Here is a 57,465-nt window from a genome sequence, read left to right on the forward strand (position 1 = left end):
ATCGCGGCGCAGCTCGTCCTCGCTCGCGCCCTCCGCCGCGGTGCGGACGATGACGCCCGCGTCCTCGGGGACGATCTTCTTGAGGATGGTCTTCAGCCGGGCCCGCTCGGTGTCGGGCAGCTTGCGGCTGATGCCGGTCATCGAGCCCTCGGGCACATAGACCAGGTAGCGGCCGGGCAGCGAGACCTGGCTGGTCAGGCGGGCGCCCTTGTGGCCGATCGGGTCCTTGGTCACCTGGACGAGGACGGACTGGCCGGACTTGAGCGCGGTCTCGATGCGGCGCGGCCCGTGAGCCATGCCGAGCGCTTCGAAGTTCACCTCACCGGCGTAGAGGACGGCGTTGCGGCCCTTGCCGATGTCGACGAAGGCGGCCTCCATGGACGGCAGTACGTTCTGCACCTTGCCCAGGTAGACGTTGCCGACGTAGCTGGTGGCCTGCTCCTTGTTGACGTAGTGCTCGACGAGCACGTTGTCCTCGAGGACGCCGATCTGGGTCCGCTCGCCGTTCTGGCGGACGACCATCACACGCTCGACGGCCTCGCGGCGCGCCAGGAACTCGGCCTCGGTGATGATCGGGACGCGTCGGCGGCCCTGCTCACGGCCCTCGCGGCGGCGCTGCTTCTTCGCCTCCATGCGGGTCGAGCCCTTGATGGACTGGACCTCGTCGAAGCCGGTGCCGGGCTCCCGCTCCTCCTTCTTACGGGGCTCGCGGACCTTGACGACCGTACGCTCCGGGTCGTCCGTGCCGTGCTCGGCCTCGGACGGGACGTCACCGCTGCGACGGCGACGGCGACGACGGCGACGGCTGCTGCTGGATCCGACGCCGGACGCCTCGTGGTCCTCGTCCTCCTCCGCCTCTTCGGACTCCTGAGCGCGCTCCTGGTCCTCCTCGGCGTGCTCGGCTGCGGTCTCGTCGCCGAGCTGCTCCGCGGTCTCGTCGCCCTCGTTGCTCTCGCCACGACGACGGCGACGGCCTCCGCGACGACGACGGCGCGAGGGCCGGTCCCCGTACTCGTCCGTCTCCTCGCCCTCGTGCTCGGCCTCGCCCTCCGGCTCGTGCTCCTCCTCGGCGTGCTCCTCCGCCTCGGCGGCGGGAGCGACGGCCTGCTCGGGCTCGGCGGCCTCACCACGGCGGCGGCGACGGCGGCGCGAACCGGCCTGCGGCGCGGCCTCGGCGATCGGTGCCTCGGTGGTGGCGGCCGGCTCCTCGACCGTCTCGATCTCTTCCTTGGCCTCTTCGCGCCGCGAAGCGGCAGCGGCGGCGGCCGCGGTCTCCGGGGTCTGGAACATCGGCTCGGCAAAGACCGGGGCCTGGAACACGGCCACGGCGGGGCGCGCCGCGCGACGGCTCTTGCGTGCGGGCTCCTCTTCCTTGCCGGTGAACTCGGGCCGGCCCGCGGCCGCGGTGGCGCGGCGCCGGGAGCGGCCGCGCGGTGCGGCCTCCTCGGCCTTGACGGTCTCGGCGGCCGGCTCCTCGGCAGCGGCGGCCCCGGGGCGGCCTTCGCCGGTGGCCTCGGCGGCCTCGGTGACCTCTCCGGCCTTCGGGGCACCTGCTGGAGCGGTCGCCTTGCGCACCGCACGGCGACGTCCCCGCGGGGCCTCCACGACCTCTTCTTCCGCTTCCGCGGGCCCGGCCGCGGCCTCGGCTGCCTGCGGCGCACCCGCCGGAGCCGATGCCCTGCGCCGGGTGCGGCCGCGCGGCGCGGCGGCAGCGGGCTCGGGCTCGGGCTCAGGTTCGGCACCTGCCGCGGCTGTCGCTTCCGCCACGATCTCGGCGGCCTCGGCGGCCTGCGGCGCACCGGCCGGAGCGGTCGCCTTGCGCACGGCGCGACGACGGGTACGCGCGGGCGGCGCCTCCACGACCTCGGCCTCGGGCTCCACAACGACCTCCGCCTCGACGACGACCTCGGCCTCGACAACAGGCTCGGCGGCCTCGGCGGCCTGCGGCGCTCCCGCCGGAGCGGTCGCCTTGCGCACGGCACGGCGACGGGTACGCGCGGGCGGCGCCTCCACGACCTCGGCCTCGGGCTCCACAACAGCCTCGGCCTCGACGACGGCCTCGGCGGCCTGCGGCGCACCGGCCGGAGCGGTCGCCTTGCGCACGGCACGGCGACGGGTACGCGCGGGCGGCGCCTCCACGACCTCGGCCTCAGGCTCCACAACGACCTCCGCCTCGACGGCGGCCTCCGCCTCGACAACAGGCTCGACGGCCTCGGCGGCCTGCGGCGCACCCGCCGGAGCGGTCGCCTTGCGCACCGCGCGACGACGGGTACGGGCGGGCGGCGCGGCTTCTGCCACCGGGGCGCTCTCGGCGTCGGTGGTGGTGTCGGACACTGCGGCGTCAACGGCCGGTATGGCCGGAGCGGCCGTGGCCTGCGCCTCCGTCACCGGCGGGCCGGCGGGCCGGGACGCGGCACGGCGCCTGCGGCGCGGCGGCAGCTTGTCGCCGGGTGCGTTGTTCTCTTCGACGTTCCCGGTCGTGCCGGGTTCGTTGGACTGGGGCATGCGGGCGGTTCTCCCGTCAGGCTCCCGGGCGCCGCGCCTGGTTCCGGTCCGGCACGGTCCGCGTGATGTACGCGGGACCGGCGTCCGGGGCGCGGGCGCCGCACGGGAGCTCAATGTCTGGCTCGCCGGTTCCCTACGCGAGGTGCGTACGGCCTGGCGAAAGTCTTATGGGTCATCGCGCGGCCCGGCCCAGGTGGCTCCCGAGTCGAAGGGCTGCGCTGCAACGACCGCCTTACGCGGAACCTGCACCTTCCGGCGCCGTCGCGACGGCGGTCCCGGTGGCCGTGAGTGGGGCGGCCGGGGCTGCCTCGCGGTCGGGCGCGAGCGGGTCGGTCACCGTGCCGGACTCCTCGTCGAAGAGCCCCTGCGCCAGCCTGGTCACCGCTGCGGGGACCGGCGGCGCCAGGTCGGCCACAACGCGGAGACCGGACAGGACGTCGTCAGGTCGCACGGCAGGTGTCACGTGCCGAACAACCAGCCGCAGTATCGCACAGGGCCCGTGCTCGGGCCTATCAGGCTGTGAATCCAGGGCCTGCAGACCGACCACGGCGGCGCGGGCGTCGAAGGTCCGCATGCCGTTCTTCGCCCGGCGCTGGACCTCGACGGTCTCCGCCTCGTTGAAGGCGGCCACCGCCTTGGCGGCCTCCTCGGCCGGGACGCCGTCGAGACGCAGCTCCCAGACGGAGGCGGTCAGCCGGTCGGCGAGACCCGAGGTACGGGCCTCCACGGCGTCGGTGATGTCGAGCCCGTCCGGCAGCGAGGCGTTGAGCAGCTCGCGCAGAACGGCCGGATCCCGGGCCTCGGTGAGGGCGATCTCCAGGAACTCGGCCTCGCTGCCCGTGCCGGTGGGTGCGGCATTGGCATACGACACCTTCGGGTGCGGGGTGAAGCCGGCCGAGTACGCCATGGGGACCTCGGAGCGGCGCAGTGCCCGCTCGAAGGCACGCTGGAAGTCACGGTGGCTGGTGAACCGGAGGCGGCCGCGCTTGGTGTAGCGCAGTCTGATGCGCTGCACCGCCGGTGCGGGCGGCGGGCCTTCGGGCTGTCGCTTGCCCAGTGGTTCTTCTCCTCGGTGCGGGGCGGACGCGGTGGCACGCCGCCCTCGAAAATGCGGGTGGCCCGGGGTGTCCGGTCCGGCTCACCCCCGCTCGGCGTATTTCTCTCCGAGCAGGGAGATCTCTGGTTCGGGCGCCGCGCTGGGCACAGTCGTTGCTTGTTGTCTAGCACCCAGAGTACGCGCAAGGGGGCTTCCCGGTTCCCGGGGCTCAAGCGCCCTGGGCCCGCCGACCAGTGCCCGCCAGGCGTCGCGGCGGGCCCGGGACACGGTCTCGCGTGCCGCGCGCAGCGCCGCCCGGACCGCGCGTCCGGCTTCGGCGGCGGCACGTCCGGCAGGGGCCCGGACGGCGTCACGTACGAAATATCCCACCGGTGTGCACACCGTGCGGTACAACCACATCACCGGCATCACAAGCCCGTACCGCACCGCCGGCACCAGCACATACCGCCAGAGCGCGACCCACGGCCACACGAAGGCCGCCGCGGCCGACCCGGAACAGCGTGTACCCCAGCGGGGTGAGCACCGTCTCGTACAGCCGGACGGCGGGGATCACCACCAGCGCCGCGAACAGCCAGGACAGGGCCCGGCCCGGCGGGCGCAGCAGGACGCGGTCGGCGGCGCGTGCCGCCACCACCAGGGCGTCCCGGACCATCCGCGCCGGCAGGACGATCACCAGCACCACGGATCCGTACCGGAATCCTGACCAGGGTGGTCAGACATCCCTCGGCGGCTTCGTACCGAGCGGGCGCCTGGTGCTTGCCGTAGTCCATGCCGTTCATGACGCGAAGGCCCGGTCCGGAGTTTCCCGGACCAGGCCTTCGTCACCGAGCCGTCCCCCGGACGGGGGCACAGCCTGGGCGCCTACTTCACGACCGTCAGCGGCAGCAGCTTCTTGCCGGTCGGGCCGATCTGGATGCTGGTGTCCATCTGCGGGCAGACGCCACAATCGAAGCACGGGGTCCAGCGGCAGTCCTCGACCTCGGTCTCGTCGAGCGAGTCCTGCCAGTCCTCCCAGAGCCAGTCCTTGTCGAGACCGGAGTCCAAGTGGTCCCAGGGCAGGACCTCCTCGTAGGTCCGCTCCCGGGTGGTGTACCAGTCGACGTCCACGCCGTACTCGGGCAGCGTCTTCTCGGCGGCGGTCATCCAGCGGTCGTAGCTGAAGTGCTCACGCCAGCCGTCGAAGCGGCCGCCGGACTCGTAGACCGCGCGGATGACGGAGCCGACGCGGCGGTCGCCGCGCGAGAGCAGGCCCTCGACGATGCCGGGCTTGCCGTCGTGGTAGCGGAAGCCGATGGAGCGGCCGTACTTCTTGTCGCCGCGGATCTTGTCGCGGAGCTTTGCCAGCCGGGCGTCGGTCTCCTCGGCGCCGAGCTGCGGCGCCCACTGGAACGGCGTGTGCGGCTTGGGCACGAAGCCGCCGATGGAGACGGTGCAGCGGATGTCGTTCTGCCCGGAGACCTCGCGGCCCTTGGCGATCACATTGACCGCCATGTCGCCGATCTGGAGGACGTCCTCGTCGGTCTCGGTGGGCAGACCGCACATGAAGTACAGCTTCACCTGGCGCCATCCGTTGCCGTACGCGGTGGCGACGGTGCGGATGAGGTCCTCCTCCGAGACCATCTTGTTGATGACCTTGCGCATGCGCTCGGAGCCGCCCTCGGGGGCGAAGGTGAGACCGGAACGGCGGCCGTTGCGGGTCAGCTCGTTGGCCAGGTCCACGTTGAACGCGTCGACGCGGGTGGAGGGCAGCGAGAGGCCGATCTTGTCCTCGGTGTACCGGTCGGCGAGGCCCTTGGCGATCTCACCGATCTCGGTGTGGTCCGCGGAGGAGAGCGAGAGCAGGCCCACCTCTTCGAAGCCGGTCGCCTTGAGGCCCTTCTCGACCATCTCGCCGATGCCGGTGATGCTTCGCTCCCGCACGGGGCGCGTGATCATGCCGGCCTGGCAGAAACGGCAGCCGCGGGTGCAGCCGCGGAAGATCTCGACGGACATCCGCTCGTGGACGGTCTCGGCGAGGGGCACGAGGGGCTGCTTCGGGTACGGCCACTCGTCGAGGTCCATCACGGTGTGCTTGGACACCCGCCACGGCACGCCCGACCTGTTGGGTACGACACGGCCGATGCGCCCGTCCGGGAGGTACTCGACGTCGTAGAAGCCCGGGACGTAGACGCCGCCGGTCTTCGCGAGCCGGAACAGCACCTCTTCACGGCCGCCGGGGCGGCCCTCGGCCTTCCAGGCGCGGATGATCTCGGTGATCTCCAGTACGGCCTGCTCGCCGTCGCCGATGACCGCGCAGTCGATGAATTCCGCGATCGGCTCGGGATTGAACGCGGCGTGGCCGCCGGCCAGCACGATCGGGTCGTCGACGGTGCGGTCCCCGGCCGCCAGCGGGATGCCCGCGAGATCCAGGGCGGTGAGCATGTTGGTGTAGCCGAGCTCGGTGGAGAAGCTCAGCCCGAAGACGTCGAACGCCTTGACCGGGCGGTGGCTGTCCACGGTGAACTGCGGGACCTGGTGCTCACGCATCAGCTCTTCGAGGTCCGGCCACACGCTGTAGGTGCGCTCGGCGAGGACGCCCGGACGCTCGTTGAGCACCTCGTACAGGATCATGACGCCCTGGTTGGGGAGTCCGACCTCGTAGGCGTCCGGGTACATCAACGCCCAGCGGACGTCGCATTCGTCCCACGGCTTGACGGTGGAGTTCAGCTCACCGCCGACGTACTGGATGGGCTTCTGCACATGCGGGAGCAGGGCTTCGAGCTGTGGGAAGACCGAATCGACTGACATCGCGAACTTTCGAGAGCCGGCAAGGGTGACCATCAAGCGTACCCCGGTGCTCAGCCTTCCAGCGCCGTCCGCAGCCGCGGCCGCGACGCCTGCCTCCATGCCTCGGGCAGCTCCCGTTCCCCGGCGGCGGCCGCCGCCTCCTCCCGCCCGTACAGCAGTCCCCAGGTGAACGCCGGCTCCCCCGCCGCGTGCGCCTGGACGGCCAGGGTGCGCAGGGCGTCGCGGGCCACGACGCTGTCCTGGTGGTCGCCGAGGAGGGTCTGGAGGGTCTTCATCCGCCGGGCGAACCGCTCGGCCGGCTTCCCGAGCGCGGGCCCGGCCGCCTCCGCCGCGTAACGGGCGCGCTTGGCGGCCTTGCGGGCGTCGTGCAGGGCGAGGTCCCGGTCGTGGCCGGGCGGGAGCTCCAGGGCGTGGCCGACGCGGGTCGCCAGGCGCTCGTACTCCCGCAGGACGGCGCGGGGCAGTGCCCGCTCGGGAGCGCGGGACGCGGCGGGCAGCAGCGGCGGGGCGGCGAGCAGGGCGTCGAGGCTCTCCAGGAGGGCCAGGTACCGCTTTCCGTCGAGCACGCCGACGGTCCGGCGCCGTGAGCCGCCCCGGCGGGCCGCCGACCAGATCCGGAGCCGGCCCCGGACGGGGCCGAGGAGCAGGGTGCCGGGCAGGTCGCCGAGGCCGGCGCGCAGACGGGCGTCGAGGACCTCCTGGTCGCGGTCGATGCCGAGCTCGGCGGCCAGCCACTTCAGCTCTGCGCCGACCGGATCGGTGACGCCGCGGTCGAGGATCTTCCGGTACGTCCGCAGCGCGCTGCGCAGTCTGCGGGTGGCGACGCGCATCTGGTGCACGGAGTCGGGGAGGTCGCGGCGCACGGCGGGGTCGAGGGCGACGATCGCCTCGGTCTGCCGGCGGATGTAGGCGAGGACATGGTCGCCCGCGGTGGACCGGCCGGCCCTCCCTCGGACGCTCCCGCTCCGTTCCGGGGCGGTCCCGGCCCGTTCCGGGGCGGTCCCGGCCCGTTCCGGGGCGGTCCCGGCCCGTTCCGGGGCGGTCTCGGCGAGCGCCCTGGCCAGTTTGGACGGAGCCGCGGACGGGTGGATCCCGGCCTCGCGCAGCTGTCGTCCGACGGTGTCGAGGAATACGGGGTCGGCGTCGTCGGCGAGTTCGACCTCGATCTCCGCCCAGGCGGCTGTGCCGCTGCCGCCGGTCAGCCGTTCGGCCCGCACGGTGTCAACGGCGACCTCGGCGAGCAGCGCGTCCTCGGCGTCGACCAGATGGTGGACGTCACGGGTGGTGCGCAGCCGGACGACGGGGACGAGTCCGCTGCCGCGAACCCGGGAGCGGAGCAGGGCGGCGAGGGAGCGGGGCAGGGTGTCGGAGAGCGGTTCCCGGAGCTCGTCGCGGATGCCGGAGGAGACCGGGAACTTGAGGTGCCAGCCCGCGTCGCTCCCGCCGGTGCGGCGACGCAGGGTGACGGAGCCACCCGCGAGCCGGAGATCCTCGGTGTCGTAGTAGACGGCGTCCAGTTCGCTGACGCCGCGGTGGGCGACGGCCGAGACCCCGGCCACCCGGCTCAGGTCGGGAAGCCGGGTCTCCGCGGTGGCTTCGTACTTCCGCTCGATCTCACGCTTCGAGTCCGCCATGAACCGAATCTAGACGCGTTGCGCGCGGAAGGGCAGCGGTGCCGCACCCGCCCAGGGAACTTTCGGCACCGGTTCCGGGCGCCTCCCGCTCCGGTCTCAGGCGCTTATCGGCCGCTGCACCCTGATCGACTGGAGCAGTCCGACGGCCACCCAGACGGCGAACATCGAGGACCCTCCGTACGACACGAACGGCAGCGGCAGCCCGGCGACCGGCATGATGCCGAGGGTCATCCCGATGTTCTCGAAGGCCTGGAAGGCGAACCAGGCGATGATGCCGGCGGCGACGATCGTGCCGTACAGCTCGGTCGTGTCACGGGCGATCCGGCAGGCGCGCCACAGGACGATGCCGAGCAGGACGAGGATCAGCCCGGCGCCGAGGAAGCCGAGCTCCTCGCCCGCGACGGTGAAGACGAAGTCGGTCTGCTGCTCGGGGACGAACTGGCCGGTGGTCTGGCTGCCCTGGAAGAGGCCCGTTCCGGTGAGGCCGCCGGAGCCGATCGCGATGCGGGCCTGGTTGGTGTTGTAGCCGACGCCCGCCGGGTCGAGTGCCGGGTTGGCGAAGGCCGCGAAGCGCGCGATCTGGTAGTCGTCGAGCAGACCGAGCTGCCAGATCGCGACCGCGCCGGCCACGCCCGCGCCGAGCAGGCCGAAGATCCAGCGGTTCGACGCGCCGGAGGCGAGGAGCACACCGAGCACGATGACGACCATGACCATCACGGAGCCGAGGTCCGGCATCCCCATGACGACCGCCATCGGAACGGCCGCCAGGCCGAGGGCCTTGGCGACGGTCCGGTGGTCGGGGTGGAGCTGGTCGCCCGCGTCGACGCGCTCGGCGAGCAGCATCGCCATGATCAGGATGATGGTGATCTTGGTGAACTCGGACGGCTGGAGCGAGAACCCGCCGCCGATGATGATCCAGGCGTGGGCGCCGTTGACGGTGGCCCCGAGCGGGGTGAGGACCGCCAGCACGAGGATCACCGAGAGGCCGTAGAGGACCGGGACGGCGCCGCGCAGGGTGCGGTGGCCGAGCCAGATCGTCCCGACCATCAGGGCGAAGCCGATGCCGGTGTTGAGGGCGTGCCGGAAGAGGAAGTAGTACGGGTCGCCGTGGGTGAGCGAGTCACGGCCCCGGGTCGCGGAGTAGACCAGCAGCGAGCCGATGAAGGAGAGTGCGATCGCCGAGCCGAGCAGCGGCCAGTCGAGTTTGCGTACGACGGAGTCGCGGGCGACGAGTTTGCCCCAGCCGGAGCGCTCGGGGGCGTACCGCGATACGGAGAAGCCGGCCATCAGTCGCGCCTCCCCGGGGCCGCCGCGAGGGTCTCTTCCTCCGGGGTCTTCTGCGGGTCCGGGCGGTACGGCTTGATCTCCGGGGCGTCGATCGAGCCGTCCTGCTGGATCTTCGGGAGGGACTTCTGCGGGGCGGGCAGCAGCGCCTTCTTCAGGTCCTGCTTGCCGGAGTCGTCAAGGCCGTAGAGGGCGTCGTAGATGTTGCGCACGGCGGGCCCGGACGCGCCGGAACCCGTACCGCCCTGAGAGATCGTCATGACGATCGAGTAGTCCTTGGTGTACGTGGCGAACCAGGAGGTCGTCTGCTTGCCGTAGACCTCGGCCGTACCCGTCTTGGCGTGCATCGGGATCTTGTCCTGCGGCCAGCCGCCGAATCGCCAGGCGGCCGAACCACGGGTTGCGACTCCCGCGAGGGCGCCGTCGATCTCGTTGCGGGTCTTGCGCGAGAAGGGCAGCTTGCCGTGCGACTTGGGCTCGATCTCCTCGACGGTCCTGCCGTCGCCGCTGACGATCGCCTTGCCGACGGTGGGGTCGTAGAGGGTGCCGCCGTTGGAGATCGCGGCGTAGATGGTGGCCATCTGGATCGGGGTGACGAGGGTGTCGCCCTGGCCGATCGAGTAGTTGACGGAGTCACCGGCGCGCATCTTGTCGCCTTCGAGGCAGTTCTCGTACGCGATCTTCTCGACGTACGAGCCGTCCTTCTTGCCCTGCTTGCACCAGGCGTCCTTGTTCGCCTTGTAGAAGTTCTGCTTCCACTCGCGGTCGGGGACGCGGCCGCTGACCTCGTTGGGGAGGTCGATGCCGGTCTCCTTGCCGAGGCCGAACTGGTGGGCGGTCTTGTAGAACCAGTCCTTGGGCTGCTTCTTCGGCTTCATGCCGCCGTCCTTCAGCCACTCCTTGTGCGCGATGCCGTAGTAGACGGTGTCGCAGGAGACTTCGAGGGCCCGGCCGATCGTGATGTCTCCGTAGCCCTGGGACTCGAAGTTCTTGAAGGTCTGGCCGCCGACGTTGTACGAGCTGGGGCAGGGGTAGTGGCCGTCGAAGGGGTAGCCGGCGTTGACCGCCGCGGTCGAGGAGATGACCTTGAAGATCGAGCCGGGGGCGGCCTGGCCCTGGATGGCGCGGTTCAGCAGCGGGAAGTTGGAATTCTTGCCGGTGAGCTTGGCGTAGTCCTTGGCGGAGATGCCGCCGACCCAGGCGTTGGGGTCGTAGTTCGGCAGGGAGGCCATCGCGACGACCCGGCCGGTCTTGGCCTCCATGACGACGACGGCGCCGGAGTCGGCCTTGTAGTTCTCACCGGTGTTCTTGTCGAACGACTGACGGGCCACCTTCATGGCCTCGTTGAGTTCGTACTCGGCGACGGCCTGGACCCGGGCGTCGATGGAGGTGACGACGCTGGAGCCGGGCTCCGCCTTGTCGTTCTTCGCCTGCCCGATGACCCGGCCGAGGTTGTCGACCTCGTAGCGGGTGACACCGGCCTTGCCACGCAGTTCCTTGTCGTAGGTGCGCTCCAGGCCGGAGCGGCCGACCTGGTCGGAGCGGAGGTACGGCGAGTCGGTGTCCTGGGCCTTGGTGATCTCCTTGTCGGTGACGGGCGAGAGGTAGCCGAGGACCTGGGCGGTGTTGGCCTTGCCGGGTGCGCCGTAGCGGCGTACGGCGGTGGGCTCCGCGGTGATGCCGGGGAAGTCCTCGGCGCGTTCGCGGATCTGGAGCGCCTGCTGGGTGGTGGCCTCGTCGGTGACCGGGATCGGCTGGTACGGCGAACCGTTCCAGCACGGCTGCGGGGTCTTCGCGTCGCAGAGCCGGACCTTGTCGAGGACCTCCTTGGGGCGCATCCCGAGCACACCGGCGAGCCGGGTCAGGACTCTCTCGCCGTCGTCCTCCGTCTTCAGCAGCTCGGTGCGGTTGGCGGAGACGACCAGGCGGGTCTCGTTGTCGGCGAGGGGCACGCCGCGGGCGTCGAGGATGGAGCCGCGGACGGCGGGCTGGACGACCTGCTGGACGTGGTTGTTCCTCGCCTCGTCGCTGTACTCCTGGCCGTTGCGGATCTGGAGATACCAGAGGCGTCCGCCGAGGGTGAGCAGCAGGGAGAAGACGAGGACCTGGATGACGACGAGACGGACCTGGACCCGTTGGGTCCGGCCGGTCTCGGGGATGTTGGTCACGGGGCGCCCCCGGTGGTGGTCGGGCCGGGGGTACGCACGGTGTCCCCGCTGTGGTGCGGCCTCACAGTCGCTTGACTCCCTTGATCCGTCCGGTGCGTGCCGCGCGGCCGCGGGCGGTCCTGGCGCGCAGTCCGGCGCGCTGGCCGCCGATCCGCAGTCCGGTGCCGGAGGCCAGCCAGCCCGCGGCGACGTCGCCGCCGCCGGACGAGTCGGCGAGCGGGTCGTTCACCGTGCGTCTGGCGATCGCCATGACCAGGGGCACGACGAACGGCGCGAGGAGCAGGTCGTAGACGGCGGCGGTGAACACCAGGCTGCCGAGGCCCACATGACGGGCCGCCGTGTCCCCGACGAGCGCGCCGACGAGCGCGTACAGCAGGGTCGAGCCGATCGCCGCGGCGACGACCCCGATCATCGGGACGGCCGCCGACTTGAGCGGCCCGCTCTCCGGCTTGACGAGTCCGGCGAGGTAGCCGATGACGCAGAGGACCAGTGCGTAGCGGCCGGCGGCGTGGTCGGCGGGCGGTACCAGGTCGGCGAGGAGTCCCGCGCCGAAGCCGATGAGGGCCCCGCTGACATGCCCGTACACGAAGGCGAGAGCGAGGACGACGAGGAGCAGCAGGTCGGGCACGGCGCCGGGGAGCTGGAGCCGGGCGAGGACGGAGACCTGGACGACGAGGGCGACGACGACCAGGACGACGGAGAGCAGAGTCCGGTTCAAGCGCATGGGATCAGCTCTACCTCTGCTCGTCTACCGCGGTGTCGGCGTTCGGTGTGGCACCCGGACTGCTGTCGGGGTCCGGCGATCCGCTCGCATCCGGGCTCTCGTGGATGTTCCCGACGACGTTGCCCTCGGTGTCGACGATGTCGCCGTTGGGCGAGATCGTCACGGTGACGGTCGGGGTGGGCTTGGGCTTGGCGGGCTTGGCGGGCGCCTTCGGCAGGACCATGTCGCGGGGGTCCTCGCGCGGGGCCTGCACGACGATGCCGACGATGTCGAGCTTGGTGAACCCGGCGTACGGGCGGACGTAGACGGTACGGGTCAGGCCGCCGCCGGACGGGTCGACGCGGACGACCTCGCCCACCGGGACGCCGGGTACGAACGGCTTGTCCTTGCTGGAGCCGAAGGTGACCAGGCGGTCGCCCTTCTTCACCTTGGCCTTGCCGTTGAGGAACTGGACCGACAGCGGCTGGGTGCCCTGGCCGGTGGCGAAGCCCAGTTCGTCGGTCTTCTCCATGCGGGTGCCGACGGTGAAGTCGGGGTCGTTGGCCAGGAGCACCGTGGCGGTGTCCGGGCCGACGGTGGTGACCCTGCCGACCAGTCCGTCACCGTTGATGACGGTCATGTCGCGCTTGACGCCGTCGTTTGAGCCCGCGTCGATGGTGATCGTCCAGGAGAAGCCCTGGGCCGCTCCTATGGCGATGACCTCGGCGCCCTTGATGCCGTACTGTCCGGCGGCCGACTTCTTCAGCATCTCGTCCAGCTCGCGGACCCGGTTGCGGTTTCGGTCGTCGCTGCCGAGCTTCGCCTTGAGCGCGGCGTTCTGTTGCTCCAGCTCGGCGATCCGGTTGTGCCGTGTGCCGGAGTCGCGTACCGCTCCTATGGCGTTGCCCACCGGGTCGACGGCCGCCGCGACGCCGTTCTCAACGGGTCCGAAGACCGTGGCGGCGGCCCGCCGGGCGCCGTCCACCGGTGACTCCTCGCCACCGCGGATGTCCACCGTGATCAGTGCGAACGCGATGGCGATCAGCAGCACCAGGAGCAGCCGGCTCTCTCGTGTGTCCCTCACGTGCGGCGGCCGTGCCTTCCTCGTCGGAATGTTCGTGCCTGTATATCAACGATCGGCCGTACGGACCGGCAGTGGTCCGCACAGCAGACCGCTGTGTTGTTCGTCCGCGGGCCGGGCCCGCCGTCTACCGGCGCGGCTGGGCGTCCAGCACCTGCTGGAGTGCCTCGAACTCCTCGACGCACTTGCCGGATCCGAGCGCCACCGAGTCCAGCGGGTCCTCGGCGATATGGATCGGCATGCCGGTCTCGCGGCGCAACCGCTCGTCCAGTCCGCGCAGCAGCGCGCCGCCGCCGGTGAGGACGATACCGCGGTCCATGACGTCGCCGGAGAGCTCCGGCGGGCACTTGTCGAGCGTGGTCTTCACGGCGTCAACAATCGCGTTGACCGGCTCCTCGATGGCCTTGCGGACCTCGGCGGCCGAGATGACCACGGTCTTGGGCAGGCCGGAGACCAGGTCGCGGCCGCGGATCTCGGTGTGCTCGTCCTTCTCCAGGTCGTACGCCGAACCGATGGTGATCTTGATCTGTTCGGCGCTGCGCTCGCCGAGGAGGAGCGAGTACTCCTTCTTGATGTGCTGGATGATCGCGTTGTCCAGCTCGTCACCGGCGGTCCGGATCGACTGGGCGGTGACGATTCCGCCGAGCGAGATGACCGCGACCTCGGTGGTGCCGCCGCCGATGTCGACGACCATGTTGCCGGTGGCCTCGTGGACCGGCAGCCCGGAGCCGATGGCGGCCGCCATGGGCTCCTCGATGATGTGCACCTGGCGCGCGCCGGCCTGCGTCGACGCCTCGATGACGGCGCGTCGCTCGACCCCGGTGATGCCGGAGGGCACGCAGACGACGACGCGCGGGCGGGCCAGGTAGCGGCGCTTGTGGATCTTCAGGATGAAGTAGCGGAGCATCCGCTCGGTGATCTCGAAGTCGGCGATCACGCCGTCCTTCAGGGGCCGCACGGCAACGATGTTGCCCGGTGTACGCCCAATCATCTTCTTGGCCTCGGAGCCGACCGCCAGGATGCCGCCGGTGTTGGTGTTGATGGCCACGACGGACGGCTCGTTCAGAACGATGCCGCGCCCCCTGACGTACACCAGCGTGTTGGCAGTCCCGAGGTCGATAGCCATGTCACGGCCGATGAACGACATTGAGTTCCCCTTGTTCCCCATGAGGATGCGTCGGGCCTTCCGGAAAAGCGATGATGGCTTGTTCTGGTCGGCGAGGTGAGCGCTGTAGGCGTGGAAGATTCCATCGTAGTGCCGTGTGAACGGACACGACGCGAGGGTCCTTCGCCTTTGTGGGCGGAACGGGTGGCCGTTCCACTCATGGTGACGTTTCGTCGGAGTGATGCGTTCCCGTGATCCGCAACCCTAAGCCGAAGGGCGACCGAATTAATTCGGTCGCCCCGGGCCACGAGCGCTGTTCGGCTGATTCGGGGTCAGACGAGTCCCGGGAAGAAAAGCTTCAGTTCTCGCTCCGCGGACTCCTCGGAGTCCGAGGCGTGGATGAGATTCTCCCGGGTGATCGTGCCGAAGTCACCGCGGATGGAACCGGGCGCGGCGGCGATCGGGTCGGTGGGGCCGGCCATCGTACGGATGCCCTCGATGACCCGCTCGCCCTCGGCGACCAGCGCCACGATCGGGCCGGACTGCATGAACTCGACGAGCGGCTCGTAGAACGGGCGGCCGACGTGCTCGGCGTAGTGCTGCTCCAGCGTGGCGCGGTCGAGGGTGCGCAGCTCCAGCGCGGTGATCCGCCAGCCGGCCTTGCGCTCGATCCGCCCGACGATCTCGCCGACCAGTCCGCGCCGGACCGCGTCGGGCTTGAGCAGGACGAGGGTGCGCTGGGTCATGGTGTGCGGCTCCTTGCAGGCATGCGGGTGCGGTGAAGCGAGATTACAGGGGTACGGGAACGGGCCCGCGGCCGGGTTTGGCCCCGGGGCACGGGATCAGCCACCAGCCGCGGCCTCGGCCGCCTCCTCCGCGGCCGCCCAGCGCGCCTTCGCCTCGTCGATCTTGCGGCCGTAGTGCACCGAGGCCCACCACAGACCCCCGAAGATCAGACCGAGGACAAACATCATCGGGACGACGAAGCCGCTCAGCACCAGGGCAATCTGCAGCGCCCAGCCGAGCTGTATTCCACCGGGGCGGCTGATCATTCCGCAGAGCAGTACGGAGAGCAGCATGCCAATGCCGCACACCGTCCAGACCGTGGTGTTCGAGAGGTCGTCGGACTTCATCGCGACGAGCCCGGCGAATCCGATCACGAAGAATTCACCGATCAGCGTCGATGCACAGAGCGTACGCATATCGGTCAGTGCCTTCCCAGGAGCAGCCGGGCCTCGCCGACCGTGATCACGGAACCGGTCACCAGGACGCCGGCGCCCGCGTACTCGTCCTCCTCCTCGGCGAGGGTGATCGCCGCCTCCAGCGCGTCGTCGAGGCGCGGCTCGACCTGGACGCGGTCCTGGCCGAAGACCTCGACCGCGACGGCGGCCAGTTCGTCGGCGTCCATCGCGCGGCCGCTGGAGTTCTGGGTGACGACGACCTCGGCGAAGATCGGCTCGAAGGCTTCGAGAAGCCCCCTGACGTCCTTGTCGCCGCTGGCGCCGACCACACCGATCAGCCGGGAGAAGCCGAACGCCTCGGAGAGCCCGTCTGCGGTGGCGCGGGCGCCCGCCGGGTTGTGGGCCGCGTCCAGGACGACGGTCGGGCTGGAGCGGACGACTTCGAGGCGGCCCGGCGAGAGAACCGAGGCGAAGGCCCGGCGGACCGTGTCGATGTCGAGTGCGCCGGGCTGCTCGGCACCGATCCCGAAGAACGCCTCCACGGCACAGAGCGCCACCGCGGCGTTGTGCGCCTGGTGGGCGCCGTACAGCGGGAGGAAGACCTCGTCGTACTCGCCGCCGAGGCCGCGCAGCGTCAGCAGCTGGCCGCCGACGGCGATCTCACGGGAGAGGACACCGAACTCCATGCCTTCCCGGGCGACCGTGGCGTCCACCTCGACGGCCTTCTTCAGCATGACCTGCGCGGCGTCGACGGGCTGCTGGGCGAGGACGACCGTGGCGCCCTGCTTGATGATCCCGGCCTTCTCACCGGCGATCTCGGCCGGCGTGGTCCCGAGCCGGTCGGTGTGGTCCAGCGAGATGGGGGTGACGACGGCGACCGAGGAGTCGATGACGTTCGTCGCGTCCCAGCTGCCGCCCATGCCGACCTCCACGACGGCGACGTCGACCGGCGCGTCGGCGAAGGCCGCGTACGCCATGCCGGTCAGCACCTCGAAGAAGGAGAGCCGGTACGGCTGCTGGGCGTCGACCATCTCCACGTACGGCTTGATGTCCCGGTATGCCTCGATGAACCGCTCGGGGTCCATCGGGGCGCCGTCCAGGCTGATCCGCTCGGTGATCGACTGGACGTGCGGCGAGGTGTAGCGGCCGGTACGCAGATCGAAGGCGCCGAGCAGGGCCTCGATCATGCGGGCCGTGCTCGTCTTGCCGTTGGTCCCGGTGATGTGGATCGAGGGGTACGCGCGCTGCGGTTCGCCGAGCACGTCCATCAGCGCGGCGATGCGCGTGACGGAAGGCTCCAGCTTGGTCTCACCCCAGCGTCCGGCGAGTTCCTGCTCCACGGCGCGCAGCGCCTTGTCCACCTCGGGGTCGGCGGGGCGGGCGGGGACGTCCTGGCCCGGTGGCGGCCCCGAGTGGGTACGCAGCGTACGGCTCCCGGCCTCGATCACCGCCAGGTCGGGATCGCGCTGGGTCGCTTCGTCGACGATCTCCGCGAAGGCGTCGTCGGGATCGGAGGCGTCGTGCCGGTCGGAAGGGCGGGGCTCACTCACGGGGCCAGTCTACGGATGGGCACGGACATCGTGCGCGGCGCCCGGTGACGCCGGAGTCCTGACCGTGCGCGGAGACGGGCGAAGCCCCCCGTACTCCCGGCAGCGCGGGGTACGGGGGGCTTCGCCGTCGGCGGGTGATCAGCCCTGTGGCAGGTTCGCCAGCTGGCTGGTGATCCGCTCGATGTCCGCCTCGGCCTTGGCGAGCCGGCCGCGGATCTTGTCGACCACGTTGTCCGGGGCCTTGCCGAGGAACGCCTCGTTGGAGAGCTTGCCGTTGGCCTGGGCCTTCTCCTTCTCGGCGGCGCCCAGGTCCTTCGTCAGGCGCTTGCGCTCGGCCTCGACATCGATCGTGCCGGACAGGTCGAGGGCGACCGTGGCCCCGGCGACCGGCAGCGACGCGGTGGCGTGGAAGCCCTCCCCGGCCGGCTGCAGGCGCAGCACCTGCCGGATGGCGGCCTCGTGCGGGGCGAGCGCGGTGCCGGTCAGGGTGAGCTCGGCCGGGACCTTCTGGCCGGGCTGCAGGCCCTGGTCGGAACGGAACCGTCGGACCTCGGTGACGACCTGCTGGACGAGTGCGATCTCCCGCTCCGCGGCGTCGTCGCGGAAGCCGCCCGGGACGCCGGCCCCAGGAACGGACACAGCGGCCGGCCAGTCGGCGATGACGACGGACTCCTTGCCGGTCAGCGTGGTCCAGAGGGTCTCGGTGACGAACGGGACCACCGGGTGGAGCAGTCGCAGCATCACGTCGAGGACCTCGCCGAGGACCCGGCCGGAGACCTTGGCCTGCTCGCCGCCCGCGAAGAACGTCGTCTTGGACAGCTCGACGTACCAGTCGAAGACCTCGTCCCACGCGAAGTGGTAGAGCGCCTCGCTGAGCTTGGCGAACTGGAAGTCGTCGTAGAACGCGTCGACTTCGGCGACCGTCTTGTTGAGCCGCGACAGGATCCACCGGTCGGTCACCGACAGCTGGTCGGCGGGCGGCAGTTCGCCCTCGACCGTCGCGCCGTTCATCAGCGCGAAGCGCGTGGCGTTCCAGATCTTGTTGGCGAAGTTGCGGGAGCCCTGGACCCAGTCCTCACCGATCGGCACGTCGACACCCGGGTTGGCACCGCGCGCCAGGGTGAAGCGCAGCGCGTCGGAGCCGTACTTGTCCATCCAGTCGAGCGGGTTGACGACATTGCCGAAGGACTTCGACATCTTCTTGCCGAACTCGTCGCGGACCATGCCGTGCAGGACGACGGTCTCGAACGGCGGGACGCCGTCGTTGACGTACAGGCCGAACATCATCATCCGGGCGACCCAGAAGAAGAGGATGTCGTAGCCGGTGACCAGGACGGAGTTCGGATAGAACTTCGCGAGGCTGTCGGTCCGCTCCGGCCAGCCGAGCGTGGAGAACGGCCACAGGCCGGAGGAGAACCAGGTGTCCAGGACGTCGTGGTCCTGGGTCCAGCCCTCGCCGGTGGGGGCCTCGTCGTCCGGTCCGACGCAGACGACCTCGCCGTTCGGGCCGTACCAGACGGGGATGCGGTGGCCCCACCAGAGCTGGCGCGAGATCGTCCAGTCGTGGAGGTTGTCGACCCAGTCGAAGTAGCGCTTCTCCATCTCCTGCGGGTGGATCTTGACCTTGCCGTCGCGGACGGCGTCGCCGGCCGCCTTGGCGAGCGGGCCGACCTTGACCCACCACTGGAGCGACAGGCGCGGCTCGACGGTGGTCTTGCAGCGCGAGCAGTGGCCGACGGAGTGGAGGTACGGACGCTTCTCGGCGACGATCCGGCCCTCGGCGCGCAGCGCACCGACGATCGCGGACCGGGCCTCCAGGCGGTCGAGTCCCTCGAACGGGCCGGGGACGGTGATGACGGCGCGCTCGTCCATGACCGTGAGGAACGGCAGGTCGTGGCGCTTGCCGATCTCGAAGTCGTTCGGGTCGTGGGCGGGCGTGACCTTCACGGCGCCGGTGCCGAACGCCGGGTCGACGTGGTGGTCGGCGACGACGGGGATCGTGCGGTCGGTCAGCGGCAGCTTGATCTGCTTGCCGACCAGGTGCTTGTAGCGCTCGTCGCCGGGGTGGACGGCGACCGCGGTGTCACCGAGCATCGTCTCGGCGCGGGTGGTGGCGACGACGATGGTGTCGTCGCCCTCCCCGTACGTCATGGAGACGAGCTCGCCGTCGTCGTCCTGGTACTCGACCTCGATGTCCGAGATCGCGGTCAGACAGCGCGGGCACCAGTTGATGATGCGCTCGGCGCGGTAGATCAGCCCGTCGTCATACATCTTCTTGAAGACGGTCTGGACGGCGGTGGACAGGCCCTCGTCCATGGTGAAGCGTTCACGGGCCCAGTCGACGCCCTCGCCGAGCCGGCGCATCTGGCCGGAGATCTGGCCGCCGGACTCGTTCTTCCACTTCCAGACGCGCTCGACGAACGCCTCACGCCCCAGGTCGTGGCGGGACTTGCCCTCCTTGCCGAGCTCGCGCTCGACGACGTTCTGGGTGGCGATGCCGGCGTGGTCCATGCCCGGCTGGTACAGCGCCTCGAAGCCCTGCATGCGCTTGCGGCGGACGAGGGCGTCGATCAGCGTGTGCTCGAAGGCATGCCCCAGGTGCAGGCTGCCCGTGACGTTGGGCGGCGGGATGACGATGGAGTACGGCGGCTTCTCGCTGTGCTCGTCGGCCTCGAAGTAACCACGTTCTACCCAGCGCTCATACAGCTTCCCCTCTACCTCGGCCGGTGCGTACTGGGTCGGCAGTTCGGGGTTGCTGGCTGGCGTCTGCTGAGTGTTCTCGGTCACGGGGGACAGTTTAGGGCCGTCACAGTCGTGCGCTGAAACGGGATTGTTCAGTAACGGTGTGCCTCCCAGTACTCCCTGCGAGTGAACCTTCCGTCAGGATGTTCGGAACACATAAGCATTCCGATGAGCACTTCCGAACAGGGGACACCGCAGATGAGCTACAACCAGCCCGGTCCGTACGGCCAGCAGCCGGGTCCGTACGGCCAGCAGCCGCCGCAGGGGCAGCCCGGATACGGGTACCCGCAGCAGCCGCCCCAGCCGGGCTACGGCTACCCGCAGGCCCAGCAGCCGGGTCCCTACGGCCAGCAACCGCCCGCGCCCCCGTACGGAGGCCCGCAGTACGGCGGCCAGCCCCCGTTCCCCCCGGCCCAGCCGAAGAAGAAGACCGGCCTGATCGTCGGCGGCGTGATCGTGGCCATGGCGGTCATCGCGGGCGGGGTGTACTTCCTGACGTCGGGCGGGGGCAGTTCGGTCGCCGACGACGGCAAGACGTACAAGCTGACGACGCCGGAGACGGTGCTCAACGGTGCGTACAAGAAGAGCCCCGGCCAGGGGGACGGGAACAAGATGACGGCGAAGGACGTCAAGGAGGCCGAGGGCTGGGGGGTTCGCAACGCCAAGAACGCCGGTGCCAGTTACACCTCCGGCGAGGCGGCCACCGAGAAAATGCTGTCGTTCAACGGCGTCTACGGTGACATCGAGGACCCCGAGAAGGTCGTCGACGCCATGTTCGCCAAGATGAAGTCCGAGGCTGCGAAGGCCCCGGACCCCGAGGACAGGACCAAGAGCGAGTTCGTCGGCAGCCCGAAGGCCTTCACCCCGGCCGGGTTCGAGAACGGTGTCCTGAAGTGCCAGGAAGCGAAAGTCACGGACATCAGCAGCACCGGGGGCGGTAAGGAAACCACCATGCCCTTCTGCATCTGGGGCGACCACAGCACCGTGGTGTACGTCATGGACCTGGACATGGCGGGCATGATGACCGGCAAGAGCGTCTCCCTGGACGACGCAGCCAACGATGCGGCCAAACTCCGCAATGACGTCCGCGTCGAGGTCAAGTAGCGCACGCGGAACGGCAGAAGGGGCGCCCCGCCAGTCCAACTGGCCGGGCGCCCCTTCCGTTTGCATTCACATGCCGCTGCCGCTACGCCGACTTCTCGTGCCGCCCGTCGTCGCCCTTGCCGATCGTGCGCGGCTCGCGCGGGACCAGGGTCGGGTTCACGTTGTCGCGGACGACGTCCGCCGTGATGACGACGCGGGCGACGTCCTTGCGGGACGGCACCTCGTACATCACGGACTGGAGGACCTCCTCCATGATGGCCCGCAGGCCACGCGCCCCGGTGCCGCGCAGGATCGCCTGGTCGGCGATGGCCTCCAGGGCCGGGCGGTCGAAGTCCAGCTCGACACCGTCGAGTTCGAACAGGCGTTGATACTGCTTCACCAGCGCGTTGCGCGGCTCGACGAGGATCTGCAGCAGCGCCTCGCGGTCCAGGTTGTGGACCGAGGTGAGGACGGGCAGCCGGCCGATGAACTCCGGGATCATCCCGAACTTCACCAGGTCCTCCGGCATGACCTCCTGGAACTGGTCGCTCGCCTCGATCTCGCGCTTGGAACGGATCGTCGCGCCGAAGCCGATGCCCTTGGCACCCGCCCGCGACTCGATGATCCTCTCCAGACCGGAGAAGGCGCCGCCCACGATGAACAGCACGTTCGTCGTGTCGATCTGGATGAATTCCTGGTGCGGGTGCTTCCGGCCGCCCTGCGGAGGTACGGAGGCGGTGGTGCCCTCCAGGATCTTCAGCAGGGCCTGCTGGACGCCCTCGCCGGAGACATCGCGGGTGATCGACGGGTTCTCGCTCTTGCGGGCGACCTTGTCGATCTCGTCGATGTAGATGATCCCGGTCTCGGCCTTCTTGACGTCGTAGTCCGCGGCCTGGATCAGCTTCAGCAGGATGTTCTCGACGTCCTCGCCGACATAGCCGGCCTCCGTCAGCGCCGTCGCGTCGGCGATGGCGAACGGGACGTTGAGCATCCGGGCCAGGGTCTGTGCGAGCAGCGTCTTGCCGGAACCCGTGGGCCCCAGCAGCAGGATGTTGGACTTGGCCAGTTCGATGGCGTCGTCGCGGCCCTGCGCACCGCCGTTCTCGCCCGCCTGGACCCGCTTGTAGTGGTTGTACACAGCGACCGAGAGGGCCTTCTTCGCGGGCTCCTGCCCGACGACGTACCCCTCGAGGAACTCGTAGATCTCGCGCGGCTTGGGGAGTTCCTCCCACCGCACCTCGGAGGTCTCCGCGAGCTCCTCCTCGATGATCTCGTTGCAGAGATCGATGCACTCGTCGCAGATGTACACACCGGGTCCCGCGATGAGCTTCTTCACCTGCTTCTGGCTCTTTCCGCAGAACGAGCACTTGAGCAGGTCGCCGCCATCACCGATGCGTGCCACGAGGTGCTTCCCCTTCGCCTGGGAGCAGCTTGGTTCAGCGGCTCCTGGTGCCTCTATCCGACGGTACCTTGCCTTGCCCCCCGTTCGGGCCCCCCTTGGCACGGTTCACACGGCCGAGACCGGACGAACCCGGCGTGCCAAGGGGTGAAGGCCGACGTCAGACGGCCGTGGCCGCCTGCTTGCGGGTCGACACGATCTGGTCGACGAGACCGTAGGCGAGGGCGTCCTCGGCGGTCAGGATCTTGTCGCGCTCGATGTCGTCGCGGATCTTCTCCAGCGGCGTGGTGGAGTGCTTGGCCAGCATCTCCTCCAGCTGGGTACGCATCCGCAGGATCTCGTTGGCCGCGATCTCCAGGTCGGAGAGCTGCTCACGGCCGGTCTGCGAAGACGGCTGGTGGATCAGCACACGGGCGTTGGGCAGCGCCATCCGCTTGCCGGGCGTACCCGCGGCGAGCAGCACGGCGGCGGCGGAGGCCGCCTGGCCCATGCAGACCGTCTGGATGTCCGGCTTCACGAACTGCATCGTGTCGTAGATCGCGGTGAGCGCGGTGAACGAGCCGCCGGGGCTGTTGATGTAGATCGAGATGTCCCGGTCCGGGTCCATCGACTCCAGGCACAGCAGCTGCGCCATGACGTCGTTGGCGGAGGCGTCGTCGATCTGCACACCGAGGAAGATCACGCGCTCCTCGAAGAGCTTCGCGTACGGGTCGTACTCGCGCACGCCCTGCGAGGTGCGCTCCACGAAGCGCGGCACGATGTAGCGGTTGTCCACCTGCGGGCCGGTGTAGAGGCCGCTCGCGGAGGCGCCGGGGAAGTTGTTCATGTGGGTGTTCACCATCCTGGTGGCGTTCTGTGGCTGGGTGTCTCGGCGTACGAGAGGTGCGCGGGGCGATGGAGCCGGATCCGGTGGGTGCCGGATCAGGCGCCGGTGCCGCCGCCGCCCGGAACGCCCGATGCGATCGTGATGATCTCGTCGATGAGGCCGTACTCCTTGGCCTCCTCCGCGGTGTACCAGCGGTCGCGGTCGCCGTCGCGGATGATCGTCTCGACGGTCTGGCCGGAGTGGCGGGCGGTGATCTCCGCCATCCGCTGCTTGGTACGCAGCAGGTACTGGGCCTGGATCTTGATGTCCGAGGCCGTACCGCCGATACCGGCCGAACCCTGGTGCATGAGGATGTCGGTGTTCGGGAGCGCGAAGCGCTTGCCCGCGGTGCCGCCGGTGAGCAGGAACTGGCCCATCGACGCCGCCATGCCCATGCCGATGGTGACCACGTCGTTCGGGATGTACTGCATGGTGTCGTAGACCGCCATGCCGGCCGTCACCGAGCCGCCGGGGCTGTTGATGTAGAGGTAGATGTCCTTCTCGGGCTCCGCGGCGAGAAGAAGCAGCTGCGCGGTGATCTTGTTGGCGATCTCGTCGTCGACCTGCTGGCCGAGGAAGATGATGCGCTCGCCGAGCAGCCGGCTGTAGACCTGGTCACCGAGGCCTCCACCGAGGGACGGCTCTCCGGCGGCGTAGGGCATCAGATTCGTCACGTATCCACCTGCTCGTCTCTGACGGCTCCGGCCGTCTCAGCGTCTTCGTACCGGTGGGCGGGGGCTCCCCTGCCCTTCCTATTCATGGACCCTAACGCGCAGGTGGGACAACGCCATCCCGCTTCCGCAACTGTTCGCTGGGAGCGCAAGGTCCGCAGTCCGCACAAGGGTTGTGGGGCACCGTACGCCCTACGACGACGGGCTCCGGACGCACACGGCGTCCGGAGCCCGTCGTACGGGTTCAGCGCGAGGCTCAGGCCTCGTTCTTCTCCTCGACGGCGTCGGCAACGGTCTCGGCGGAGCCGTCGGCGGCCTCGACCGTCTCGATGGCCTCCTCCGCCGCCTCTTCGTCGTCTTCCAGCTCGACGGGCTCACCGTTGGTGTCGACGACCTTGGCGGCCTCGACGACCACGGCCAGCGCCTTGCCGCGGGCGACCTCGCCGACGAGCATCGGCACCTGGCCGCCCTCGACGACGGCCTGGGCGAACTGGTCGGGGCTCATGCCGGAGGAAGCAGCGCGCCGCATGAGGTGCTCGGTGAGCTCCTCCTGGTTGACGTTCAGCTTCTCCTTGTTGACGATCTCGTCCAGGAGGAACTGGGTCTTGATGCCCTTGACCGCCTGCTCGGAGGTCTCGGCCTCGAACTCCTCGGCCGTCTTGCCCTGGATCTCCAGGTACTTGTCGAGGGTCAGACCCATCTGACCGAGCTGGTGGTGCTCCAGGTTGTGCTTGCGGGTCTGGACCTCGTCCGCGAGCAGCTTCTCCGGGATCGGGACCTCGGCGAGCTTGAGCAGCTCGTCCAGGACACGCTCCTGGGCCTGGGTGGCCTGGTCGTACTGCTTGGTGTTCTCCAGGCGCTTGCGGCTGTCCGCCTTCAGCTCGTCGAGGGTGTCGAACTCGCTCGCCATCTGGGCGAACTCGTCGTCCAGCTCGGGGAGCTCACGGGCGGCGACGGCGCTGACCTTGACGGTGACCTCGGCCTCCTTGCCCTCGGCCGAGCCGCCCTTCAGCTCGGAGGTGAAGGTGGCCTCGCCACCCGCCTCCAGGCCGGTGACCGCGGCGTCGATGCCGTCGAGGAGCTCGCCGGAACCGATGGTGTACGAGACACCCTCGGCCACGCCGTCCTCCAGGACCTCGCCGTCGACCTTGGCCTGCAGGTCGATCGTCACGACGTCGCCCTCGGCGGCGGCGCGCTCGACCGGGTTGGTGGAGGCGAAGCGCTCACGGAGCTGCTCCACGGCCTTCTCGACGTCCTCGTCGCTGACCTCGAGGGCGTCGACGGTGACCTCGATGCCGGAGTAGTCCGGAATCTCGATCTCGGGGCGTACGTCAACCTCGGCGGTGAAGGCCAGCAGTTCGCCGTCCTTCAGCTCGGTGATGTCCACCTCGGGCTGGCCGAGGACGTTGAGCTCACCCTCGTTGACAGCCTCGGTGTAGAACTTCGGGAGCGCGTCGTTGACGGCCTCCTCCAGCACCGCACCGCGGCCGAACCGCTGGTCGATGACCCGGGCGGGGATCTTGCCCTTGCGGAAGCCCTTCACCGTGACCTGCTGGTTGATCTTCTTGTACGCCGCGTCGAGGCTGTCCTTGAGCTCCTCGAAGGGCACCTCGACAGTGAGCCGAACCCGGGTCGGGTTCAGGGTCTCCACGGCGCTCTTCACGGTTCGGTCTCCTTGTGGCTGACTTCTTGGGGTTCTGCTCCGCCGCACGGTTGGCGGCTTCGCGGACCGAGCCCGGTACATCAGACACACGGGCACGCTTTTTGCATAGTAACGGCAAGGAGACGGACTCCCACAATGCGCTCCTGCCGATGGCCTGCGATCGCGCCGGTGGCCTGCGATCGTGCCGATGGTCGGGGTGGCCGGATTCGAACCGACGACCTTCCGCTCCCAAAGCGGACGCGCTACCAAGCTGCGCCACACCCCGTCGGTGCGACACGTAGGGTACATGCAGACCGGCAGTGCATCCGCCGCTTCACGCGGGCCGCACCGGAGTCGGCACCGGGCGACCGCAATCGAGTGTGCGGACAGCGCCTGTGACCCGCTACGATGCTTCTCGTTGCCGCCGGTCCCCGGACCTGCGGTGCGGTGCGGTGCTTGCGGGCGTAGCTCAATGGTAGAGCCCTAGTCTTCCAAACTAGCTACGCGGGTTCGATTCCCGTCGCCCGCTCCATGCGAAGGGCCCGGCCCGACGAATGATTCGTCGGGCCGGGCCCTTCGCGTTCTGTTCGCGTTCCGCCGGGCGCGCGCCGCCGGGCCTCCCGCACCGGGTGCGGGACGCCGACCGGACCGGGACCGGCTCAGAAGGAGATCTGGTTGACGGTCTCCGCTATGGAGTTCATGAACTTGTTGATCGACGGCGCCATGCCGGTCGATGCCAGGAAGAAGCCGAAGAGCACCGCGACGATCGCGGGTCCTGGCTTGATCGAGCCGCCTCGGATCAGGACCACCAGGACGATCGCCAACAGAAGCACCAGAGACAGTGAAATGGCCACAACTGATCACACCCTTGGTCGGTCCGCCTTGCCGGCCCGGAGGTGTGCGGCCGAGCACTCCTCCGTTCGGTCCATCGTGCCACCAACTTCTATGTGTTCGCTGCCAGGTGACGGATCGAAGTGACTGGATCGCGCCATCCTTGCGCCCCGCGCGCGCTCGGGGCGCACGGTCGCACGGGGGTGCTCACAGGGCTCACCGGCGCCCCCCACGCGCCCGTGAGCGAGCTGTAGGTGGGCTGTAGGTGAGCTGTAAATAGAACAATCACACCGACGTTCGACTGTGACGGTTTCCATATCCGCACACTTCATTCACATGCAATTCCAAGGAATCCGTGCGATGAAATTCACCCACCCCAACAGCCTGCCGATATGCCCCATTTAATGGGGATGAATCTGGGCATAGCGGGCAGTTTTCGCCGGTATCACTTTTGATTGGACGCGGACATCCAATAGCTGTGAGCGGTTTTACGAATTGCAATCGAGGCGTCTAGGGTGCCTTGGATGTTCCCCGCTCCGAACGTATTTCAGAGGGCCCCGCTCCCATCAGCGCCCGGGGAGTCGGAGCCCAGACACCAAGGGACGACGACCGCCACCGCGGCATCCCCCGTACCGGTGGCGAACAAGCCTCCGGCGGCCGCGCCGGCGAAGAAGCGTGACGCCTACTTCGACAACGTCAAATATCTGGCCATCGTGCTCGTCGCGGTGGCGCACGCCTGGGAACCGGTGATGGACGGCAGCCGGGCCACCCGCGCGCTGTACATGGTGGCGTACACCTTTCACATGCCGGCCTTCATCATCATCTCCGGTTATTTCTCCCGCTCCTTCGACCTGTCCGCCGCCAAGGTGAAACGTCTGATCACCGGCGTCGCCGTGCCCTACGTGGTGTTCGAGACGGCGTATTCGCTGTTCAAGCGGTACGCGGACAACTCGCCCGATCAACCGATCAGCCTGCTCGACCCCTGGTATCTCACCTGGTTCCTGGTCGCACTGTTCATCTGGCGGCTCACCACACCGCTGTGGCAGGCCCTGCGCCATCCACTGCCGGTGGCGCTCGTCATCGCCGTACTCGCCTCGTTCTCCCCGACGATCGGCGACGATCTCGATCTCCAGCGCGTTCTGCAGTTCCTGCCGTTCTTCGTGCTGGGGCTCCGGCTGAAACCCGAGCATTTCCAGCTGGTCCGCCGGCGGGAGGTGCGGATGTGCGCGCTGCCGCTGTTCGCCGGGGCCCTGGCGCTCGCGTACTGGGTGGCACCGCGGATACAGCTGGGCTGGTTCTACCGCAGCAACAGCGCGCAGGAGATGGGCGCCCCGTGGTGGTCCGGTGCCGTGATGACGCTGGTGCTGTTCGGCTGCGCGCTGCTGCTCACCATCGGGTTCCTGTCCTGGGTGCCGCGTCGGCCCATGTGGTTCACCGTGCTCGGCGCCGGGACGATCTGCGGCTATCTGCTGCACGGATTCCTGATCAAGGGCGCCGGGTACGCCGGGGTCTTCGACGCCTACGACTGGCTCTCGGCGCCCGCCGGGCTGGTCCTGGTCTCGCTCGTCGCGGCCGGTGCGGTGACGCTGATGTGTACCCCTCCGGTACGCAGAGTGCTGCGCGCGGTGACCGAGCCGGACATGGACTGGGCGTTCCGGCGGGACGCGGGCGGACGCTGATCCGGGCGGCTCAGCCCTTCGCCGCGTTGGCTTGAACCGATTGCTCGTCGGGCGATTCACCTGGGGTGAGTCCCAGCAGCCGCCGTACCTGTGCATACTTCTCGGCCAGTCGGGTACGGGTCGCCGGTTCCAGTGCGGCGAGGCGGGCCGGGTCGGCGTTGTGTGCCAGATCGGACTCCTTGATCAGCAGGGCGCCCGGGGTGTCGAGGATGCGCCGGGTGTACGGAACGAGGTCCTCGCCGTCACGTCGGGTGACGGCGAGGACCATGTCCTTGACCTGCTGCGGCAGCGCGGCGTCGGCCAGCCATCGCGCCGACAGCACGTCGTCCTCGACGGCGTCGTGCAGCCAGGCCGCGGCGATCTGCTCGTCGCTGCCGCCCCTGGCCCGTACGCCTTCGGCGACGGCGGCGAGGTGCTCGGTGTACGGGCGTCCCGCCTTGTCCCGTTGGCCGGCGTGGGCCTCGCGGGCGATCGCCGCTACTTCGGCCAGGGTCAGCTGTGCGCGTGGGGTGGGCATGGCCCGACTCTACGGACGGGCTGCCCGCCTGCGCAGGGCCGCGCGGGCCGGGACCGTTGCGGCCGCGAGGCCGAGCCCGATCGTGGCGGCGAGGAAGGACCCGTACAGCGCCGGTGGGATGTAAGGCGATTCGCCCGTGAGCCCCTTCATCATCGGGACCAGGGTGGCCAGTGCGATGGCAGTGCCGAGCGCGGCCCCGGTGACCGTGACGAGCAGCGCCTCCCAGCGGATCATGCCCATGACCTGGCGGTGGGTGGAGCCGATGAGGCGGAGCATGGTCAGCTCACGGCGGCGGTCGAGGACGGTCATCACCAGGGTGTTGACGGCGGCGACGGCGGCGAATCCGCCGAGGACCGCGGCCATGACGGTGTTGGCCCAGGCGTTGAGTTCACGGATCCGGTCCTGTGCGGCGGCGTAGCCGGACCGATCGGCGACGGTGCCGAGCGCGGTGAGCTTCTGTGCGGCGGCCGGGGTGGCCCGTACCAGCAGGTCGGAGGCGTACGGGGAGGTGACATGGGCCTTCAGGTCGGCGGCGGGCAGCGTGACGAGGCTGGTGCCCAGGCCGCGGCCGTAGACGGCGACGATCTTCGGTGACGCCTTGGTGCCGTCCGGGAGGCTCAGGGCCAGCCGGTCGCCAATCCCGGTCTTCGTGGAGCCGGCGAGGGTGGTGTCGATGGCGACGGTGCCGGGCCGCAGGCCGGTGAGCGATCCGGTCCGGACGTCGAGGTCCTGGACCTTGGCGAGGTCGCCGCCGGAACCGATGACCCCCTGGGCGGAGGCGCTCTGGAGCATTCGGTCCCCGCCCGATCCGGTGGGCACCAGGACGGAGCCGCGGAGCAGCCCGACGGCGGTCGTGACACCGGGTGTGGCGGCGGCCCGTTCGGTGGCGTCGGAGGCGAGTCCGCCCGGGGCGGAGACGATGTGGTCGGCGGTGATGGCGTCACGCTGCTGGTGTGCGATCGCCCGTTCCTGGCTGGTCTGCATGAAGACGAGCGTGGAGGAGAAGGCCATGGCGAGCACGATCGGCGTGATCGCGGAGGCCAGCCGGCGGGAGTTCGTACGGGAGTTGGCGGCGGCGAGTGAACCGGACGCGCCCGCCATACTCAGCGGGAGGCCGATGACGGCGGCGCAGATCCGGGCGAGCAGCGGGCCGAGCAGGCCGACCGCGAGCATGAAGAACATGACGACGCCGAGCGCGGCGTTCGCCGCGTTCTCGCCGCTCGTGGACGCGGCGACGCCCGCGAAGCTCATGCCGCCGACGAGGGCGGCGAGGCCGAGCGGGGTGCGGATCCAGCCGAACGGGGGGCGTTCCACCGCGGACTGCGCGAGAGCCAGCCCCGGCTCGATCTTCGACGGCTGGCGGGCGGCGAAGTATCCGGCGCTCAGCGCGGTGAGCATCGTGGCAACCGCGGCGGCGGTGAGCGGCAGCCAGGACACCCGCAGAGCGAGGGATTCGGGGATGGCCCCCCTGTCCTGGAGCTGCCCGAACCACCAGTGGGCCAGTGCTGTTCCGGGCAGGCAGCCGAGCACTCCGGCGAGCGGTGCGACGAGCAGGGACTCGGTGGCGATGGTGCGGCGCAGCTGGCGCGGGGTGGCGCCGATGGCGCGCAGCAGGGCGAACTCGCGGCTGCGCTGGCCGACGGAGAGGGCGACCGTGCCGGCGGCGGTGAAGACGGCGACCATGGTGGCGACGCCGCCGAAGGAGCCGCCGAGGCCGACGAGGACTGCCTTGGCGTCCGCGAGTGCCGGGTCCTCGACGGAGCCCCGGTCGTCACCGGTGTGGACCTCGGCACCGGCGGTGTGGCCGACGGCCTCGCGTACCTGGTGGGCGAGGGTGCCGGTGGGGACGGAACGGTCGGCGAGCACGGCGATGGCGTCGACCTGGCCGGGATGGCCGGAGAGCTGTACGGCCTGCCGGTCGGCGAACCAGACGGTGGCGTCGGCGGCGGTGGTGCCCGCGACGCGGAACTCCCGTACGCCCGCCGGGGTGTCGAGGGTGATCTTCTGGCCGGTCCGGGCGCCGGTGCCGGTGGGGACGACGGCTTCGCCGGGCCGGGGTGCGTCGCCGGTGACCAGCCGTGTGCCGGTGAGGGCGGTGGAGCTCCAGCCGTGCGCGGTGAGGCGGGTGCCGTCCTGCTGGACGGGGTAGCCGACGTCCCCGATCGCGGCTGCCGCGCCGGGGGCCGAGGCGGCCTTGGCCACCAGGGATTCGGGGAGCCGCGCGGTGTCCGGCAGCGGTTGGGCCATGTCGGACGCGCCCTCGCCGGTGCCGATCGTGACATGGGCCTGCTGGTCGGCGGCGACGACCACGGGCGCCTTGGCGTAGCGTTCCGCCGGTACGGAGGCGCGCACTCCGGTCTCCAGCAGGATGCCGCAGGCGGAGACGATCGCCGCGGCCAGCAGGAGCGCGACGAAGGTCCCGGCGAACGACGCGGGTTTGAAGCGGACGGCCGCGCGGGCGAGGCCGTTGGGGACGTGCGGGGTGAACATCAGGCTGCTGCTCCTGCGTGGGCGGAAGCGCGGCCGGAGGCGCGGGCGGTCAGCGCGGTCATCCGGGCGGCGATCTGTGCGGCCCCGGCGCGCGGCAGGCTGTCCGCGATCGCGCCGTCGGCGAGGAAGAGCACCCGGTCCGCGTAGGCGGCGGCCGCCGGGTCGTGGGTGACCATGACGACGGTGGCGCCGAGGCCGTCCACGGCGTGCCGGAGCAGGGTGAGGATCTCCGCGGCGGTGGTGGTGTCGAGGGCGCCGGTCGGTTCGTCGGCGAAGACCACGTCGGGCCGGGTGACCAGGGCGCGGGCGACGGCGACGCGCTGCTGCTGGCCGCCGGAGAGCTGGCCGGGGCGGCGGTCGCCCTTGTCGCCGAGGCCGACCCGGTTGAGCATCTCGGCGGCGTCGCGGCGGCCGCGGGCCGAGCCGGGGCGCTGTCCGGCCAGGCGCATGGGCAGGATGACGTTCTGCTCGACCGTGAGGGACGGGAGCAGGTTGAAGGCCTGGAAGACGAAGCCGAGGCGGGTGCGGCGCAGCTCGGTGAGCCGGTTCTCGCTCATGCCGGTGATCTCGGTGCCGCCGAGGCGTACGGAGCCCTCGGTGGGCCGGTCGAGTCCGGCCGCGCACTGCAGGAAGGTCGACTTTCCGGAGCCCGAGGGGCCCATGACCGCGGTGAAACTGGCGCGCGGAAGGGCGAGGTCGATGCCCCGCAGAGCGTGGACGGCGGAGCTGCCGCGGCCGTACTGCCTGCGGACGCCGCGCAGTTCGACGGCGAGGTCCGGCTGGCCGGTCCCCTGGTGGACGCCCGCCGTGTACTGCCTGTCCTGCGCGCCCTGTTTGGTGCGTCGCAGCCCCATGGTGTCCGCCTTCCGTTGTTCGCCGGCAGGTTCTCCGGCCGGTGTCCCGAACGTACGGATCACGGGCGGGTCCGGACCATGGCGGCTGCTGGCGGATCGGGGGTGGGGAATTCCCCAGGGTGACGCGAGGGCGGGCGGAACTCCGGGGTGCTGCCGGGGTGCTGCCGGGGCGGGCGGATCCGGGGTGCTGCCGCGAGTCACACTTGCAACGTCAATCATTCGGTAAACTAATTACTGACGATTTCTTGACGCATTCTTGACCGACTGAAGGATCAGGCCCATCGGACACACGGACACGCTCATCGCCATGGGCGGCGCCTTTCTCGCCGCCGCCGTACTCGCCCGCGTCGGCAGCCGCATCGGACTGCCGACCATCCCCCTGTTCATCCTGGCCGGAATCCTGCTCGGCCCGCACACGCCCGGCATCGTGCTCGTGGCCGACCCGCACGACCTGGAGATGCTCTCCGCGCTCGGCCTGGTGCTGCTGCTCTTCTACCTCGGCCTCGAATTCCATCTCGACGACCTCAAGGCCGGCGGCCGCAAGATGGCCCTCGCCGGCGGCACCTATCTCGCCCTGAACGTCGGTGCCGGGCTCGGTTTCGGCTTCGCGCTGGGCTGGGGCACGTCCGAAGCGCTGGTGCTCGCCGGTGTGCTGGGCATCTCGTCGTCGGCCATCGTCACCAAGGTCCTGGTCGACCTGGGCCGGATCGGCAATCCGGAGACCAGGCCGATCCTCGGCATCATCGTCGTCGAGGATGTGTTCCTCGCCCTCTACCTGGCCGCCCTCCAGCCGATCCTGTCGGGCGCCGAGAGCCTCTCCGCCGCGGCGGTCGACGGCGGAAAGGCTTTCGCGTTCCTGCTGCTGCTCGCCGTGATCGCCCGGTTCGGGACCAGGGCCATCGGCAAGCTGATCCACACCCGTGACGACGAACTCCTCGTCATCTCCTTCCTCGGCGCCGCGGTCCTCGTGGCGGGGGTCTCGGAGTGGTTCGGGGTCGCGGACGCCATTGGTGCCTTCATGGTCGGTCTGATGCTCGGCAGCACGACCTCCGGCGAACGCATCCGCAAGCTGGTCCACCCGCTGCGGGACGCCTTCGGGGCGATCTTCTTCTTCGCCTTCGGCCTCTCCATCGACCCGGGCGATCTGCCGACCGTGCTGTGGCCGGTGCTGGCCGCCGTCGCGGTGACCCTCGCGATGAACGTCCTCGCCGGGCTCGCCGCCGCCAAGGTGTACGCGTTCGGCCCGCGGGCCACGGCGAACATCTCCACCACGCTGGTGGCTCGCGGCGAGTTCGCCCTGATCCTCGCCACGATGGCGGCGGCCGCGGGGCTGGACGAACGCCTCTCCCCGTTCATCGCGGGCTACGTACTCGTCCTCGCGGTCCTCGCACCGCTGGCCGCCGGGAGATCCCACTGGCTGGCCCGCATCCTGCCCGGCGGGCAGGGCCGGGACGACGACCGTGACCGCAGCAGCGACGGCGACAGCAGCCGCGGCGCCGGGCAGGTCCCGGTCCCGGCCTGAACCGTCGGCCGGTACGCCGGGTACGAGGACGGAGCGGCGCGTGAGCCCTCGTACCCGGCCTGCCGGGGTCGCCCACGATCCGGTGATGGACCACCTTTTGTTGACGTGCGCCCGGTTCGAGCCGTTTGCGTACGGTTCAGGATGTACGGGACAACAGCAGCAGCGCCCGGTCGTCGTTGACGTCCTTGGCACACGCCTCGATCAGATGCCAGGCCGCACCCTCGAAACCGGTGGCGACGTAACGGTCGGCCTCCCCGGTCAGCCGGTCGATGCCCTCCGCGATATCCCGGTCGGACGCCTCCACCAGGCCGTCCGTGAACAGCATCAGCACGTCGCCGGGGGCCAGCGAGCCCTTCACCGCGTCGAACTGCGCCCCGTCGTACACCCCGAGCAGCGGGCCCTCCGCGGCCTTCTCCTCCCACTGGCCACTGCCCGAGTGAAGCTGCAGGGCCGGCGGGTGACCCGCCGAGAGGAGTTCGTAGTCCCCCGATTCGAGGTCCAGGACCAGATGGATCGAGGTGGCGAAACCCTCGTCCCAGTCCTGACGCAGCAGATAGCCGTTGGCCGCCGGGAGGAAGCCGTGCGGGGGCAGCGAGCCGAGGAGGCCCCCGAAGGCACCGGACAGCAGCAGGGCGCGGGAGCCCGCGTCCATGCCCTTGCCCGAGACATCGGTGAGCACGGCCTCCAGGGTCCGCCCGCCGTTGGTACGGGCCGCGACAACGAAGTCGCCCGAGAAGGACTGCCCGCCCGCCGGGCGCAGCGCCATCTCGCGGTGCCAGCCCTGCGGCAGCCGCGGCAGGGCGCTCTGCACCCTGATGCGTTCGCGCAGGTCGAAGAGCATGGTGCCGCCGCGCCGCCACGGCACACCGACCCTGGCCCGGAACTGGGCGAGGATCAGCCCGAAGAAGCCGCAGGCCGCGACCACCAGGACGATGCCGGGCGTCACCCGGGCCGGGCCGTCCTGGTACGGGCCGAGTCCGAGCGACTCCACGATCAGGGCGGTGGCGGCGGTCGCGTACAGCCCCAGCAGGCTCGCGGGCCGCAGCAGCAGGCCGCCCGCGACGATCGGCAGGACGAGCGCGGCCGGTGAGCACCACACGGGGTTGACCAGGGTGGCGCAGGTGATGGCCGGAATGGTGAGCAGCAGACCGGCCAGCGCGATCCAGTCCGATCCGTCGCCGCGGAAGTAGTCGACACCGGATTTGCGCAGCGCGACGCGTGCCCGGTGCGCCGATTTCCGCAATCGGGCCGGGTACGAGTCTGCTCCTGCGCGTCGGGCCATTGCGGGGACCTTATCCACCCGACGGCCTCCGGTGCAGGGGGACCCCGTGACAATGCGTTCGAAATCGGGTCGCCCGGCCGTCGCGCCCCTGATAGGGATGGCTCATGACTACAGAGCTTCGCGTGTTGCAACCGTCCGAATGGAACGAATGGTTCGAGTGTCTGGAGCTGGCGTTCGGCGGGGACGGGGAGACTCCCGAGGAGCGCGAGCTGTGGGAGCAGCTGACCGAGCCCGAGCGGTCGCTCGGCATCTGGGACGGTGACGACGTGGTCGGCACTGCGGGGGCGTTCAGCTTCCGGGTCGCGGTGCCGGGCGGGGCGCTGGTGCCCGCCGCGGGGATCACGATGGTGAGCGTCGCCGCCACGCACCGCCGTCGCGGGCTGCTGACCTCGATGATGCGCCGGCAGCTGGACGACATCCGGGCGCTGGGCGAGCCGATCGCCGTACTGACGGCCTCGGAGCCGGTGATCTACGGCCGGTTCGGGTACGGCGCCGCCTCGAAGCAGATGTCGCTGACGATCGAGAAGGACCGGATCCGGCTGGACGTGCCGCCGGGCACGGACGAGGTACGGCTGCGCCACGCGAAGCCGGACGAGGCGATGGCGGCGTGCGAGGCCGTGTACGACCGGCTGGTGGCCGGCCGGCCCGGCACACCGGCCCACGGACCGGGCTGGGAGCGCAAGCCCATGGTCGACCCGGTGAGTGAACGGCAGGGCTCCTCGGCGCAGCAGTGCGTGCTGGCGGAGCTGAACGGGCAGATCGTCGGCTATGTGACGTATCACATCAAGCCCGAGTGGGAGCCGTCCGGCCCCAAGGGCAAGGTGAAGGTGAACGATCTGGCCGCGCTCGACCCGGCGGCGTACGCGGCGCTGTGGCGGTTCGTCTTCGAGATCGATCTGACCTCGACGGTCGAGGCGCGCAACCGGCCGGTCGACGACGCGGTGCTGCACCTGGTGTCGGACGTACGGCGGTGCAACATACGGATCCGGGACTGCCTGCACGTGCGGCTGGTGGAGCTGGGGGCGGCGCTGGAGGCGCGGACGTACCAGACGCCGGTGGACGTGGTGTTCGACGTCGAGGACGCGTTCTGCCCCTGGAACACGGGGCGTTGGCGGCTCACGGCCGACGCGAAGGGCGCCGCGAACTGCCGGCGGACCGAGGACGCGGCCGATCTGGCGCTCTCGGTAAGGGAGTTGGGCGCGGCGTATCTGGGCGGCGAGTCCCTGAGCTCGCTGGGTCTGGCCGGGCGGGTACGGGAGTTGCGTGCGGGCGCGCTGGCGGAGGCGTCGGCGGCGTTCCTGTCGGACACGGCGCCGTGGCTGCCCCGGGGGTTCTAGAGGCCTTCTAGGCCTTCTGGCACCCCGGGCACCAGAAGAGGTTGCGGGCGGCGAGATCGGCGGTGCGGATCTCGCCGCCACAGATGTGGCAGGCCTGCCGGGCCCTGCGGTACACGTACACCTCGCCGCCGTGGTCGTCGACCCGCGGCGGGCGCCCCATCGCCTCCGGCAGGTGCTCGGGCCGGACCGTGTCGATCCGGTTGTTCCGCACGCCCTCCCGCATCAGCACGATCAGATCGGCCCAGATCGCGTCCCACTCCGCACGCGTGAGGTCCTTGCCGAGGCGGTACGGGTCGATCCCGTGCCGGAACAGCACCTCCGCGCGGTAGACGTTGCCGACCCCCGCGACGACCTTCTGGTCCATCAGCAGGGCCGCGACGGTGATACGGCTGCGGGAGATCCGCCGCCACGCCCGCTCGCCGTCCTCGTCGGTCCGCAGCGGGTCCGGGCCGAGGCGGTCGTGTATCGCGCGCTTCTCGGGGCCGGTGATCAGCGCGCACGTGGTGGGGCCGCGCAGGTCCGCGTGGTGGTCCTCGTTCACCAGGCGCAGCCGGACCGTGTCGGTGGGCGGCGGGGCCGGGGCCGTACCGAAGCCCAGCTTGCCGAAGAGGCCCAGGTGGATGTGGACCCAGCCGGCGCCCTCGAAACCGAGGAAGAGGTGTTTGCCGTGGGCGTCGACGCCGGTGAACGTCCGGCCGTCGAGCAGCGCGGCACTGTCGGAGAACTTGCCCTGCGGACTGCTCACCCGCGCCGGCCGCCCGGCGAACCTGTCCCGGTGGTCCGCCGCGAGGCGGTGGATCGTGTGTCCCTCGGGCACGGCGGCGGCTCTCCTCGATGACGTGACGGCGTGACGTGACGGCGTGGGGAAACGGCTGTGCCGCCGGGCGCACCGGCGGCACAGGGGCAAAGGGCGGTCAGCCCTGCTGCGGGTGGTGGGCCGGGATCGGGGGGAGTTCGCCGGTCGTCTCGTACGCCGTCAGCATCTCGATCCGGCGGGTGTGACGCTCCTCACCCGAGTACGGGGTGGCGAGGAAGATCTCGACGAACTTGGTGGACTCCTCCACCGGGTGCATCCGGCCGCCGATGGCGACCACGTTGGCGTTGTTGTGCTCGCGGCCCAGGGCGGCGGTCTGCTCGCTCCAGGCGAGTGCCGCGCGCACCCCCTTGACCTTGTTGGCGGCGATCTGCTCGCCGTTGCCGGAGCCGCCGATCACGATGCCGAGGCTGTCCGGGTCCGCGGCCGTCTTCTCGGCGGCACGCAGGCAGAACGGCGGGTAGTCGTCCTGGGCGTCGTAGATGTGGGGACCACAGTCGACGGCCTCGTGGCCCTGGGCCGTGAGCCACTCGACGAGGTGGTTCTTGAGTTCATAGCCGGCATGGTCCGAGCCGAGGTACACGCGCATGTTCCGAGTGTGGCACGAGCGTCGCCGGGTAGCCGTCATCGGGGTCGGGACCCTCCGGCCGGTCCGGGCCGGCCGGATCGGGACCGTGTGTGGACACCATGTGCAGAACATGTGTGGCCGACATCACTCGGGCAACGATCCGGTCAACGATCCGGAAGAAGGGGTTCCGTTTTTGCTGTTCGGCGAGCTTCAATGCATCACTCGCTGTCGCACCCCACTGCGGCGGCCGGGCACGCATCGCGTGACCCGAGGAATGTAAGGATTCGATCCATGACGTCGCAGACGACTCTGACCGGGCCGGGCCAACAGTCCGGCGAGCCGGACCGGTCCAACGGGCCGGATGCACCGGGCTCCTCCGACGGTCTCCAGGCGGGTCTCAAGAACCGCCACCTCTCGATGATCGCCATCGGCGGCGTGATCGGGGCGGGCCTCTTCGTGGGCTCCGGCGCCGGCATAGCCGCCGCCGGACCGGCCATCCTCCTGTCGTACGCCCTCGTCGGCCTGATGGTCGTCTTCGTGATGCGGATGCTCGGCGAGATGTCCGCCGCCCGCCCCAGCTCGGGCTCCTTCTCCGCCTACGCCGACCAGGCGCTGGGCCGCTGGGCCGGTTTCTCGATCGGCTGGCTGTACTGGTTCTTCTGGGTCGTGGTGCTCGCCGTCGAGGCCACCGCGGGTGCCAAGATCCTGGAGGGCTGGGTGCCGGGCGTCCCGCAGTGGGCGTGGGCGCTGATCGTGATGGTGGTGCTCACCGCGACGAACCTGGTCTCGGTCGGGTCGTACGGCGAGTTCGAGTTCTGGTTCGCCGGGATCAAGGTCGTGGCGATCGGTGCGTTCGTGGTCGTCGGGCTGCTCGCCGTCTTCGGGCTGCTGCCCGGCTCGGACAACCCCGGCGCGGGACTCGCGCACCTCACCGACACCGGCGGGTTCTTCCCCAAGGGGCCCGGCGCGATCCTCACCGGTGTGCTGATGGTCGTCTTCTCCTTCATGGGCAGCGAGATCGTCACGCTGGCGGCCGGCGAGTCCGAGAACCCGCAGCGCGCCGTCCAGAAGGCCACCAACAGCGTGATCTGGCGGATCGCCGTCTTCTACCTGGGCTCGATCTTCATCGTGCTCACCCTGCTGCCGTGGAACGACAAGTCGATCGTGGAGGACGGCAGCTACGTCGCCGCCCTCAACTCCATCGGCATTCCGCACGCCGGAGAGGTGATGAACGTCATCGTCCTCACCGCCGTGCTGTCCTGCCTCAATTCCGGCCTCTACACCGCCTCGCGGATGGCCTTCTCGCTCGGCGGCCGCGGGGACGCGCCGAAGGCGTTCGCCCGGGTGAACAAGCGGGGCGTGCCGCAGGCAGCCATCCTGTCGTCCGTCGTGTTCGGCTTCGTCGCCGTGTTCTTCAACTACCAGTGGCCCGACACCGTCTTCCAGTTCCTGCTGAACTCGTCCGGCGCGGTCGCGCTGTTCGTCTGGCTGGTCATCTGCTTCACCCAGCTGCGGATGCGCGGCATGATCCTGCGCGAGTCGCCGGAGAAGCTGGTCGTACGGATGTGGCTCTTCCCGTATCTGACCTGGGCGACCATCGCGATGATCTCGTTCGTCCTGGTCTACATGCTGACCGACGACGGCGGACGCGAGCAGGTGCTGCTCTCGCTGCTCGTCGCGGCGGTCGTGGTCGCGATCTCGCTGGTGCGGGAGGTCCGGCAGCGGAAGGTCCGCGCCTAGGGACTTCCGTTCGGATCAGGCCGGATCACGCCGATACCTGACGGCAGGTGTCAGGTTTACCGGGGAGGCTCTCCGTCGCAACGCCACCGAGCGAGCGATCGGAGAGCCTCCTCATGACATCCGCCCCTGCCCGTGTCCCGGCCGGTTTCCAGACCGGCTTCGCCGTCCGCCCCGACCTCGTCGTCGAGGCCGCCCACGCCGACGACGTACGGACCGCCGTGGCCGACGCCGCCTCCCCGTCCGGGTCCACGGCACCGGTCACGGGCTGCCCGGGACCGTCGGTCCGGGCGCTGTACGCGGAGGTGACCGACCTGCTCGCCCCGCTCGCCCTGGGCCGCTCGCTGAACTTCTCCTTCGGCGGCGGCGACCGTACCGAGGGCTTCCACGACCCGCGGACACAACAGAGGCTCGCCGGTCTGGTGTCGCGTCACGACCCGGCGAGCCTCTTCGGAGGGAGCTACGGCTGAAAACGCCGCGGCTCGCGAATCACGGCGTCAGCCGCGACGGCCGATGAGCTTCCAGGCCGTGGGCAGCACGCCCATCGCCAGTGCCGCCTTCAGCGCGTCACCGAACAGGAACGGCACCAGGCCGGCCGCGATCGCGGCGCTCGCCGACATGCCGGTGGACAGCGCCAGGTACGGGACGCCGACCGCGTAGATGATCGCGGAGCCCAGCACCATGGTGCCCGCGGTGCGCAGCATGGAGCGGTCGCCGCCGCGGCGGGCGAGGCCGCCGACCACGGTGGCGGCGAGCAGCATGCCGAGGACGTAGCCGAACGAGGGGAAGCCCGCGCCGGAGGTGCCCTCGGAGAACCACGGCATGCCCGCCATGCCGACGAGCGCGTACACGGCGAGGGAGAGGAAGCCGCGGCGGGCGCCGAGCGCGGTGCCGACGAGGAGCGCGGCGAAGGTCTGACCGGTGACCGGGACCGGGGAGCCGGGCACTGGGACGGCGATCTGGGCGGCGATGCCGGTGAGCGCGGCTCCACCGAGGACCAGGGCCGTGTCGACGGCGTAACGGTGCCTGGCGGCGGGCAGCAGGTCGGCGAGGACCGCTCCGGTACGGGCAGGGGCGGCGGCAGCAGTGCTCATCGGGACTCCGCGGGGTGAGGGCAGGTGGGGACAGACTGAGGCTGACGTTAGCCCACGGGTTAACGCTCGATCACCATCAGTGGCCCACAAAGCGGCGGTTGAGGCATTGGTGGGGTTCACACAAAGCAGCCCGCACAATCATGCGACGGCGTGATGCTCGTCACTGAGGTGGGGGCGGAGTGGGTCATATTCTGCCGGGAGGGGCCATCGGGAGAGACTGTAGGTTCTCACCAAATCCACCCGGATACCGAGCGGCGACCGCCCCAGCCCTCGCCCCGTACCCGGGTGTGCACCGTGTGTGAGCACCGTGCCCGTATGGCGGACAGCGGTTCCCTGTGAGCGGAGCGCGTGCTCAGACTGTCCGCGCACATCCCCCCACATCCCCCCACATCCCCCGTGCCTCCTACCGAACAGAGCTCGTCCATGTCTCCGAACTCCGTGTCTCCCCCCACCTCCTCCCCGGCCGCCGTCTCCGACGCCGGGACCGACTCGGCGCTCACCCACGGGCTCAAGCAGCGCCATCTGTCGATGATCGCCCTCGGCGGCGTCATCGGCGCCGGGCTCTTCGTCGGCTCGGGTGCGGGCATCGCCGCCGCGGGCCCGTCGATCATCATCGCGTACGCCGTCTCCGGGCTGCTGGTCATGCTCGTGATGCGGATGCTCGGTGAGATGTCGGCCGCGAACCCGGCCTCCGGCTCCTTCTCCGTCCACGCGGAACGGGCGATCGGGCCGTGGGCCGGCTTCACCGCGGGCTGGGCGTTCTGGGTGCTGCTCTGCGTCGCGGTCGGCCTGGAGGGCATCGGTGCCGCGAAGATCGTCACCGGCTGGCTGCCCGGTACGCCGGAGTGGGCCTGGGTCGCCCTGTTCATGGTGGTCTTCCTGGGCACGAACCTGGCCTCGGTGAAGAAGTTCGGCGAGTTCGAGTTCTGGTTCGCCGCCCTCAAGGTCGCGGCGATCACGCTCTTCCTGGTCCTGGGCATCCTGGCGATCCTCGGCGTGCTGCCCGGCACGGACGCCCCCGGCGCCGCCAACCTCAAGGGCGAGGGAGGCTTCCTGCCGAACGGCGCCGAGGGCCTGGTGATCGGGCTGCTCGCCTCGGTCTTCGCGTACGGCGGTCTGGAGACCGTCACCATCGCGGCGGCCGAGTCGGAGAACCCGGTGCAGGGGGTCGCCAAGGCCGTGCGGACGGCGATGTGGCGGATCGCGCTGTTCTACGTCGGTTCGATGGCCGTCGTCGTCACGCTGGTCCCGTGGGACGACCCGGACGTCGTGAAGGTCGGCCCGTTCTACGCGGCCCTGAACCACCTCGGTATCAGCGGCGCCGCGGAGATCATGAACGTGGTCATCCTGGTCGCCCTGCTCTCCGCGATGAACGCCAACATCTACGGCTCCTCGCGGATGGCCTGCTCGCTGGTCGCCCGCGGCCAGGGCCCGAAGCGGATCGGCAGGATCTCCTCGGGCGTGCCGCGCACGGCCGTCCTGGTCTCGTCCGTGTTCGGCTTCCTGTGTGTGCTGCTCAGCTACTGGCGTCCCGACGACGTCTTCCCGTGGCTGCTCAACATGATCGGTGCGGTGATCCTGGTCGTCTGGATCTTCATCGCCCTCTCCCAGCTGATCCTGCGCACCCGGCTGGAGCGCGAGGCCCCGGAGAAGCTCGTCGTACGGATGTGGCTCTTCCCGGGCCTGACGGTGCTGGCGCTCCTGGCGATGCTCGGCATCTTCGTCCTGATGCTGCGCCAGCCCGGCACCCGTGACCAGCTGCTGGCGTCCGGCGCCCTGACCGTCGTCCTGGCGGCCGTCGGCGTCGTACGGCAGCGGCGGGCCGCGGCCGTCCAGGACGTCAGGGGCTGACGTCCGCCGTCCAGGACCTCAGGGGCTGACGTCCGGCGCGCAGGGCACATTGAGGGAGAGCAGCGCTCCGCCCTCCTCCCCGATCCGCACCTCGCTCACCGCCCCGTTCAGCAGCCGGGGGAAGACCCTGCGGTAGGCACCCAGCGGAATCGACAGCAGTTCGCACAGCACGAGCCGCAGCAGGGTGTTGTGCGCGACGACGAGCACCCGCTGCCCCGGGTGCCCGTCCGCGATCCGGCGCAGCGCCATCGCCCCCCGGGCCGCCGCCGCCCGGGGGTCCTCGGCCCCGGGGAAGGGATGGGCCACCGGGTCGGCGCGGTACTCCCGGGCCCGCTCCGGACACTCGGCCGCGAACTCCGCCAGCGTGCGGCCCTCCACCTCGCCGAAGTCGCATTCGCGCAGGTCGTGTTCGCGCCGGGGGACGAGGCCGAGCGCCCAGCACGCCGGCTCCGCCGTCTCGACGGCGCGGGTGAGGGCCGACGTCCAGATCGCGTCGACCGGGTGCCGGGCCGCCCACTCGCCCAGCTGCCGCGCCTGGCGGCGCCCTTCGTCGGTGAGGGCGATGTCACTGACTCCGGCGTAGCGGTTCTCCGCATGCCAGACGGTCTGCCCGTGGCGGACGAGCAGAAGGACGGCCGGACTCCTGGTCATGGGCTTCTCCGTTCGGGTGGGGGCGGTCACGGCTTCTCGGTCCGGCTACGGGCATGGGCGGCGACCGGGCCGGGGAGCCAGCCGCGTCGCTCCAGTTCGTCCACCAGCGTGAGGTACGGCTCGGTGTACCACGCGGTACGCACCGGATGCGGGTGCAGTACGTGCCGCAGCCGCACCATCCGGCTCGCCGCCTCCTGCAGCGTGGTCGTGGCGCGCGCCCCGTACGCGGCGAGGACGGCCATGCCGAGCGCGGGTTCGCTGTACTGCGGGATGTACACGGGCCGGCCCAGGATGTCGGAGCGCAGCCGGCTCCAGTAGCCGCTGCGGACCGCGCCGCCGGTGAAGGTGAGCCGGCCGTACAGCTGGGCGCCGAGCAGGTCGAGGTAGTCGAGGCAGAGCCGTTCGACCAGGCCCACCCCGGTCAGCAGGGCCGCCCAGTGCTCGGCGTCCGAGGCGGGCTCGCCGATCAGGAAGCCGGTCGCCTCCGGCGCGACGAAGGGAAGGCGTTCGCCCGTCCCGGCGAGGGGGTACGCCACCACGCGCGCCGGTTCGTGTGCGCGGGCCAGCGCGTCCATCCGCGCCGGGTCCACGCCCGGGAAGGCGGCGGCCAGCGCCCCGCCGCCCACCCCCGAGGCCCCGCCGGGCAGCCAGCGGCCGTCCGGGGCGCGGTGGTTGTAGACCACCGCGGCCGGGTCCGCGACCGGCGACGAGGTGACCCCCTTCAGCACCAGCGTCGTGCCGAGCACCGAATTCCAGGAGCCGACGGTGAGCCCGCCGGAGGCGATCTGCGCCGCGCACCCGTCCGTCATCCCCGACACCAGGAGCGTGCCCGCCGGAATCCCGGTCTCCTCGGCCGCCGCCCGCCCCACCTCGCCGATCCGGCGGCCCGGCCGCACCACGTCCGGAAACAGCCCGTCCGGCAGCCCCAGCCTGCCGAACCTCCGGTACGGCCAGGCGTCCCGCTCCAGGTCGTAGCCGGTCTTCAGGGCATGGCTGGAGTCGGTGGGCAGTGGAGTCCCGGCGAGCCGCGCCAGGACCAGATCGGCCTGATGCATGATCCGTACGGAGCCGCCCGCCCCTCCCCCGTACTCCCGCAGCAGCCACATCGCCTTGGGCAGCGCCCAGCTCGGCGGCGTCCGGGCCTCGGCCGCCTCGGCCACCGCGCGCCCGTCGTCGTACATCACCCCCGGGGTCAGCGGCCGGCCCGCCCGGTCGCAGAGCAGAACGGTGCCGGAGGTGGCGCACACGGCGAGCGCACGCGGCGCGGGGCAGCCGCGCAGCGCCTGGCGGCTGGCCGCGCACACGGCCGTCCACCAGTCGAGGGGCCGCTGTTCATGCCGTACGCCGTCGCGTCTGCCCACCAGCGGTGCGGAGCCGCTGCCGAGGATCTCGCCGCGGTCTCCTGCCACCACCGCACGGACGCTCTGCGTGCCGAGATCGATACCCATCCACATATCGGCCCTCCCTGTGAACTTCTCACTCTGCACCGAGAATTTCCGTTGCGCGAGGGATTGACGGCCAAGTTCCGTTGTTCCAAGCTCTGTTAACCAGTCGGCTCCAGGTGTGAAGGGGCCCCACCGCAACCCATCTCCGGCCGGACCGTGGAGGTCACGGATGGACACGCAGGCGCACGACCGGCGACGGTTCCTCGCCCTCGGCGCGGCGGCGGCCGCGTCCGCCGCCCCGCTGCTCACCGGCTGCGGCACCGGATTCGGCGGCGGCACCGGCAACGGCAAGGACGGCGGTTCCGCCGCCGACGACATCACCGGGTCCTTCGACTGGAAGCGGGCCGACGGCAGGACGGTCAAGGCCCTGCTCAACAAGCATCCGTACACCGATGCCCTGATCGCCGACCTGAAGGCGTTCACCGAGAAGACCGGGATCAAGATCGAGTACGACGTCTTCCCCGAGGACAACTACTTCGACAAGCTCACCGTCGACCTCTCCAGCGGACGCGCCTCCTACGACGTTTTCATGCTCGGCGCGTACATGGTGTGGCAGTACGGCCCGCCGGGCTGGCTGGAGGATCTCGGCCCGTGGATGCGCAACTCCTCGGCGACCGGGGCCGAATGGGACCAGGAGGACTTCTTCCCGAACCTCCTCTCGTCGGACCAGTGGTCGCTGGAGGCGGGTGCCCCGCTCGGGCGGGGCGGGCAGTACGCGCTGCCGTGGGGCTGGGAGACCAATGTCGTCGCGTACAACACCGAGGTGTTCCAAAAGCTCGGCCTGAAACCCGCCGAGACCTTCGACGAACTGCGCGAGGTCGCGGGGGCCATCACCCGCCGGGCGCCGGGCGCGGGCTTCGACGGGATGTACGGGGTCGCGGTGCGCGGCTCGCGCAGCTGGGCGACGATCCACCCGGGCTTCATGACGATGTACGCCCGCAACGGGCTGAAGGACTTCACGGTCGAGGGCGACGGGCTGAAGCCCGCGATGAACTCCCCGGAGGCGATCGCCTTCACCCGGGACTGGGCGGAGATGATCAGGAAGGGCGGCCCGCCGTCGTGGACCTCGTACACCTGGTACCAGTGCTCCAGCGACCTCGGCGCGCAGAAGGCGGGGATGCTCTTCGACGCGGACACCGCCGCCTACTTCCAGGCGGTGAAGGGGGCCTCCCCCGCGTCCGGGAAGATCGCCTTCCACCCCGGCCCGAAGGGCCCGGACGGCTCCCTCGCCACGAACATGTGGATCTGGTCGCTCGGCATGAACGCCAGGAGCCGCAACAAGTCCGCGGCCTGGCTGTTCCTCCAGTGGGCGACCGGCAAGGAGCACTTGCGCAGGGGCGCGATCGAGTACAACCACATCGACCCGGTGCGGAAGTCGGTCGGCCAGGACGCGGCGTACAAGGACAAGATGCGGGCCGTCCCCGGTTTCATCGAGACGTTCGAGACGGTCGTCGACCGGACGAGGATCCAGTTCACCCCGCAGGCGCAGTTCTTCGACGCGACGACCAGCTGGGCCGCCGCGCTCCAGGAGATCTACGGCGGCAAGAACGCCTCGTCCGTACTGAACGCCCTGGCCGGCGATCTGGCGTCGAAGGCCGGCTGACCGATGTCCACACGCGTGGCGCCCGCGCCGGAGACCGGCCACGGGGCGGCCACCGGCAGGGCGGCCGGGAGGCGGGCGCCGCGGGCGGTACCGGCATGGCGCCGCTCGCTGCGGCCGTATCTGCTGATCGTGCCCGCGCTGCTGCTGACCGGAGGGATCCTCTGCCCGTTCGGGCTCGGCCTCTACTACACGGTGTTCGACTTCGCGGCGAGCAGACCGCGGCCGGACCTGGTGGGCATCGAGAACTACCGGCGGATCTTCGAGGCGCCCGCGTTCTGGGACTCGGCGCGGGTGACGGTGGCCTACGCGGTCGGCGCGGCCGCCGTCGAGACGGTGCTCGGGGTGGCCGTGGCACTGCTGCTGCACCGGGCGAGCCTCGTCGGGCGGGTGCTGGAGAAGATCCTGATCCTGCCGTTGATGATCGCGCCGGTGATCGCCGCGATCATGTGGAAGCTGATGCTCCAGCCGTCGGTCGGCGTCGTCAACCATCTTCTGAGGCCGTTCGGCCTCGGCGGCGTGCAGTGGACGGACACGCCGACGGGCGCCCTGCTGTCGTCGATCGCGGTGGATGTGTGGGTCTACACGCCGTTCGTCGCGATCCTCGCGCTGGCCGGTCTGCGCTCGCTGCCGGTCTCGCCGTTCGAGGCGGCGGCGGTCGACGGGGCGGGCTGGTGGTTCACCTTCCGGCGCCTCACCCTGCCGATGCTGTGGCCGTACGTCCTGGTCGCCGTGATCTTCCGGTTCATGGACTCGCTGAAGGTGTTCGACATCATCTACGCGCTGACCGAGGGCGGCCCCGGCGACTCGACGATGGTGCTCCAGATCCGGGCCTATCTGGAGGCGATCCGCTTCCAGCGCTACTCGTTCGGGATCAGCTACATGGTGGTGCTGTGGGCCGTGGTGTACCTGGTGACGATGGTGCTGGTGCGCTATCTGGGCCGGGTCCAGAACCGGGCGACGGAGGTGCCGGGATGACGGGGCGGGCGGCAGGGCCGCGGACACCGGAGGTGCCGGAGTGAGGCGCAGGGTGCTCGCCGTCGCCGCCGATCTGGCGCTGATCCTCTACTTCGTCTTCGCGCTGTTCCCGGTCGCCTGGATGGTGATCCTGTCGCTGAAGCCGACGAACGAGCTGTTCAGTACGTACTTCTCGTTCACCCCGACCTTCGACTCCTACCGCACGGTCCTCGGCGCCGGGGGCGACCAGGGCGTGCCGTTCGTGCGGTTCTTCGTGAACAGCCTGGTCGTGTCGCTGGGCGCGGTCGCGCTGTCGCTGGTGATCGGGCTGCCGGCCGCGTACGCCGCCGCGCGGTGGCGGTTTCGCGGCTCGGAGAACCTGATGTTCACCCTGCTCTCGTTCCGCTTCGCCCCCGAACTCACCGTCATCATCCCGCTGTTCGTGCTCTATCAGAAGCTCGGACTCTTCGACACGTACGTCGGCATGGTGTGGGTGCTGCAACTGGTGACCCTGCCGCTGGTCGTCTGGATCATGCGGTCGTACTTCTCCGATCTCTCCCCCGAGCTGGAGCAGGCGGCACTGCTGGACGGCTACACCCGCAAGCAGGCGTTCTTCAAGGTCGCGCTGCCGCTGGTGAAGCCGGGGATCGCGGCCGTCTCGCTGCTGGCGTTCATCTTCGCGTGGAACAACTTCGTCTTCCCGCTGATCCTGACCTCCTCGGACGCCCAGACGGTGACGGTCGGCGCGCTGTCCTTCCTCGGCGGCGACCGGCCCAAGTACAACCTGACGGCCGCCGCGGCCCTGGTGTCGGTGGTCCCGCCACTGCTGCTGGCACTCACCATCCAGCGGTATCTGGTGCGCGGGCTGTCGTTCGGGGCGGTGAAGTCGTGACCGGCCCGGCGGCCATCGCGCTGCGCGGCGTGCACAAGCGGTACGGGAAGAACACCGCGCTCGACGGCCTGGACCTGGAGGTGGCCGAGGGGGAGTTCTTCTGTCTGCTCGGACCGTCCGGGGCCGGGAAGACGACCACGCTCAAGACGGTCGCGGGTCTGGAGGCGCCGGACGCCGGGACCGTCGAGCTGGGCGGGGCGGACATGGCGGGCGTGGAACCGTACGACCGGGGTGTGGCCATGTGCTTCGAGTCGTACGCCCTCTATCCGCACCGCACCGCGTACGACAATCTCGCTTCCCCGCTCCGCTCGCCGCGCCACCGCCTCCCCGCGCACGAGGCGCGCGAGCGGATCGGGGAGGTCGCCGGACTCCTCGGGATCGAGGCCCTGTTGGACCGTCCGGTGGGCCGGCTCTCCAATGGTCAGCGGCAGCGGGTGGCACTCGGCCGGGTGCTGGTGCGGCCGGCCCGCGCGTTCCTGCTCGACGAGCCGCTGTCGCATCTCGACGCGAAGCTGCGGCAGGCGATGCGCGCGGAGCTGAAGGCGATCGGTGCGGTCCGTCGCACGACCACGCTGTACGTCACCCACGACTCGGTGGAGGCGCTGGCGCTCGGGGACCGGATCGGGGTGATCAGGGACGGCCGGATGGTGCAGACCGGCACCCGCGAGGAGCTGTGGCACCGCCCGTACGACACCTTCGTCGCCCGGTCCTTCGGCAGGCCCCGGATCAATCTGCTGCCGGGGACGGTGACGGCCCAGGGCCGCTTCCGGTCACCGGACGGGGCGTACGAGCTGCCGCTGACGGTGCCCGCGCCGCCGGGCACGGCGGTCCAGCTGGGCGTACGGCCGCGGGACATCCGGCTCCCGGGGCCCGGCGAGGGCCCGGGTACGGTACCGGCCGACGCCGGCCCGGACCCCGGGCCGGCCGGCACCGGTGAGGGCCCCGGTGCGCGGCCGGCCGGCGCCGGCAGGTGCGAGGCCCTGGAACTGACCGGCACCGTCCACGTCACCGAACTGCTGGGCCGGGCCACCGAAGTCACCGTCCGGATCGGCGGACAGCAGCTGTCCCTCGTCGTCCCGCGCGCCGACGCGGCGGGCCTGAGTCCCGACCGTCCCGTGCGGCTCTCCGTACCGCCTGAGAGTCTGCTGCTGTTCGAGGCCGACCGGCCGGCACGTCCAGGACGAAGGATCAGCACGTGAGCAACGTTCCGCAGCGGGGCCCCGCCCCACGCCAGGCATCCATAGCCGAGTACGTCCTCGCGCAGGGCGAGGTGAGCGCCGCCGAACTGGCGGAGCGTTTCGACGTCAGCCTGATGACGATCCACCGCGATCTGGACGAGCTGGAACGGCAGGGCATCGTCCGCAAGTTCCGCGGCGGCGTCACCGCCCAGCCGTCCGGCGTCTTCGAGTCGAACGTCTCCTACCGGCTGAAGACGATGCGTGCCGAGAAGGCCGCCGTCGCGGACCGGGCCCTGAAGCTGATAGAGCCCGGCATGGCGGTGATGCTCGACGATTCGACGTCCACGCTGGAGATAGCGCGCAGGCTGCGTTCCATCACACCGCTGACCGTCGTCACCAACTTCCTGGAGGCGATCAATCTGCTGTCGCAGGAGCGCGGCATCCATCTGATGGGCCTCGGCGGCGACTTCGACCCGCTGCACTCCTCCTTCCTCGGCGTCTCGTGCGTGGAGGCGGTGCAGTCGCTCCAGGTCGACATCTGCTTCACCTCCACCTCCGCGGTGTCCGGCGGATTCGCCTACCACCAGGAGCAGCACATCGTCTCCGTGAAGCGGGCGATGCTCGACTCGGCGAGCCGCAATGTGCTGCTGCTCGACCACTCCAAGCTGGGCCGGGTCGCCCTGCACCGGCTCGCCCCGCTCTCCCGCTTCGATCTGCTGCTGGTCGACGACGGGGCGTCCGGCCGGGCCCTGCGCGAACTCGACGAGCACCAGGTGCCCTACGAGGTCTGCGGCACCGGCCGGGAATCCGGAACGGCGGCCGGGGACGACGGATGAACGGGAGTCGGCGATGACGGATGACTGAACTGGCCCTGCGCGCGCTGTGCAAGACCTACACCGGACGGGGCCGGGCCGCCGTCGAAGCCGTCCGTTCCCTCGACGTCGAGCTGCGCTCCGGCGAACTGCTGGGGCTGCTCGGACCGTCCGGCTGCGGCAAGTCCACCACCCTGCGGATGATCGCCGGGCTGGAGACGGTCACCGGCGGCGACATCCTCATCGGCGGCTCGTCGGTGGTGGGACTCCCGGCCCGGCGGCGCAACATCGGGGTGGCGTTCGAGAACTACGCGCTGTACCCGCCGCTGACCGTCGCGGAGAACCTCGGTTTCGGACTCGCCGCCCGGCGCCGGTACGGGCGGGCCGAGATCCGCCGCCGGGTCTTGGACATGGCCGGGCGCATCGGGATCACGGACCTCCTGGGCGCCCGCCCCGCCGGGCTCTCCAGCGGCCAGAAGCAGCGCGTCGCCCTGGCCCGCGCCCTGATCCGCAGCCCCGACGTCCTGCTTCTCGACGAGCCGCTGTCCCATCTGGACGCCGCCCAGCGGGAGGCCACCCGACGTGAGCTGAAGCGCATCCAGCGGGACAGCGGCCACACCACGATCCTCGTCACGCACGACCAGGAGGAGGCGCTGTCGCTCGCCGACCGGATCGCGGTGATGCGGGACGGCGTGATCCAGCAGCTCGGCACCCCGGAGCAGATCTACGACGCCCCGGCGAATCTGTTCGTCGCCGACTTCGTCGGCGAACCGGCGATCAATCTGCTGCCGGGTACGGCCGACGGGGCGGGCGGGGTGCACCTCTGCGACGGGGTGCGTTTCGCCGTACCGCACAGCCCGGCGGCGGGTCGCGCGGTGGTCCTCGGCATCCGCCCGGAAGATCTGCACATGGCGGATCCGCGCGGGGACGGCACGGGTGTACCGGCCCGGGTCGCCGCCCATGAACCCCTGCTGGAGTCCGGCATCGCCACGCTCTCGCTCGACGGGGTGGCGCGGCCGCTGACCGTCGTGACCGGCCCGGAGGCACGCCTCGACCGGGACGACACCGTAACGATCACCGCCGATCCCCGGCACATCCATGTCTTCGACGCCCGGACAGGAGACGCTCTGCGATGAACCGCCCCACCATGGCCGGCCCCGCGACGGCCGGCCCCGCGACGGTCAGGCCCGCCACGAGGATTCTGATCGCCGGCGACCATTTCGTCCGCAACTCCCTGATCGCCGAGGCCCTGCACCACGCGCTCGGCCCGGAACCCCGTATCGCCGAACTCACCCTCCCCTGGCCCCTGGAGCCCTTCGGCAGGGTCGCCGAGGTCGACGAGGCGAGCGACGCCGAGGACACGCTGATCCGCGCCCTGGACGGGGTCGAGGTGTGCGTGACGCAGATGGGACCGTTCACGGAGCGGGTCCTGGCCGCCGCGCCCGATCTGCGGCTGGTCGTGGTCTGCCGGGGCGGCCCGGTCAATGTGAACGCGGCCGCCGCACGGGCCCGGGGGGTGCGGGTGTGCTTCGCGCCCGGACGCAACGCGGCGGCCACCGCGGAGTTCACCGTGGGGCTGATGCTCTGCGCACTGCGCCGCATCCCCGAGGCCCACCGCTCGCTCGCCGCGGAGCGCCGTTGGGACGCCTCCCCCTACACATACGAGAACTGCGGCCTGGAACTGGAGGACACCCCCGTCGGCCTGATCGGCTACGGGGCGGTCGGCAGCCGGGTGGCCCGGGTCCTCACCGCGTTCGGCGCCCGGGTCGAGGTGTACGACCCGTATGTGCGCGGCGACGTCCACGGCATGCGCGCCGCCTCGCTGGAGGCGCTCCTGGACCGCTCCCATGTCCTCACCCTGCACGCCAGGCTCACCCCGGAGACCCGGCATCTGGTCGGCGCCCGCGAACTGGCCCTGCTGCCGCGCGGCGCGGTCCTGGTGAACGCGGCCCGGGGCGGGCTGCTGGACACGGACGCGCTGTGCGACGCCCTGGACTCGGGGCAGTTACGGGCCGCGGCGCTCGACACCTACGAGCAGGAGCCGCCGCCGCCCGCCTCACGGCTCTTCTGCACCCCGCGTCTGCTGATGACCCCGCATATGGCGGGCGCCAGCCGGGCCGTCGCGCAGAAGGCGGCCCGGATCGCGGCGTCCGAGGTGGCGCGCTACGTACGGGGCGAACCGCTCGCCCACGCCCTGTGAGGGGAGCCGGGCCCATGACGCGATACATCGGCATCGATGTCGGCACATCGGTGGTGAAGGCCGCGGCCTTCGACGCCCGGGGCCGCACCCTGGCCGTCGAATCCCGCCCGGTGGAGCTCACGATCCGCGGCGGTTTCGTGGAACAGGACATGGACGAGGTGTACGGGGCGGTCCGCGAGGTCCTGGCCGCACTGGGCCCGGACGGGGTCGCGTTCGCCGGTCTCACCGGTCAGGGCGACGGCGTCTGGCTGGTGGACGCGGCGGGCCGCCCCGTCCGTACGGCGATCTCCTGGATGGACGGCCGGGCCCATGAACTGGTCGGCACCTGGCTGGAGTCCGGCGTCTTCGGGGCCGTCTACCGGCGTACCGGCAGCGCGATGTTCCCGGGCTGTCCGGGCCCGGTGCTGGCCTGGCTCGACCGTCACGACCCGGCCTCGCTCGACGCGGCGACAACCGCCCTGTACTGCAAGGACATGGTGTTCCAGCGGCTGACCGGGGTCCGGGCCACGGATGTCTCCGACGCGTCGATGCCGTTCCTGGACCCGATGACCCGTACGTACTCCCCCGATGTCGTGGCCGCGCTCGGCCTCGGCCACCGGACCGCGCTCCTCGCCCCGGTCAGCGACCCGGTCGCCACGGCCACGCTCCCCTCCGGGGTGCCGGTCTCCAACGGCCCGTACGATCTGCCGGCCTGCGCCCTCGGCGCGGGCGTCGCACGTCCCGGTGACGGTCTGCTGATCGTCGGCACCTGCCTGGCGGCGCTGGTGGCCACGGAGCAGCTCGATCTGAACGGCGAGCCGGCGGGTCTGCACATCTCCACCGACCGCCCCGGCCACTGGCTGCGCGCCATGCCCGCGATGGTCGGCACCGCGGCCCTCGACTGGGTCCTCGCCACCACCGGCGTACGCCACACGGAGGTCGACGCGCTCCTCGCCGCCACCCCGCCCGGTGCCAACGGTGTCCGCGTGCTGCCCTACTTCGCCCCGTCCGGCGAACGCGCCCCGTTCGTCGAGCCGCGGCTGCGCGCGGAGTTCACCGGGGTGTCCCTGGAGACCACCCCGGCGGATCTGATCCGCGCGGTCTGCGAGGGCATCGGCTTCGCCGCCCGCCACTGCCTGGAGGCCGCGGGCCTCACCGGCACCCTCGCCCTGTGCGGCGGCGGCACCCGCTCCCCCGCCTGGATGCGCCTGTTCGCCGATGTGCTGGGCCGCCCGGTCCGGATCGTGGAGGGCGAGGTCGGCGCGCGGGGCGCGGTGCTCGCGGCGGCGCAGCGGTTCGGCGCGGAACTGGACACGGCCGCGTGGACGGCCCCGACGGCGGTGGTCGAACCGGACCCGGCTCGTTCGGAGTTCTACGCGACGGCGTACGAGGACCATCTGAGCCGGCTCGCAAAGGCCCGTGCGCGGGCCCGCGGGTGATCACGCTTAGTTGTTCGAAGTGGCCGGTCCGGGGATCTCCCGGCTATCCGCCGGGCACGCGGCTGCGAAGCGGAAGTTCGACACGCACGGTGAGGCCGCCGCCCGCCCTGGGGGCGGCGGTCACCCTGCCGCGGTGCGTGACGGTGATCGTCCGGACCACCGCGAGTCCGAGCCCGGCACCGTTGCCGCGGCGTTCCCGGCCACGATGGAACGCCTCGAACAGGGCCGGGATCTCGTCCGGTGCCAGCACGGGGCCGGTGTTGGCGACCTCGATGTAGGCCGCGGTGTCCGTGGTGCCGGTGGCCACCGCCGCCGTGCCGTCGCGGTGGTTGTGCCGTACCGCGTTGGCCAGCAGGTTCAGCGCGATCTGCCGGATCAGCGCCGGGTCGCCCGCGACCGGCGCGGGCTCCGGTGTGCCGCTGATCCGGATACCGGCCGTACGGGCCTCGTCGGCCAGGTCCGCCAGGGCGTCCCGGGCGGCGTCCGCGAGGTCGGCCGGTTGCGGGGCCGGTGTTTCGGTCTCACCGCGCGCGAGCGTCAGCAGTGCCGCGATCAGCCGTTCGGTACGGGCGTTGGCGTCCAGCGCGCGCTGCACGGCGGGCTTCAGGCCGGCGGGAACCCGGCCCTGCGCCAGCGGGATCTCCAACGCGGTGCGCTGGAGGGTGAGCGGGGTGCGCAGTTCATGCGAGGCGTGCGCGGTGAAGCGGCGCTGCGCGGTGAAACTGCGGTCCAGGCGGTCGAGCATCTCGTCGAAGGTGTCGCCGAGTTCGCGGACCTCGTCGTGCGGGCCGGTCAGGCCGAGCCGTTCGTCCAGCGTGCTGCCGCTGCTGATCCGCCGGGCCGCCGCGGTGACCTGGCTGAGCCGGCGCAGGGAGCGGCGGCCGGCCCACCAGGCGAGCACGGCGGCAAGCACGGTGAAGGCGACGAGCATCAGCAGGGACCGCTGCAGGAGGCCGCCGAGGACACTGTTCTGGAAGTCGTCGAAGGCCTGCGCGGCGTCGACCGTTGCGGCGGGGGTCGATCCCGGCACCTCGGACGGCTCGGCGCCCCCGGCCCGTGCGGCACCGGAGACCGGCGCCGGCGGGCCGGCCTCGGTCGTGCCGGCGCCGGTCGTGACGGTGGCCGGGACGACGAGATCGCGGTACGCCTCCAGGAGTTGTCGGGAACTCAGCCAGTTCAACAGGAGCAGCCCGCAGCCGAGGACCGCGAAGACGGCCGTCGTCACCAGCGTCAGCCGGCCGCGCAGTGGCAGCCGGTGCGGCGACAGGCACAGGAGACGGGCGCGGTTCACAGCCGGTATCCGTAGCCGGGGTCGTGGACGATCAGCGCGGGTTCGCCGATCTTGCGGCGCAGCGCGTGCACGGTGACCCGGACCGCGGTGGTCGCCGGATCCAGTGCGGTGTCCCACAGCGCATCCCGCAACTGCCCGGTGGCGACCGGGGCGCCGTCCGCGGCGAGCAGCAGTTCCAGGACACCGAGCTCCCGGGGCGTGAGCCTCAGCGGCCGGCCGTCCCGTTCGGCGACTCTGCGTACGGTGTCCAGGCTCACCCCGTGTCTGCTCAGCACCGTGCCGGAGCTGCCGCCCGGGGAGCGGCGCCCCAGCGCGCGCAGCCGGGCCACCAACTCCAGGTACGAGAACGGCTTGGCCAGGTAGTCGTCGGCGCCCTGGCCTAGCCCGTCGACCAGGTCGGAGAGGGTACCGGCGGCGGTCAGCATGAGGATGCGGGCCGGGTAGCCGACCGTGTTCAACGCCCGGCAGACCGCGTCACCGCTCCGTTTGGGCAGGTCCCGGTCCAGGATCAGGACGTCGTAGTCGGTCGCGGCCGTCAGCTCCAGCGCGCGGGCGCCGTCGTGCGCGACATCGCAAACCATGCCCTCGTCGCGCAGGCCCTCGGCCAGCATCGCGGCCAGATCGACCTCGTCCTCGACGATCAGCACCCGCATTCCGCCCCGCTCCGTTCTGCCGCACCGCGCCCCGCCGAGAGCCTGTCGGGCGGCCTCTGACCGGGCGGCCACCCGACAGGCTCCGAGCCGTGTGGCCACCAGTCTGCGCCCACGGGGGTTAGTCGGCGGTTAGTCCGGCTCTGACGAGTGGTTAACACGCGGGCCCATAGAACGGTCAGACGTCATCACCGACATCCGGCAAGGAGCCTGAAATGCACGGTCGAACCCGAAGTACCCTCCTGGCGTCAGCCGTTCTGGCGGCGGCACTGCTGCTGAGCGCCTGTTCCTCGGACGACTCGGCGCCCAGGGTGGCCGGGGACAACGGCACGAAGAAGGCCGGACAGCAGGACGGTGCCGCCCTCCGGCAGGCCTGGGTCGCCTGCATGCACAAGCAGGGGCAGACAGACGTCGAACAGGACAAGGACGGCAACATCACCGTCCCGGCGTCCAACGTCGACGGCGCGTCGGCCGAGGAGTACGAGAAGGCCGCCAAGGTCTGCGACGCCAAGGTCCCCGGTGTCCAGCAGGTCACCGGGAAGACCCAGGAAAAGTTCATCGCGCAGGCGCGCGCCTTCGTCGCATGCGCACGGAAGAACGGCTACCCGGACATCCCCGACCCCGACCCCCAGATGGGCATCATCACCTTCACCCGGACGACGTTCGACATGGCCAAGTGGGATGCTATCCAGCCGGCCTGCGGCAAGCTCCCGATGCCCGGCTACACGATCGGCGGATGACATGAGCCGCACCGTCAAGACCGCCGCCCCCGCCGACAGCACGCCGGCCCGGGCACGGAGGAGTCGCCGCAACGCCGTCGTCCCCCTGCTCCTGATCGCTGTGCTCGGCGGTTCGGGCGCATTCGCGCTGGCCCGGCCCTGGGAGCGCGGAGAATCCACCATCGGGCAGGCGCCCGTCGCCCACGACGTCGTCGCGGTCGAAAAGGGCTCGCTCTCCACCGGCATCCAGGCCGGCGGAGCACTCGCCTTCGACCATCCCACTCCCGTCGTCGCCACGGGCCGGGGCACGCTCACCGCGCTGCCCGCCGTCGGCACCGTCGTCAAGACGGGCGGCAGGCTCTACGAGGTCGACGGCCGGCCCGTGGTGCTGCTGAAGGGCGCGCGGCCGATGTGGCGCGACCTCGGCCCAGGGGCGGCCGACGGCCCCGACGTCGAGCAGCTCAAACGCAATCTGATCAAGCTCGGCCACGCCGAGGGGCTCGGTCTGGCGGCCGACCGGAAGTTCACGCCGGGCACCGCCACCGCGGTCAAGCGCTGGCAGAAGGCGCTCGGCGTGCCGCAGACCGGCACGGTCACGCTCGGCAGCGTGGTCATGCTGCCGCAGGCGACCGTACGCGTACAGCAAGTGGGCGCGCAGCTCGGCGCGGCGGTCGGGACCGCCGCGGTCCTGACCGTGACCAGCACGGATCTGGTGGCGACGGTGCAGCCCGCCGAGAACCAGCTCTCCCGGTTCAAGCCCGACGGCAAGGTGACCGTGAAACTCGCGGACGGCGGCACGGTCAACGGCCGCATCCGCTCCCTGCTCCGTGGCGGCGCAGGCGGCGGGGAGGGCGGGCCGGGCGGCGACAGCGGCGACAGCGGCGGCGGCTCGGACAAGACCACGGTCACCGTCGCATTGGACGCCCAGGGCCTGGCCAGGAAGTCCGGCCCCTCCTCGGTGGTCGTCAGCGTCGTCGGCGACAGCGTCAGCGACGCGCTCATCGTGCCGGTCACCGCGCTGCTCGCGCTGGACGGCGGTGGCTACGGCGTGAAGGTGGCCGACGGAGCCGACGCCACCGCCGCCCGGCTGGTCAAGGTGCAGCTGGGGCTCGTCGCCGACGCCAAGGCGCAGATCTCCGGCGGCATCCGGGCCGGCGACCAGGTGGTGGTCCCGAAGTGACGGTCTCTCAGCCACCGGGCGACGCCCCGGTCCTGGAGCTCTCCGGTGTCGTCAAGGAGTACCCGGGCTCGCCGCCGCTGCGCATCCTGCACGGCATCGACCTGACCGTCGAGGCGGGCGAACTCCTCGCCGTCGTCGGCCCGTCCGGCTCCGGCAAATCCACCCTTCTCGCGCTGCTCGGCTCGCTCGACCGGCCCACCGACGGGCGGCTGCGGTTCGAAGGGCTCGACCTGTCCGGCCTCTCGGACCCCGAGCTGGCCGCCTTGCGCGCGCACCGGATCGGCTTCGTCTTCCAGCAGTTCTTCCTGTTGTCCGGACTCAGCACGGTCGAGAACGTCGCCACCGGCCTCCTCTACAGCGGCGCGCCGCTCTCCGTGCGCCGCGCCCGCGCCGTCGAAGCGCTCCGCGAAGTGGGGCTCGGCCACCGGCTCGGCCACCG

46 protein-coding genes, 2 tRNA genes and 2 pseudogenes (2 of these 50 running past the window's edge) are annotated in these 57,465 nt (G+C 70.8%); 19 read left to right on the forward strand and 31 right to left on the reverse strand.

All coding sequences use genetic code 11. The annotated features are described in order from the left end of the window. From ACF08M_RS00575 to ACF08M_RS00640, 14 genes and pseudogenes are all read right to left on the reverse strand, one after another. Nucleotides 1-2,505 carry the 5' portion of an Rne/Rng family ribonuclease gene (locus ACF08M_RS00575; RefSeq protein WP_392183045.1) on the reverse strand. The gene continues 1,719 nt to the left of window position 1, outside the view, so the window shows 2,505 of its 4,224 coding nt (coding positions 1-2,505); its start codon is at nucleotides 2,503-2,505; the stop codon falls past the left edge of the window. 232 nt (nucleotides 2,506-2,737) lie between these two features. Next, nucleotides 2,738-3,520, reverse strand: a complete 783-nt coding sequence (locus tag ACF08M_RS00580) for a TIGR03936 family radical SAM-associated protein (protein ID WP_392183046.1) — start codon at nucleotides 3,518-3,520, stop codon at nucleotides 2,738-2,740. 123 nt (nucleotides 3,521-3,643) lie between these two features. Continuing rightward, nucleotides 3,644-4,332, reverse strand: a pseudogene (locus ACF08M_RS00585) (hypothetical protein). Between the two features lie 91 nt (nucleotides 4,333-4,423). After that, entirely contained in the window at nucleotides 4,424-6,349 is a 1,926-nt protein-coding gene (locus tag ACF08M_RS00590) for a TIGR03960 family B12-binding radical SAM protein (RefSeq protein WP_392183047.1), read from the reverse strand. 50 nt (nucleotides 6,350-6,399) lie between these two features. Next, nucleotides 6,400-7,983 (reverse strand): CHAD domain-containing protein, encoded by a 1,584-nt coding sequence (locus ACF08M_RS00595; protein ID WP_392183048.1) that lies wholly within the window; start codon nucleotides 7,981-7,983, stop codon nucleotides 6,400-6,402. A 96-nt stretch (nucleotides 7,984-8,079) separates the two neighbouring features. After that, a complete protein-coding gene (gene rodA, locus ACF08M_RS00600) occupies nucleotides 8,080-9,270 on the reverse strand; it encodes a rod shape-determining protein RodA (RefSeq protein WP_392183049.1) in 1,191 nt (396 codons plus the stop codon). Then, complete coding sequence (mrdA, locus tag ACF08M_RS00605; protein WP_392183050.1) at nucleotides 9,270-11,435, reverse strand: penicillin-binding protein 2; 2,166 nt, start codon at nucleotides 11,433-11,435, stop codon at nucleotides 9,270-9,272. The genes rodA and mrdA overlap by 1 nt, the downstream gene beginning before the upstream one ends. Nucleotides 11,436-11,496: 61 nt before the next feature. Then, on the reverse strand, nucleotides 11,497-12,159 hold the full coding sequence (mreD, locus tag ACF08M_RS00610; RefSeq protein WP_392183051.1) for a rod shape-determining protein MreD: 663 nt from the start codon (nucleotides 12,157-12,159) through the stop codon (nucleotides 11,497-11,499). Nucleotides 12,160-12,169: 10 nt separating this feature from the next. Next, on the reverse strand, nucleotides 12,170-13,222 hold the full coding sequence (gene mreC / locus ACF08M_RS00615; RefSeq protein ID WP_392183052.1) for a rod shape-determining protein MreC: 1,053 nt from the start codon (nucleotides 13,220-13,222) through the stop codon (nucleotides 12,170-12,172). 124 nt (nucleotides 13,223-13,346) lie between these two features. Continuing rightward, nucleotides 13,347-14,366, reverse strand: coding sequence for a rod shape-determining protein (locus ACF08M_RS00620; RefSeq protein ID WP_392183053.1), 1,020 nt, complete (start codon nucleotides 14,364-14,366; stop codon nucleotides 13,347-13,349). Nucleotides 14,367-14,656: 290 nt separating this feature from the next. Further along, complete coding sequence (ndk, locus tag ACF08M_RS00625) at nucleotides 14,657-15,070, reverse strand: nucleoside-diphosphate kinase (protein WP_392183054.1); 414 nt, start codon at nucleotides 15,068-15,070, stop codon at nucleotides 14,657-14,659. A 96-nt stretch (nucleotides 15,071-15,166) separates the two neighbouring features. Then, nucleotides 15,167-15,526 (reverse strand): DUF4233 domain-containing protein, encoded by a 360-nt coding sequence (locus ACF08M_RS00630; RefSeq protein WP_392183055.1) that lies wholly within the window; start codon nucleotides 15,524-15,526, stop codon nucleotides 15,167-15,169. 5 nt (nucleotides 15,527-15,531) lie between these two features. After that, nucleotides 15,532-17,055: a bifunctional folylpolyglutamate synthase/dihydrofolate synthase gene (locus tag ACF08M_RS00635; protein ID WP_392183056.1), complete on the reverse strand. Its 1,524-nt coding sequence runs from the start codon at nucleotides 17,053-17,055 to the stop codon at nucleotides 15,532-15,534. A gap of 138 nt (nucleotides 17,056-17,193) precedes the next feature. Continuing rightward, nucleotides 17,194-19,842, reverse strand: a complete 2,649-nt coding sequence (locus ACF08M_RS00640) for a valine--tRNA ligase (protein ID WP_392183057.1) — start codon at nucleotides 19,840-19,842, stop codon at nucleotides 17,194-17,196. A 123-nt stretch (nucleotides 19,843-19,965) separates the two neighbouring features. On the opposite strand from ACF08M_RS00640, the gene ACF08M_RS00645 reads away from it, so the two are divergent. Next, nucleotides 19,966-20,901 carry a hypothetical protein gene (locus ACF08M_RS00645; protein WP_392183058.1) on the forward strand — a complete coding sequence of 312 codons (936 nt, stop codon included), beginning with the start codon at nucleotides 19,966-19,968 and terminating at the stop codon, nucleotides 20,899-20,901. A gap of 82 nt (nucleotides 20,902-20,983) precedes the next feature. Here the strand turns inward: ACF08M_RS00645 and clpX are convergent, their stop codons facing one another. From clpX to ACF08M_RS00670, 5 genes are all read right to left on the reverse strand, one after another. Next, on the reverse strand, nucleotides 20,984-22,282 hold the full coding sequence (gene clpX, locus ACF08M_RS00650) for an ATP-dependent Clp protease ATP-binding subunit ClpX (protein ID WP_392183059.1): 1,299 nt from the start codon (nucleotides 22,280-22,282) through the stop codon (nucleotides 20,984-20,986). Nucleotides 22,283-22,439: 157 nt separating this feature from the next. Then, a complete protein-coding gene (locus ACF08M_RS00655) occupies nucleotides 22,440-23,120 on the reverse strand; it encodes an ATP-dependent Clp protease proteolytic subunit (protein ID WP_351078414.1) in 681 nt (226 codons plus the stop codon). Nucleotides 23,121-23,200: 80 nt separating this feature from the next. After that, a complete protein-coding gene (locus ACF08M_RS00660) occupies nucleotides 23,201-23,806 on the reverse strand; it encodes an ATP-dependent Clp protease proteolytic subunit (protein WP_177328013.1) in 606 nt (201 codons plus the stop codon). Nucleotides 23,807-24,071: 265 nt separating this feature from the next. Then, entirely contained in the window at nucleotides 24,072-25,478 is a 1,407-nt protein-coding gene (tig, locus tag ACF08M_RS00665; protein WP_392183060.1) for a trigger factor, read from the reverse strand. A 188-nt stretch (nucleotides 25,479-25,666) separates the two neighbouring features. Next, nucleotides 25,667-25,743: transfer RNA gene (locus tag ACF08M_RS00670), tRNA-Pro, on the reverse strand. A gap of 172 nt (nucleotides 25,744-25,915) precedes the next feature. Here ACF08M_RS00670 and ACF08M_RS00675 point away from each other — a divergent pair. Next, nucleotides 25,916-25,989: transfer RNA gene (locus ACF08M_RS00675), tRNA-Gly, on the forward strand. A gap of 127 nt (nucleotides 25,990-26,116) precedes the next feature. Here ACF08M_RS00675 and ACF08M_RS00680 read toward each other — a convergent pair. After that, nucleotides 26,117-26,311, reverse strand: coding sequence for a hypothetical protein (locus ACF08M_RS00680; protein WP_392183061.1), 195 nt, complete (start codon nucleotides 26,309-26,311; stop codon nucleotides 26,117-26,119). 501 nt (nucleotides 26,312-26,812) lie between these two features. On the opposite strand from ACF08M_RS00680, the gene ACF08M_RS00685 reads away from it, so the two are divergent. After that, the gene (locus ACF08M_RS00685) at nucleotides 26,813-27,967 is read left to right on the forward strand and encodes an acyltransferase family protein (RefSeq protein WP_392183062.1); all 1,155 of its coding nucleotides are present in this window, start codon (nucleotides 26,813-26,815) and stop codon (nucleotides 27,965-27,967) included. A gap of 10 nt (nucleotides 27,968-27,977) precedes the next feature. Here the strand turns inward: ACF08M_RS00685 and ACF08M_RS00690 are convergent, their stop codons facing one another. From ACF08M_RS00690 to ACF08M_RS00700, 3 genes are read right to left on the reverse strand one after another with little or no spacing between them, the layout of a single operon-like run. Beyond that, nucleotides 27,978-28,484, reverse strand: coding sequence for an HD domain-containing protein (locus ACF08M_RS00690; RefSeq protein ID WP_392183063.1), 507 nt, complete (start codon nucleotides 28,482-28,484; stop codon nucleotides 27,978-27,980). Between the two features lie 9 nt (nucleotides 28,485-28,493). Then, nucleotides 28,494-30,974: an ABC transporter permease gene (locus ACF08M_RS00695; protein ID WP_392183064.1), complete on the reverse strand. Its 2,481-nt coding sequence runs from the start codon at nucleotides 30,972-30,974 to the stop codon at nucleotides 28,494-28,496. After that, the gene (locus ACF08M_RS00700; protein WP_392183065.1) at nucleotides 30,974-31,828 is read right to left on the reverse strand and encodes an ABC transporter ATP-binding protein; all 855 of its coding nucleotides are present in this window, start codon (nucleotides 31,826-31,828) and stop codon (nucleotides 30,974-30,976) included. Before ACF08M_RS00700 ends, ACF08M_RS00695 begins: the two co-directional genes overlap by 1 nt. Before the next feature lie 307 nt (nucleotides 31,829-32,135). Here ACF08M_RS00700 and ACF08M_RS00705 point away from each other — a divergent pair, with 307 nt between their 5' ends. Then, nucleotides 32,136-33,350, forward strand: coding sequence for a cation:proton antiporter (locus tag ACF08M_RS00705; RefSeq protein ID WP_392183066.1), 1,215 nt, complete (start codon nucleotides 32,136-32,138; stop codon nucleotides 33,348-33,350). A gap of 136 nt (nucleotides 33,351-33,486) precedes the next feature. On the opposite strand, the gene ACF08M_RS00710 is transcribed toward ACF08M_RS00705, so the two are convergent. Beyond that, entirely contained in the window at nucleotides 33,487-34,632 is a 1,146-nt protein-coding gene (locus ACF08M_RS00710) for a PP2C family protein-serine/threonine phosphatase (RefSeq protein ID WP_392183067.1), read from the reverse strand. A gap of 104 nt (nucleotides 34,633-34,736) precedes the next feature. Between ACF08M_RS00710 and ACF08M_RS00715 the strand changes: the two genes are divergently transcribed. After that, the gene (locus ACF08M_RS00715; protein WP_392183068.1) at nucleotides 34,737-35,969 is read left to right on the forward strand and encodes a GNAT family N-acetyltransferase; all 1,233 of its coding nucleotides are present in this window, start codon (nucleotides 34,737-34,739) and stop codon (nucleotides 35,967-35,969) included. A gap of 7 nt (nucleotides 35,970-35,976) precedes the next feature. On the opposite strand, the gene ACF08M_RS00720 is transcribed toward ACF08M_RS00715, so the two are convergent. Then, nucleotides 35,977-36,786 (reverse strand): Fpg/Nei family DNA glycosylase, encoded by an 810-nt coding sequence (locus ACF08M_RS00720; protein ID WP_392183069.1) that lies wholly within the window; start codon nucleotides 36,784-36,786, stop codon nucleotides 35,977-35,979. A 97-nt stretch (nucleotides 36,787-36,883) separates the two neighbouring features. Continuing rightward, nucleotides 36,884-37,372, reverse strand: coding sequence for a ribose-5-phosphate isomerase (locus ACF08M_RS00725; RefSeq protein ID WP_392183070.1), 489 nt, complete (start codon nucleotides 37,370-37,372; stop codon nucleotides 36,884-36,886). Nucleotides 37,373-37,642: 270 nt separating this feature from the next. Between ACF08M_RS00725 and ACF08M_RS00730 the strand changes: the two genes are divergently transcribed. Both ACF08M_RS00730 and ACF08M_RS00735 read left to right on the forward strand, forming a co-directional pair. Beyond that, complete coding sequence (locus tag ACF08M_RS00730) at nucleotides 37,643-39,091, forward strand: amino acid permease (RefSeq protein ID WP_392183071.1); 1,449 nt, start codon at nucleotides 37,643-37,645, stop codon at nucleotides 39,089-39,091. A gap of 281 nt (nucleotides 39,092-39,372) precedes the next feature. Next, nucleotides 39,373-39,558, forward strand: a pseudogene (locus ACF08M_RS00735) (FAD-binding protein); the annotation flags it as partial. Nucleotides 39,559-39,585: 27 nt separating this feature from the next. Here the strand turns inward: ACF08M_RS00735 and ACF08M_RS00740 are convergent. Then, entirely contained in the window at nucleotides 39,586-40,182 is a 597-nt protein-coding gene (locus tag ACF08M_RS00740; protein ID WP_392183072.1) for a biotin transporter BioY, read from the reverse strand. 423 nt (nucleotides 40,183-40,605) lie between these two features. Here ACF08M_RS00740 and ACF08M_RS00745 point away from each other — a divergent pair, with 423 nt between their 5' ends. Further along, nucleotides 40,606-42,033, forward strand: a complete 1,428-nt coding sequence (locus ACF08M_RS00745) for an amino acid permease (protein ID WP_392183073.1) — start codon at nucleotides 40,606-40,608, stop codon at nucleotides 42,031-42,033. 18 nt (nucleotides 42,034-42,051) lie between these two features. On the opposite strand, the gene ACF08M_RS00750 is transcribed toward ACF08M_RS00745, so the two are convergent. Both ACF08M_RS00750 and ACF08M_RS00755 read right to left on the reverse strand, forming a co-directional pair. Continuing rightward, entirely contained in the window at nucleotides 42,052-42,684 is a 633-nt protein-coding gene (locus ACF08M_RS00750) for a histidine phosphatase family protein (RefSeq protein ID WP_392183074.1), read from the reverse strand. Nucleotides 42,685-42,710: 26 nt separating this feature from the next. Continuing rightward, nucleotides 42,711-44,132, reverse strand: a complete 1,422-nt coding sequence (locus ACF08M_RS00755) for an FGGY-family carbohydrate kinase (RefSeq protein ID WP_392183075.1) — start codon at nucleotides 44,130-44,132, stop codon at nucleotides 42,711-42,713. 166 nt (nucleotides 44,133-44,298) lie between these two features. Between ACF08M_RS00755 and ACF08M_RS00760 the strand changes: the two genes are divergently transcribed. The 8 genes from ACF08M_RS00760 to ACF08M_RS00795 are packed head-to-tail and all read left to right on the forward strand — an operon-like array spanning nucleotide 44,299 to nucleotide 53,186. After that, nucleotides 44,299-45,732, forward strand: a complete 1,434-nt coding sequence (locus ACF08M_RS00760; protein ID WP_392183076.1) for an ABC transporter substrate-binding protein — start codon at nucleotides 44,299-44,301, stop codon at nucleotides 45,730-45,732. A 3-nt stretch (nucleotides 45,733-45,735) separates the two neighbouring features. Next, entirely contained in the window at nucleotides 45,736-46,707 is a 972-nt protein-coding gene (locus ACF08M_RS00765; RefSeq protein WP_392183077.1) for a carbohydrate ABC transporter permease, read from the forward strand. A 40-nt stretch (nucleotides 46,708-46,747) separates the two neighbouring features. After that, nucleotides 46,748-47,578: a carbohydrate ABC transporter permease gene (locus tag ACF08M_RS00770; RefSeq protein WP_392183078.1), complete on the forward strand. Its 831-nt coding sequence runs from the start codon at nucleotides 46,748-46,750 to the stop codon at nucleotides 47,576-47,578. Then, the gene (locus ACF08M_RS00775; RefSeq protein WP_392183079.1) at nucleotides 47,575-48,777 is read left to right on the forward strand and encodes an ABC transporter ATP-binding protein; all 1,203 of its coding nucleotides are present in this window, start codon (nucleotides 47,575-47,577) and stop codon (nucleotides 48,775-48,777) included. The genes ACF08M_RS00770 and ACF08M_RS00775 overlap by 4 nt, the downstream gene beginning before the upstream one ends. Next, nucleotides 48,774-49,592 (forward strand): DeoR/GlpR family DNA-binding transcription regulator, encoded by an 819-nt coding sequence (locus tag ACF08M_RS00780; protein WP_392183080.1) that lies wholly within the window; start codon nucleotides 48,774-48,776, stop codon nucleotides 49,590-49,592. Before ACF08M_RS00775 ends, ACF08M_RS00780 begins: the two co-directional genes overlap by 4 nt. 20 nt (nucleotides 49,593-49,612) lie before the next feature. Next, nucleotides 49,613-50,704 (forward strand): ABC transporter ATP-binding protein, encoded by a 1,092-nt coding sequence (locus ACF08M_RS00785; RefSeq protein WP_392183081.1) that lies wholly within the window; start codon nucleotides 49,613-49,615, stop codon nucleotides 50,702-50,704. A gap of 11 nt (nucleotides 50,705-50,715) precedes the next feature. Next, on the forward strand, nucleotides 50,716-51,768 hold the full coding sequence (locus ACF08M_RS00790; protein WP_392183433.1) for an NAD(P)-dependent oxidoreductase: 1,053 nt from the start codon (nucleotides 50,716-50,718) through the stop codon (nucleotides 51,766-51,768). 14 nt (nucleotides 51,769-51,782) lie between these two features. Next, the gene (locus ACF08M_RS00795) at nucleotides 51,783-53,186 is read left to right on the forward strand and encodes an FGGY family carbohydrate kinase (RefSeq protein ID WP_392183082.1); all 1,404 of its coding nucleotides are present in this window, start codon (nucleotides 51,783-51,785) and stop codon (nucleotides 53,184-53,186) included. A gap of 43 nt (nucleotides 53,187-53,229) precedes the next feature. Here the strand turns inward: ACF08M_RS00795 and ACF08M_RS00800 are convergent, their stop codons facing one another. Then, complete coding sequence (locus ACF08M_RS00800) at nucleotides 53,230-54,477, reverse strand: sensor histidine kinase (RefSeq protein ID WP_392183083.1); 1,248 nt, start codon at nucleotides 54,475-54,477, stop codon at nucleotides 53,230-53,232. Next, the gene (locus ACF08M_RS00805) at nucleotides 54,474-55,130 is read right to left on the reverse strand and encodes a response regulator transcription factor (protein ID WP_392183084.1); all 657 of its coding nucleotides are present in this window, start codon (nucleotides 55,128-55,130) and stop codon (nucleotides 54,474-54,476) included. The genes ACF08M_RS00800 and ACF08M_RS00805 overlap by 4 nt, the downstream gene beginning before the upstream one ends. A 212-nt stretch (nucleotides 55,131-55,342) precedes the next feature. Between ACF08M_RS00805 and ACF08M_RS00810 the strand changes: the two genes are divergently transcribed. The 3 genes in view from ACF08M_RS00810 to ACF08M_RS00820 are tightly spaced (at most 1 nt apart) and all read left to right on the forward strand, a layout consistent with a single transcriptional unit that may run on beyond the window. After that, nucleotides 55,343-55,867: a hypothetical protein gene (locus ACF08M_RS00810; protein ID WP_392183085.1), complete on the forward strand. Its 525-nt coding sequence runs from the start codon at nucleotides 55,343-55,345 to the stop codon at nucleotides 55,865-55,867. A gap of 1 nt (nucleotide 55,868) precedes the next feature. Beyond that, nucleotides 55,869-57,026, forward strand: coding sequence for a peptidoglycan-binding protein (locus ACF08M_RS00815; RefSeq protein ID WP_392183086.1), 1,158 nt, complete (start codon nucleotides 55,869-55,871; stop codon nucleotides 57,024-57,026). Next, a protein-coding gene (locus ACF08M_RS00820; RefSeq protein ID WP_392183087.1) for an ABC transporter ATP-binding protein crosses the window boundary here: on the forward strand, nucleotides 57,023-57,465 show its 5' portion. Its footprint extends 286 nt past the window's final position; 443 of the gene's 729 nt are visible here — the first part of the coding sequence; the start codon lies at nucleotides 57,023-57,025; its stop codon lies off the right edge, out of view. Before ACF08M_RS00815 ends, ACF08M_RS00820 begins: the two co-directional genes overlap by 4 nt.

The organism is Streptomyces sp. NPDC015032, assembly GCF_043080425.1.
Classification (GTDB): Bacteria; Actinomycetota; Actinomycetes; order Streptomycetales; family Streptomycetaceae; genus Streptomyces.

Coding starts and splice junctions, on each gene's coding strand:
- ACF08M_RS00590 (WP_392183047.1), bottom strand. CDS start 6,349: ATGTCAGTCGATTCGGTCTTCCCACAGCTCGAAGCCCTGCTCCCGCAT.
- ACF08M_RS00595 (WP_392183048.1), bottom strand. CDS start 7,983: ATGGCGGACTCGAAGCGTGAGATCGAGCGGAAGTACGAAGCCACCGCG.
- rodA (WP_392183049.1), bottom strand. CDS start 9,270: ATGGCCGGCTTCTCCGTATCGCGGTACGCCCCCGAGCGCTCCGGCTGG.
- mreD (WP_392183051.1), bottom strand. CDS start 12,159: ATGCGCTTGAACCGGACTCTGCTCTCCGTCGTCCTGGTCGTCGTCGCC.
- ACF08M_RS00620 (WP_392183053.1), bottom strand. CDS start 14,366: ATGTCGTTCATCGGCCGTGACATGGCTATCGACCTCGGGACTGCCAAC.
- ndk (WP_392183054.1), bottom strand. CDS start 15,070: ATGACCCAGCGCACCCTCGTCCTGCTCAAGCCCGACGCGGTCCGGCGC.
- ACF08M_RS00630 (WP_392183055.1), bottom strand. CDS start 15,526: ATGCGTACGCTCTGTGCATCGACGCTGATCGGTGAATTCTTCGTGATC.
- ACF08M_RS00645 (WP_392183058.1), top strand. CDS start 19,966: ATGAGCACTTCCGAACAGGGGACACCGCAGATGAGCTACAACCAGCCC.
- ACF08M_RS00655 (WP_351078414.1), bottom strand. CDS start 23,120: ATGGTGAACACCCACATGAACAACTTCCCCGGCGCCTCCGCGAGCGGC.
- ACF08M_RS00660 (WP_177328013.1), bottom strand. CDS start 23,806: ATGCCCTACGCCGCCGGAGAGCCGTCCCTCGGTGGAGGCCTCGGTGAC.
- ACF08M_RS00685 (WP_392183062.1), top strand. CDS start 26,813: ATGTTCCCCGCTCCGAACGTATTTCAGAGGGCCCCGCTCCCATCAGCG.
- ACF08M_RS00690 (WP_392183063.1), bottom strand. CDS start 28,484: ATGCCCACCCCACGCGCACAGCTGACCCTGGCCGAAGTAGCGGCGATC.
- ACF08M_RS00695 (WP_392183064.1), bottom strand. CDS start 30,974: ATGTTCACCCCGCACGTCCCCAACGGCCTCGCCCGCGCGGCCGTCCGC.
- ACF08M_RS00700 (WP_392183065.1), bottom strand. CDS start 31,828: ATGGGGCTGCGACGCACCAAACAGGGCGCGCAGGACAGGCAGTACACG.
- ACF08M_RS00705 (WP_392183066.1), top strand. CDS start 32,136: ATGGGCGGCGCCTTTCTCGCCGCCGCCGTACTCGCCCGCGTCGGCAGC.
- ACF08M_RS00710 (WP_392183067.1), bottom strand. CDS start 34,632: ATGGCCCGACGCGCAGGAGCAGACTCGTACCCGGCCCGATTGCGGAAA.
- ACF08M_RS00715 (WP_392183068.1), top strand. CDS start 34,737: ATGACTACAGAGCTTCGCGTGTTGCAACCGTCCGAATGGAACGAATGG.
- ACF08M_RS00725 (WP_392183070.1), bottom strand. CDS start 37,372: ATGCGCGTGTACCTCGGCTCGGACCATGCCGGCTATGAACTCAAGAAC.
- ACF08M_RS00730 (WP_392183071.1), top strand. CDS start 37,643: ATGACGTCGCAGACGACTCTGACCGGGCCGGGCCAACAGTCCGGCGAG.
- ACF08M_RS00740 (WP_392183072.1), bottom strand. CDS start 40,182: ATGAGCACTGCTGCCGCCGCCCCTGCCCGTACCGGAGCGGTCCTCGCC.
- ACF08M_RS00745 (WP_392183073.1), top strand. CDS start 40,606: ATGTCTCCGAACTCCGTGTCTCCCCCCACCTCCTCCCCGGCCGCCGTC.
- ACF08M_RS00750 (WP_392183074.1), bottom strand. CDS start 42,684: ATGACCAGGAGTCCGGCCGTCCTTCTGCTCGTCCGCCACGGGCAGACC.
- ACF08M_RS00755 (WP_392183075.1), bottom strand. CDS start 44,132: ATGGGTATCGATCTCGGCACGCAGAGCGTCCGTGCGGTGGTGGCAGGA.
- ACF08M_RS00760 (WP_392183076.1), top strand. CDS start 44,299: ATGGACACGCAGGCGCACGACCGGCGACGGTTCCTCGCCCTCGGCGCG.
- ACF08M_RS00765 (WP_392183077.1), top strand. CDS start 45,736: ATGTCCACACGCGTGGCGCCCGCGCCGGAGACCGGCCACGGGGCGGCC.
- ACF08M_RS00785 (WP_392183081.1), top strand. CDS start 49,613: ATGACTGAACTGGCCCTGCGCGCGCTGTGCAAGACCTACACCGGACGG.
- ACF08M_RS00790 (WP_392183433.1), top strand. CDS start 50,716: ATGGCCGGCCCCGCGACGGCCGGCCCCGCGACGGTCAGGCCCGCCACG.
- ACF08M_RS00795 (WP_392183082.1), top strand. CDS start 51,783: ATGACGCGATACATCGGCATCGATGTCGGCACATCGGTGGTGAAGGCC.
- ACF08M_RS00805 (WP_392183084.1), bottom strand. CDS start 55,130: ATGCGGGTGCTGATCGTCGAGGACGAGGTCGATCTGGCCGCGATGCTG.
- ACF08M_RS00810 (WP_392183085.1), top strand. CDS start 55,343: ATGCACGGTCGAACCCGAAGTACCCTCCTGGCGTCAGCCGTTCTGGCG.
- ACF08M_RS00815 (WP_392183086.1), top strand. CDS start 55,869: ATGAGCCGCACCGTCAAGACCGCCGCCCCCGCCGACAGCACGCCGGCC.